The organism is Streptomyces sp. NPDC041191, assembly GCF_055591945.1.
Window position 1 is genome coordinate 364958 of the sequence record NZ_JBVIZC010000006.1, and the last position, 54078, is coordinate 419035.

General features: G+C 74.4%; 40 protein-coding genes (1 of these 40 running past the window's edge). 20 read left to right on the forward strand and 20 right to left on the reverse strand.

Annotated elements, in window-relative coordinates:
- Positions 1–405: the final stretch of a zinc-binding dehydrogenase gene (locus ACZ6AQ_RS15040; protein WP_388698171.1), read on the forward strand. Its footprint begins 561 nt before the window's first position; only the last 405 of its 966 coding nucleotides appear in the window; its start codon lies beyond the left edge, outside the window; the stop codon is at positions 403–405.
- 150 nt (positions 406–555) lie between these two features.
- Positions 556–1959 (forward strand): cellulase family glycosylhydrolase, encoded by a 1404-nt coding sequence (locus ACZ6AQ_RS15045; protein ID WP_468760237.1) that lies wholly within the window; start codon positions 556–558, stop codon positions 1957–1959.
- Positions 1960–1980: 21 nt separating this feature from the next.
- Here the strand turns inward: ACZ6AQ_RS15045 and ACZ6AQ_RS15050 are convergent, their stop codons facing one another.
- Positions 1981–2919, reverse strand: coding sequence for a helix-turn-helix transcriptional regulator (locus ACZ6AQ_RS15050; RefSeq protein WP_468760194.1), 939 nt, complete (start codon positions 2917–2919; stop codon positions 1981–1983).
- A gap of 1 nt (position 2920) precedes the next feature.
- Positions 2921–3814, reverse strand: coding sequence for a DUF4097 family beta strand repeat-containing protein (locus tag ACZ6AQ_RS15055; RefSeq protein ID WP_468760195.1), 894 nt, complete (start codon positions 3812–3814; stop codon positions 2921–2923).
- A 149-nt stretch (positions 3815–3963) separates the two neighbouring features.
- Here ACZ6AQ_RS15055 and ACZ6AQ_RS15060 point away from each other — a divergent pair, with 149 nt between their 5' ends.
- Positions 3964–4818 carry a hypothetical protein gene (locus tag ACZ6AQ_RS15060; RefSeq protein ID WP_468760196.1) on the forward strand — a complete coding sequence of 285 codons (855 nt, stop codon included), beginning with the start codon at positions 3964–3966 and terminating at the stop codon, positions 4816–4818.
- A gap of 214 nt (positions 4819–5032) precedes the next feature.
- Here ACZ6AQ_RS15060 and ACZ6AQ_RS15065 read toward each other — a convergent pair whose 3' ends face one another.
- Complete coding sequence (locus ACZ6AQ_RS15065) at positions 5033–5215, reverse strand: DUF6104 family protein (protein ID WP_003961784.1); 183 nt, start codon at positions 5213–5215, stop codon at positions 5033–5035.
- A gap of 109 nt (positions 5216–5324) precedes the next feature.
- Between ACZ6AQ_RS15065 and ACZ6AQ_RS15070 the strand changes: the two genes are divergently transcribed.
- The 7 genes from ACZ6AQ_RS15070 to fxsT all read left to right on the forward strand — a co-directional run bounded on the left by ACZ6AQ_RS15070 (position 5325) and on the right by fxsT (position 17234).
- Positions 5325–5900 carry a CU044_2847 family protein gene (locus ACZ6AQ_RS15070; RefSeq protein WP_468760197.1) on the forward strand — a complete coding sequence of 192 codons (576 nt, stop codon included), beginning with the start codon at positions 5325–5327 and terminating at the stop codon, positions 5898–5900.
- Positions 5897–7942 carry a VMAP-C domain-containing protein gene (locus ACZ6AQ_RS15075; RefSeq protein WP_468760198.1) on the forward strand — a complete coding sequence of 682 codons (2046 nt, stop codon included), beginning with the start codon at positions 5897–5899 and terminating at the stop codon, positions 7940–7942. The genes ACZ6AQ_RS15070 and ACZ6AQ_RS15075 overlap by 4 nt, the downstream gene beginning before the upstream one ends.
- 121 nt (positions 7943–8063) lie before the next feature.
- A complete protein-coding gene (locus tag ACZ6AQ_RS15080; RefSeq protein WP_468760199.1) occupies positions 8064–9080 on the forward strand; it encodes an AAA family ATPase in 1017 nt (338 codons plus the stop codon).
- A 7-nt stretch (positions 9081–9087) separates the two neighbouring features.
- Positions 9088–12237 carry an SAV_2336 N-terminal domain-related protein gene (locus ACZ6AQ_RS15085; protein ID WP_468760200.1) on the forward strand — a complete coding sequence of 1050 codons (3150 nt, stop codon included), beginning with the start codon at positions 9088–9090 and terminating at the stop codon, positions 12235–12237.
- A gap of 166 nt (positions 12238–12403) precedes the next feature.
- Positions 12404–12601: a hypothetical protein gene (locus ACZ6AQ_RS15090; protein WP_388698150.1), complete on the forward strand. Its 198-nt coding sequence runs from the start codon at positions 12404–12406 to the stop codon at positions 12599–12601.
- A 276-nt stretch (positions 12602–12877) separates the two neighbouring features.
- The gene (locus tag ACZ6AQ_RS15095) at positions 12878–14155 is read left to right on the forward strand and encodes an HEXXH motif domain-containing protein (RefSeq protein ID WP_468760201.1); all 1278 of its coding nucleotides are present in this window, start codon (positions 12878–12880) and stop codon (positions 14153–14155) included.
- Between the two features lie 58 nt (positions 14156–14213).
- On the forward strand, positions 14214–17234 hold the full coding sequence (gene fxsT / locus ACZ6AQ_RS15100) for an FxSxx-COOH system tetratricopeptide repeat protein (RefSeq protein ID WP_468760202.1): 3021 nt from the start codon (positions 14214–14216) through the stop codon (positions 17232–17234).
- A gap of 76 nt (positions 17235–17310) precedes the next feature.
- On the opposite strand, the gene ACZ6AQ_RS15105 is transcribed toward fxsT, so the two are convergent.
- The 6 genes from ACZ6AQ_RS15105 to ACZ6AQ_RS15130 all read right to left on the reverse strand — a co-directional run bounded on the left by ACZ6AQ_RS15105 (position 17311) and on the right by ACZ6AQ_RS15130 (position 25656).
- Complete coding sequence (locus tag ACZ6AQ_RS15105) at positions 17311–21102, reverse strand: multifunctional oxoglutarate decarboxylase/oxoglutarate dehydrogenase thiamine pyrophosphate-binding subunit/dihydrolipoyllysine-residue succinyltransferase subunit (RefSeq protein WP_468760203.1); 3792 nt, start codon at positions 21100–21102, stop codon at positions 17311–17313.
- A gap of 269 nt (positions 21103–21371) precedes the next feature.
- Positions 21372–22511 (reverse strand): sensor histidine kinase, encoded by a 1140-nt coding sequence (locus tag ACZ6AQ_RS15110; RefSeq protein WP_468760204.1) that lies wholly within the window; start codon positions 22509–22511, stop codon positions 21372–21374.
- Positions 22508–23245 carry a response regulator transcription factor gene (locus ACZ6AQ_RS15115; RefSeq protein ID WP_468760205.1) on the reverse strand — a complete coding sequence of 246 codons (738 nt, stop codon included), beginning with the start codon at positions 23243–23245 and terminating at the stop codon, positions 22508–22510. Before ACZ6AQ_RS15115 ends, ACZ6AQ_RS15110 begins: the two co-directional genes overlap by 4 nt.
- A gap of 71 nt (positions 23246–23316) precedes the next feature.
- On the reverse strand, positions 23317–23988 hold the full coding sequence (locus ACZ6AQ_RS15120) for a spermidine synthase family protein (RefSeq protein ID WP_468760206.1): 672 nt from the start codon (positions 23986–23988) through the stop codon (positions 23317–23319).
- A gap of 326 nt (positions 23989–24314) precedes the next feature.
- Complete coding sequence (locus ACZ6AQ_RS15125; protein WP_468760207.1) at positions 24315–24866, reverse strand: hypothetical protein; 552 nt, start codon at positions 24864–24866, stop codon at positions 24315–24317.
- A gap of 151 nt (positions 24867–25017) precedes the next feature.
- The gene (locus ACZ6AQ_RS15130; RefSeq protein ID WP_468760208.1) at positions 25018–25656 is read right to left on the reverse strand and encodes a GNAT family N-acetyltransferase; all 639 of its coding nucleotides are present in this window, start codon (positions 25654–25656) and stop codon (positions 25018–25020) included.
- Between the two features lie 137 nt (positions 25657–25793).
- Here ACZ6AQ_RS15130 and lon point away from each other — a divergent pair, with 137 nt between their 5' ends.
- Together lon and ACZ6AQ_RS15140 are read left to right on the forward strand one after the other, a co-directional pair.
- A complete protein-coding gene (gene lon, locus ACZ6AQ_RS15135) occupies positions 25794–28205 on the forward strand; it encodes an endopeptidase La (RefSeq protein ID WP_468760209.1) in 2412 nt (803 codons plus the stop codon).
- A 140-nt stretch (positions 28206–28345) separates the two neighbouring features.
- On the forward strand, positions 28346–28942 hold the full coding sequence (locus ACZ6AQ_RS15140) for a DUF4240 domain-containing protein (RefSeq protein WP_468760210.1): 597 nt from the start codon (positions 28346–28348) through the stop codon (positions 28940–28942).
- Positions 28943–29033: 91 nt separating this feature from the next.
- Here the strand turns inward: ACZ6AQ_RS15140 and ACZ6AQ_RS15145 are convergent, their stop codons facing one another.
- A complete protein-coding gene (locus ACZ6AQ_RS15145) occupies positions 29034–29864 on the reverse strand; it encodes a lysozyme (RefSeq protein WP_468760211.1) in 831 nt (276 codons plus the stop codon).
- A gap of 257 nt (positions 29865–30121) precedes the next feature.
- On the opposite strand from ACZ6AQ_RS15145, the gene ACZ6AQ_RS15150 reads away from it, so the two are divergent.
- On the forward strand, positions 30122–30601 hold the full coding sequence (locus tag ACZ6AQ_RS15150; RefSeq protein ID WP_468760212.1) for a MarR family winged helix-turn-helix transcriptional regulator: 480 nt from the start codon (positions 30122–30124) through the stop codon (positions 30599–30601).
- A 204-nt stretch (positions 30602–30805) separates the two neighbouring features.
- Here the strand turns inward: ACZ6AQ_RS15150 and ACZ6AQ_RS15155 are convergent, their stop codons facing one another.
- Complete coding sequence (locus ACZ6AQ_RS15155; RefSeq protein ID WP_468760213.1) at positions 30806–31612, reverse strand: protein phosphatase 2C domain-containing protein; 807 nt, start codon at positions 31610–31612, stop codon at positions 30806–30808.
- A gap of 359 nt (positions 31613–31971) precedes the next feature.
- Between ACZ6AQ_RS15155 and ACZ6AQ_RS15160 the strand changes: the two genes are divergently transcribed.
- The 6 genes from ACZ6AQ_RS15160 (at position 31972) to ACZ6AQ_RS15185 (ending at position 38493) form a co-directional block, all read left to right on the forward strand.
- Positions 31972–35013 carry a sensor histidine kinase gene (locus tag ACZ6AQ_RS15160; RefSeq protein WP_468760214.1) on the forward strand — a complete coding sequence of 1014 codons (3042 nt, stop codon included), beginning with the start codon at positions 31972–31974 and terminating at the stop codon, positions 35011–35013.
- Positions 35010–35501: a roadblock/LC7 domain-containing protein gene (locus ACZ6AQ_RS15165; RefSeq protein ID WP_468760215.1), complete on the forward strand. Its 492-nt coding sequence runs from the start codon at positions 35010–35012 to the stop codon at positions 35499–35501. Before ACZ6AQ_RS15160 ends, ACZ6AQ_RS15165 begins: the two co-directional genes overlap by 4 nt.
- Entirely contained in the window at positions 35498–35929 is a 432-nt protein-coding gene (locus ACZ6AQ_RS15170; protein WP_388698113.1) for a DUF742 domain-containing protein, read from the forward strand. The genes ACZ6AQ_RS15165 and ACZ6AQ_RS15170 overlap by 4 nt, the downstream gene beginning before the upstream one ends.
- Positions 35910–36623, forward strand: a complete 714-nt coding sequence (locus ACZ6AQ_RS15175; protein ID WP_468760216.1) for a GTP-binding protein — start codon at positions 35910–35912, stop codon at positions 36621–36623. The genes ACZ6AQ_RS15170 and ACZ6AQ_RS15175 overlap by 20 nt, the downstream gene beginning before the upstream one ends.
- A 27-nt stretch (positions 36624–36650) precedes the next feature.
- Complete coding sequence (locus ACZ6AQ_RS15180) at positions 36651–37886, forward strand: styrene monooxygenase/indole monooxygenase family protein (RefSeq protein WP_468760217.1); 1236 nt, start codon at positions 36651–36653, stop codon at positions 37884–37886.
- Between the two features lie 79 nt (positions 37887–37965).
- The gene (locus tag ACZ6AQ_RS15185; RefSeq protein ID WP_468760218.1) at positions 37966–38493 is read left to right on the forward strand and encodes a DUF6584 family protein; all 528 of its coding nucleotides are present in this window, start codon (positions 37966–37968) and stop codon (positions 38491–38493) included.
- Between the two features lie 15 nt (positions 38494–38508).
- Here the strand turns inward: ACZ6AQ_RS15185 and ACZ6AQ_RS15190 are convergent, their stop codons facing one another.
- From ACZ6AQ_RS15190 to ACZ6AQ_RS15200, 3 genes are all read right to left on the reverse strand, one after another.
- On the reverse strand, positions 38509–39936 hold the full coding sequence (locus ACZ6AQ_RS15190) for a C40 family peptidase (protein ID WP_468760219.1): 1428 nt from the start codon (positions 39934–39936) through the stop codon (positions 38509–38511).
- Positions 39937–40010: 74 nt separating this feature from the next.
- The gene (locus ACZ6AQ_RS15195; RefSeq protein WP_468760220.1) at positions 40011–40307 is read right to left on the reverse strand and encodes a hypothetical protein; all 297 of its coding nucleotides are present in this window, start codon (positions 40305–40307) and stop codon (positions 40011–40013) included.
- 105 nt (positions 40308–40412) lie between these two features.
- Positions 40413–41135, reverse strand: coding sequence for a TetR/AcrR family transcriptional regulator (locus ACZ6AQ_RS15200; RefSeq protein ID WP_468760221.1), 723 nt, complete (start codon positions 41133–41135; stop codon positions 40413–40415).
- 225 nt (positions 41136–41360) lie between these two features.
- Here ACZ6AQ_RS15200 and ACZ6AQ_RS15205 point away from each other — a divergent pair, with 225 nt between their 5' ends.
- The gene (locus ACZ6AQ_RS15205; protein WP_468760222.1) at positions 41361–42467 is read left to right on the forward strand and encodes a ferritin-like domain-containing protein; all 1107 of its coding nucleotides are present in this window, start codon (positions 41361–41363) and stop codon (positions 42465–42467) included.
- An 88-nt stretch (positions 42468–42555) separates the two neighbouring features.
- Here the strand turns inward: ACZ6AQ_RS15205 and ACZ6AQ_RS15210 are convergent, their stop codons facing one another.
- From ACZ6AQ_RS15210 to ACZ6AQ_RS15235, 6 genes are all read right to left on the reverse strand, one after another.
- Complete coding sequence (locus ACZ6AQ_RS15210) at positions 42556–44037, reverse strand: penicillin-binding transpeptidase domain-containing protein (RefSeq protein ID WP_468760223.1); 1482 nt, start codon at positions 44035–44037, stop codon at positions 42556–42558.
- A 43-nt stretch (positions 44038–44080) separates the two neighbouring features.
- Complete coding sequence (locus tag ACZ6AQ_RS15215) at positions 44081–45460, reverse strand: FtsW/RodA/SpoVE family cell cycle protein (RefSeq protein WP_468760224.1); 1380 nt, start codon at positions 45458–45460, stop codon at positions 44081–44083.
- A gap of 278 nt (positions 45461–45738) precedes the next feature.
- A complete protein-coding gene (locus ACZ6AQ_RS15220) occupies positions 45739–47883 on the reverse strand; it encodes a HEAT repeat domain-containing protein (protein ID WP_468760225.1) in 2145 nt (714 codons plus the stop codon).
- A 525-nt stretch (positions 47884–48408) separates the two neighbouring features.
- Positions 48409–48708 carry a hypothetical protein gene (locus ACZ6AQ_RS15225; RefSeq protein ID WP_468760226.1) on the reverse strand — a complete coding sequence of 100 codons (300 nt, stop codon included), beginning with the start codon at positions 48706–48708 and terminating at the stop codon, positions 48409–48411.
- 392 nt (positions 48709–49100) lie between these two features.
- Positions 49101–49631, reverse strand: a complete 531-nt coding sequence (locus tag ACZ6AQ_RS15230; RefSeq protein WP_468760227.1) for a hypothetical protein — start codon at positions 49629–49631, stop codon at positions 49101–49103.
- 61 nt (positions 49632–49692) lie between these two features.
- A partial coding sequence (locus ACZ6AQ_RS15235) for a polymorphic toxin-type HINT domain-containing protein (RefSeq protein WP_468760228.1) occupies positions 49693–54078 on the reverse strand: 4386 nt, incomplete at its 5' end.

Below are 54078 nucleotides of genomic sequence, written 5' to 3' on the forward strand. Positions count from 1 at the left end.
GAGGCGAAGCGCGAGCGGGCCGTCGAGCTGGGCGCCGTCGAGGCGTACGAGCCGGGCGCGCGGCTTCCCCGGCGGGTGGACGCGGTCATCGAGACCGTCGGCGCCGCGACCTGGTCGCACTCGGTCAAGTCGCTGCGCCCGGGCGGCACGCTCGTCATCTCGGGCGCCACGAGCGGGGACCGCCCCTCGCACGCCGAGCTGACCCGGATCTTCTTCCTGGAGCTGAAGGTCGTCGGCTCCACGATGGGCTCCAAGGACGAGCTGGAGGACCTGCTGTCGTTCTGCGCGGCCACCGGCGTCCGGCCGGTGATCGACGAGGTCCTGCCGCTGGACCGGGCCAGGGAGGGCTTCGAGAAGATGGCCTCCGGCGAACTCTTCGGAAAGATCGTGCTCACGACCTCTTGATGCGCCGTCGGGCCGACTGATGGGATCTCCGGCACCGCGAACACACCGTCGTGCCGGAGGTTTCCCGTGCTCCCCGTGGTTCCCGCACCCCCGTCGTCTCCCCCGCCCTCCCCGCGCCCCTCACGCCGCGCGCTTCCCGTCCGCCGCTCGATCCCGGCCGCGGGCGTGGTCCTCGCCGCCCTGCTCGCCCCCACCACCGCCCATGCCGGCACCACTGCCACCGCTCCTGCCGGTACCGCTGCTCGTGCCGGGGAGTCCCCGGCGAACGGGATACCGGCCCTCACCGACGACCGCGGCCGCGTCCTCACCCTGCGCGGCTGGAACGTCGAGGACAAGGCGAACCGCGGCGACGCCGCCCTCTCCGCCATCACCGAGAAGCACTTCCGCGACATGCGGGCCAAGGGCTTCAACTTCGCCCGCCTCCTGGTCTTCTGGGACGACCTGGAACCCCGGCCCGGCCGGTACAGCCAGGATTACCTGCGGAAGATCGGGCGGATCCTGGACTGGGCCGACAAGCACGACGTCAAGGTCCTCCTCGACGCCCACCAGGACGTCTTCGGCCCCGCGTTCGGTCACCGCGGCATCCCCGCCTGGGCGACCAGGACCGACGGGCTGCCCTTCACCCCGCGCCCGGACGACTGGTTCTCCGAGTACTTCGAGCCCGCCGTCCAGCGGGCCTTCACCCACCTGTACGAGGACGAGGACCTCAGGCGCGCCCAGGCCCGCATGTGGCGGCTGCTCGCCGACCGCTTCGGCGACCATCCGGCCGTTCTCGGCTACGACCTGATCAACGAGCCGATGGGGGAGGTCCGGGAGGGCGAGGACCTGGCGACGGCGGCCCGGCGCATCGAACGGGACCAGCTCACCCCCCTGTACAACCGGCTCGCGGACGCCGTCCGCCGGGCCGACCGCGATGCCTGGATCTTCGTCGAACCGACTCCGATCGTGGGCGAGGGCGTGCCCACCGGGCTGGGCAGGGTCCACGACCCGAAGGTCGTCTACGCCCCGCACTTCTACAACACCGGCATGGAGGCGGGCGCCGACTACGACCCCGCCGCCGGCTGGATCGAGACCTACGAGCGGGCCGTCACCCTGTACCCCAAGGAGTACAAGGTGCCCGTGGTGGTGGGGGAGTGGGGCCCGCTCAACAACACCCTGCCGCACATGAACCGCTTCTACCGCGAGGCGATGGCCTCCCTCGGCCGGTACGGCTCCGGCTGGGCGGGCTACGTGTGGTGCTACGGCGGCGGCTACTGCGCGGTCGACGGCGCCGGGGCCTTCCGCACCAACAAGGAGCTGACCGCCGAGCCGTACGCCGAGGCGGTCGCGGGCCGCGTCCGCTCCACCGCGTACGACCGGGAGGCCGGGGTCTACCGCCTGTCGTACGACGCCGCCGGGCCGCGCGGCTCCCGGGTCACCGAGCTCTCCCTGCCGCCCGGCGACTGGCGGGTGACGGCCGGGGGCGCGGCCCTCGTCCTCCGTGAGGAGAAGGGCAGGGCCCGGGTCCTCGCGGCCCCGGGCGCCCGGGTGACGGTCACGGTCACCCGGCGCTGACCCGGGGCCCGGCCGGTCTCCTCACTTCCTCGCCCCGGGGCGCAGCAGGTCCGTGATCCGGAGGGCCGCCGCCGAGAGGTGGCGACGGGTCTCGGCCAACTGGTCCCCGGACACCCCGTGGTCGCGGGCCGCGTCCCGGATCTCGTCGCGGAAGCGGTCGAGGAGCCGGTCGAGGTCGCGCACCGGGTCACCGGTGCCCTCCGCGTCCCGCGCCCACTCCGGCACCTCGTCGACCCGGTCGTCGGCGGGAGCGTCGGCCGGGACCGTCGTGGACGGGGGCTCCGGCGCGGTGGTCCTCGGGGCGTCGGCCTTCGGGTGGGTCGTGCCCGTCACCAGGTCACCGAGCTGGGCCGTGATGGTGGAGACGCCCTCCCAGACCCCCGTGGGCCAGTCGCCCCGCGAGAAGCGGTCCTGGACCTCTTTCTGGACCTGCTGGGCGATCCGCTGGAACTCCTTCGCCTGGTGGCGCGCCGACCGGGCCTCCTCGTGGGCCTCGCGCGCCTGCCGTTTCCACTCCTGCTTGATCCGGTGCAGCTCCTCCTTGGTGTCGGCGAACGAGGAGGTCTCGGGCGTCCGGGCCCGGCCGGCCGCCGCGCGCATCTCGCTGCGGACCCGGCCGGCCGCTCCGCGCACGTCGTCGCGGATCTCCGCCGCCAGCTCCGACACCGACTCGCGGATCTCCCGCTCCAGGTCGTCCAGTTCGGCGCCGCGCCCGGCCAGTTCGGCGCGGCCCGCGTCGGTGATCGAGTAGACCTTCCGGCCCCCCTCGCTGGCGTGGGTGACGAGGCCCTCGGCCTCCAGCTTGGCCAGGCGCGGGTAGACCGTGCCGGCCGAGGGGGCGTACAGCCCCTGGAAGCGCTCCTCCAGGAGTCTGATCACCTCGTAGCCGTGGCGGGGCGCCTCGTCGAGCAGCTTGAGCAGGTAGAGGCGCAGGCGGCCGTGGGCGAAGACGGGCGGCATGTCAGAGCACCTTTCCGGTCGGGGAAGCGGGGGAATCCGGGGAAGGGGTGGAGGAAGCGGCGGTGCAGGCGTCCTCGTCCGCCTCGGGCCGGCGGAGCAGGGCGATGGAGCCGGAGAGGGTGGTGGCCTTGAGCGTGCCCCGGCCCGGACCGAGGGTGCCGGTGACGGTCTTGGCCCCCCACTGGCCCCCCACGCGCAGGTCCTCGAAGGCGTTCGACACGGAGCCGCTCGTGGTGCTCGCCTCGACCCGGGCGTCGGCCGGGTGCGGAAGCCGGACGGCGACCTCGCCGGAGACGCTGGTGAGCCGGATGTCGGCGGGCGGCCCGTCGAACCCGGCCGGGCCGAGGTCGACCACCATGTCGCCGCTGACCGTCTCCGCCTTCACGGAGCCGCCGGCGCCCTCGATCACCGTCACGTCCCCGGTCACGGAGTGGGCCCGCAGGGGGCCCGTGACCGACTGCGCCTCCAGGTTCCCCGAGACGCTCTCGGCGCGGACCGGGCCGGAGAGGCCGAGGAGGGTGGTGTCGCCGCTGACGCCCCGCACCTCCGTACGCCCGCCGACGCCGGAGACGACGGCCTCGGCGCCGACCACGCCCACCTCGACGTCGGCCCCCGCGGGGACGGCGACGGAGACGACGGCCCGGCGCCGGTGCTCCTTGCGGTCGAGCCACTTGAGGATGTTCTTCCAGTGGAGGTCCTCGTAGCTCACGGTCAGGGTGGAGCCGTCCTGCGTCACGATCAGCGGCGGGCCCTCGATCTCCGAGATCTCCACGCGGGCGGAGTCCTCGTCCGTCCCCACCACGTTCACCGTGCCGTTGACGATGCGGACCCGCAGGCGCGTCACGGGGTCGGTCGGCGTCAGTTTCGTCGGCTCGGTGACGGACCACTCTGTCATGGTGCTGACCTCCCGTATCGGCGGTGCGACATATCGCGTTTCTCGATGAACACGATATATCGCGGTTCGGTGAAGTCAACCCCGACTCTTCCCTGAGGCGGGAGGGTCAATCACCCCTTCAAGCGGGTGAACTGTCCTAGTTTGGGGACATGAACGCAACGTCCGGACCGAGCCCCGCCGGGGCGCTGCTGCTCTGCCGTGCCGATCCCCCGGCGGTCAGGCCCCCGGCCCGGCTGCTCCGGGAAGAAGTGCTCCTCACCCCCGCCGGCGCGGGCTGGAGCGTGCTCGTACCGGAGGGGAAGCCCTGGCTGCACGGCGGGGAACCCGTCGAACGGGTCGTCACCGGCTGGGCGACCGCCCTCGCCGTCTCGGCCGTCGCCTGGCCCGTCGTCGCGCTGTGGTGGGACCGCGACCGAGCCGGACTCACCCTCGCCGCCGGTTTCCGCCGCACGGTCGGCTACACCTGGCTCGCGGACGGCACCCCCGTCGGCGAGGACGAGGCCATGCGCACCTTCGCCGCCCGGCTCGCCCTCGATCCCGTCCTCGACGTGCAGGCGCTCGAACCGCTCACCGAGCCCGACCCGGAGGCCGACGCCCACCGCAGGCTCGTCGGGGTCGTCGCGGTCCTCGCCCGCACCGGACTCGACCTGCCCGCCGGCCTCACCCCCGGCGACAGCGCCGACCGGCTCCGCTCCGTCGCCCTCGCGCACGGGGCCGAGCCGCTCGGAGGGCCCGCCGACGGGTCCTCCTCCGCCCGGACGAGACCGGGGGTCCGGAGGAGCGACGCCGTGCGCGCCGAACTCGACGCGATGGAGGAGGGGCCCCTCGGCTCGTACCTGCGCGGCCCCGGGGCGCGCCTCCTGGGCGGGGCGCAGCTCGTCGCGGGGGTGCCGCTGCTGCTCTGGGGAGCCGCCCGGCGCAGCGGCGGATGGGCGACGGCCGGTGCCCTGCTCGTCGTCCACGGCGCGCTCGGACTCGCCTGCGACCGGCTGCGGGAGCGGTGACCGCCGGATTCGCCTGCGACCGGCTGCGGGAGCGGTGACCACCGGGCCGGCCTGCGACCGGCCGCGGGAGCGGTGACCACCGGATTCGCCTGCGACCGGCTCCGGGAGCGGCGACCGCGAGCCCCCGGACCATGCCCGCCGGCACGCGGCGGCGGCCGTACGGCGGGGAAGCCGTCATCGCCGCCCGGCGCGTCCGGCGGGTGCCCGTTCGCCCCTACTCGTCCTCGTCCTCGTCGTCCAGACGGGCCAGCCAGGTCGCGAGGCGCTCGACGGGCACCTCGAAGTCGGGGTTGAGGTCGACGAACGTCCGCAGCTGCTCGGCGAGCCACTCGAAGGTGACCTCCTCCTCGCCTCGCCGCTTCTCCAGTTCCTCGATGCCACGGTCGGTGAAGTACATGCGATCAGGATAGGTCGTGGTCCCGCCGTCCCCGCCGTCCCCCTGTCGCCCGTCGGACCCACCGATTAGCCTTCTGGGTCCAACATCGCTTCGGGGAGCGGGGGCCGCTGTGGCACATGGGATCGCTCGGATTCGGCTGGAGGACGGCACGCCCGTGTGGGCCCGGGTCCGCGACGCGGAGGAACTCGGCAGGGGCGGCGGGTTCCAGGACACCGGCGTCAGGGACCGGGTGGTCTCGATGGCCGGAGGGCTCACGGACATCGTGCGCGGGGTGGTCGGCTCGCTGCGCGCCGGGCTCGAACCCCGGGGCCCCGTGGAGGTCGCCGTCAGCTTCGGCATCGAACTGTCCGCGCAGTCGGGCAAGGTGATCGGGGTCCTCGCGGACGGGTCGGGCACCGCCTCCGTCAACGTCTCCCTCACCTGGACCGAACCGGGGCCGGGAGCCGCACCGGAAAACGCACCGGGAGCCGCACCGGAGACCGCGCCGGAAACCGGAACGCGCCCCGCCGCCACGGGCACCGGCGCCGCACCCGCGCGCCGGACGCCGGACGCGCCCCCGGCGCCGCCCGTGCCCCCCGCCCCGCGCACGCCCCCGGCCGTCCCGCCGCCCCGCACCCCGGACGCGGAGGACACCTCCCCCGACAGTGCTCCGCGCGCGCGTCCGGCGGCCGACGGGCCGGCATGAGCGCCTTCGACGCTCTCGTGCGCCCCGCACTGGTACGCATCGCCGCGCCCGGTGACGGGTATGACCCGCACGGCGACCGGTACTGGGGCACCGGCTTCTTCATCGCCCCCGGCTGGGTGCTGACCTGCGCCCATGTCGTGGCCGAGGGGGGAAGCGCGGTGTGGAGGAGCGAGCCGGCCGTCGGCATCACGTGGGAGGACGGGAAGAAGACCCACGAGGCCACCGGCACCGTCGTGCTCGCCCTGCCGCGCCCCGACCGCCCCGAGGACCCGCCCGACCGGTGGGCCTTCCCCGACGTCGCGCTGCTCCGGGTGCCCGGCACGCAGAAGGCGTCCTGCGTGCGCCTCGGCGAACGCCCGCCCGTCCCGCCGGCCGCCGTCGGCCTGCACGGCTGGTCCCGGGAGACCGGCGAGCTCGGCGTCCGCCACGTCCGGGGCACCCTGATCGGCAGCGACGGACAGGCTCTCGTCACCGACTGGGTCATGCCCGTCGAGGGCTGTTCCGGCGGCCCCGTCGTGGACCTCGCCCAGGGCGCCGTCGTCGGCCTCAACAAGGGACGCGGGCGCGACGGCGGCGCCGTCGTCCCCGTCACCGCCCTGCGCCGCCTCCACGACCTCCCCGGCGGCGAGGCCATGGGCGAGGCGCTGCGCGCCCACGACCGCCACCACCTCGCCCGCTACCGCTCGCTCGACGACCGCCCCGACTGGACCCGCGCGCAGCGGCTGCTGCCCGCCCCCCACGGCGTCAGCCCCGGCCTGCGCACCCAGCTGTACGGACACTTCGCGGAGCTGCCCGCCCCCACCGCGCCCGGCGAGATCATGGACCTGATCGACCGGGTCAAGGCGTGGATCAGGGACGACGACCTGCCCGACGCCCTGGAGGACGACCCGCGCACCTGGAGCGAGGGCGCCGGACTCCTCCGGGGCCTGCGCACGCCCCGCGGGGACGGCGTCCGCGACCTCGACCTCGACGCCGTCCTCCTGTACGCGGCCCACGTCGTCCGGCACGTCTCCGAGCGGTACGGCGAGCGGGCCGACACCGCCGCCCTCACCCGCTGGATCGTCGACGAGTCGGGCGACGCCGACCGCCACCTCCGGCGCGAGATCCAGGGGCTCGTCGGCCCCGGCCGCCGGACGCCCCTCTCCGTACGCGAACCCCGCGCGCGTGCCGACGTCCTCCTGGAGATCGACACCCCCCGCTACGACCGGCGCTACCCGTGGCGGGTCAAGCTCCTCCTGGACGGACACACCGTCAGCCCGCTCCACTGCGACGACCGGGGCGTCGAGCGGGCCGCGCTCCGGGAGACCCTGCGCGAACCGCTCGCGGACGCCCTGCGGCGCGGCGACAGCGGGCCGCACCTGGCGGCCGTGGAGGCGGTGCTGCCGCGTGAACTCTTCGACGAACCCCTCGACACCTGGCGGCTCGAACCGCCCCAGGGGCCCGAGGACGCCTGGGGGACCACCCTCGGACAGCGCCGGATCGTGGTCATCCGCGACGCCCGCCGCCACGGCCGCGAACCGGCCCCCGAATGGCGCGAGCGCTGGGCGGCGGGCGAGCGCGGGCCGCTGCGCGCGGTCCCGCTGCGCGCCGAGGTGCCCGGTGCGGGCCCGGACGCCCACACCGCCCGCGTACGCCGGGAGACCTGGGCGGAGACGTACGACCGGCTGCGCGACGCCGAGGGCGGCGCCGTCCCCGTCCACTGCGGCCCGGTCGGCAGCGGCGACGGGCTCATGGCCATGAACGCGGCCCTGGCCGCCGGCCATCCGCTGGCCCTCTGGCGGACCGGCGCCCACGACCACACCGACTGCGCGGAGTTCCACGAGCGGGCCGACCGGCTGCTCGCGGACGCCGCCACCGCCCGGGGCGTGCGCGGCCCGGTCCGCTCCCTGCGCACCCGCGCGCCGGACCGGGCGGCGGGACCCGAGGCACGGGCCGCCTACGCGTGGGCCGAGAGCATCGCCGTCCTCCTCGACCCGCCCGACCGGCCCCCGCACGGCGGACGCCTGGAGGCCCCGCCCCTGCTCGGCGAGGGGGAACAGTGACCGCGGCGAACAGCGGGACGACGGCACCGCGATCCGTCCGGAACGGGCACCGGCAGGGACCGCCCCCGGACGGTACCTTCGACGGGCCCGGCATCGACACCACAGCCAGGAGGAGTCCATCGTGAACGATTGGCGGATCTACCGTGGTGCCGGTCTCCCGCACGACGGGATACGGCGCCTGCCCGCCCCGCCGCCCTGGCGCGACTTCTCGACCGGCGGCGCGGACGACACCCTGGCCGGTTCCGACCGGAGGCTCGGCGTCCGCCGCAGGCTCGTCCAGAACCACCACCCCCGGCCCGCCGAGACCGACGCGGTCAACGCCGCCCTGTACCTGCGGCGGCCGCTCCTCGTCACCGGCAACCCCGGCACCGGCAAGTCCACCCTCGCCCACGCCGTCGCCCACGAGCTGGGCCTCGGACGCGTGCTCCGCTGGCCGATCGTCAGCCGCACCACCCTCCAGGACGGCCTCTACCGGTACGACGCCATCGGCCGCCTCCAGGACGTCCAGCTGGAGCGCGCCCGGCCCGAACCGACCGGCTCCGCCGCCGCGACCCCGGCCGGCATCGGGTCGTACATCCGGCTCGGACCGCTCGGCACCGCGCTGCTCCCCTCCGAACAGCCCCGCGTCCTGCTCATCGACGAACTCGACAAGAGCGACCTCGACCTGCCGAACGACCTCCTGAACGCCCTGGAGGAGGGCGAGTTCGCCATCCCCGAGCTGGAGCGGCTCGCCGACCGGGAGCCCGTCGTCGAGGTCCTGAGCGACGACGGGCGCAAGGTGCGCGTCCTCGGCGGCCGGGTCCGCTGCACCACCTTCCCCTTCATCGTCCTCACCTCCAACGGCGAACGGGACTTCCCCGCCGCCCTGTTGCGCCGCTGCATCCGCCTGGAGCTCGAACCGCCCGGCGAGGAGCAGCTCGGCGCCATGATCGAGGCCCACCTCGGCGCCGAGGCCGCCGCCGGCGAGGGGGAGCGGAACCTCGTCCGGCGCTTCCTCGACCGCGAGCCCGGCGAGGTGATCGCCACCGACCAGCTCCTCAACGCCCTCTACCTGACCCAGCACGCCTCCCGCGCCGAACGGGTCACCAGGGAACGCATCGCGGACATGCTCATGCAACCGCTCGATCAGCCGAGGTGATGACCGGATGCGCCGGCCGCACCTGGAGGAACTCGCCCGCAGACTGCGGGCCGGCGGCCGGGAACCGACCGCCGAGGACATCGCGGACGCCCTCTGGCTGGCCCGCTGGCTTCCCGGACCCCCACCGGGCACCCCGGACGGGGCCGCGCCGCCGCCCGGGACGCGCGAGGACGGCGTCGGCGACCGGAACGAGCCGCCGGCGGCACGGGACGCGGACGGTTCCGCGACGAGGGGCGGCCCCCCGGGGGAGGCGGGCGGAGGGACCCGGGAGGACGGGACGGCCCCGGGCGAGGACACCCGGCCCGGCCCCGCCCGCGACTCCGTGGCGCTGCACATGGAGGCCGGGGCCCCCGGCGCGCGCGGCGGCGCGGGGCGCGCGGAACGCGGCGCCGTCCTGCCCGTCCGCGCCCCCGGCGCCAACGCCCTGCCCGGACTCCTCGGCCTCCAGAAGGCCCTGCGCCCCCTGCGCGGCTACGCCCCCGCGCCGCACCGCCCCGGCGAGGGCACCCTGGACGAGGAGGCCACCGCCGAACGCAGCGCCGCCGCCGGCATCCTCACCCCCGTCCTGCGCCCCGCCGCCGGCCGCCGCCCCGACATCCAGCTCCTCATGGACACCGGGCCCGCCATGGTCGTCTGGAGCCGGATGGTCGAGGAGCTCCGCCAGGCGTGCCAGCAGTCCGGCGCCTTCCGGGACGTCCAGGTGCACCGCCTGTACGACACCGGCGACGGGCCCCCGCTCGTCACCACCACCTCCGGAGCCGACGGCCGGCCCCGGCTGCGCCCCGTCGACCAGCTCCACGACCCCACGGGCCGCCGGCTCACCCTCGTCGTCAGCGACTGCGTCGGGCCCCTCTGGCAGCGCGGCGCCGCCCAGCGCCTCCTGCGCCAGTGGCCCCGCCACACCCCGCTCGCCCTCGTCCAGCCCCTGCCGCCGCGCCTCTGGCCCCGTACCGCGCTCCCCGCCGAACCCGGCACCTTCCGGCGCTCCGCGACCCCCGGCGGCCACCCCGCCTTCCGCTCCGACGACGACCCCTGGGCCGCTCCCGACCCCGGCCGCCGTGCCGTTCCCGTCCTCACCCCGACCCCCGAGGCGTTCGACTCCTGGACCCGGCTCCACACCGGCCACGGCGGCGACGCCGTACGCGGCTGGGCCGCCTGGCTCGATCCCGAGACCCCCGGGGCGCGCGGAACGGCCGGTGCGCGCGCCCCCCGCCCGCCGCGCGGCGAGGAAGAACTCCTCCGCTCCTTCCGGGCGGGCGCCTCGCCCGGCGCGCTCCGGCTCGCCGTCCACCTCGCCGCCGCGCCCCTGTCCCTGCCCGTCATGCAGCTCGTGCAGCGCGCCATGCTCCCGGACACCGGCCCCATGGAACTGGCCGAGGTCCTGCTCAGCGGGCTCCTGCGCCGCCTGCCGGGCCCCACCCCGTACCCCTGCTTCAGCTATCCGCCCGGCATCCAGCGGCACCTCCTCGGGTCGCTCGACCCCAGCGCCGCCGCCCTCGTCCTCAAACACTGCTCCGCCTACGTGGAGCGCAATTTCGGCCAGGGCACGCGCAACTTCCCGGCGCTCGCCGCCGCCCGCCTGGCCGGGGCGGAGGCCGGAGAGACCCCGGGGGCCGGGACCGGGCAGGGCCCCGGACGGCCCGCCCCGCCCGACGCGACCGACGAACCCCCCGGCCCCGAAGGCGTCGAGACGGAACTCTTCGCCCGCATCCCCGCACGCGTGCTCCGCTTCTACCACCCCGACCTGATCACCCCCGACCCGCTCACCGAGGCCCGCCGCCTCCTCGGACAGGGCCGCGGCCAGTCCGACCCGGCCCTCCTCACCGACGCGCGCGAGCGCGCCGAGGCCGCCCTGCCCGCCGAACCCGTCGAGGCCCGGATCGTCCTCGCCCGCGTCCTCCTCGCGGAGGCCGACACCGCGGCCGCCCGGCGCTCCGGCCGGCGCGCGGAACTCCTCGGACGGGCCGCCGACACCCTCGTACGGGCCGGGGAACTGGCCGGACCCGGCGACGAGGCGTGGGCCGAGGCCCGGCTGGAACTCGCCGTCGTCCACCACGCACTGTGGCGCGACACCGACGACCCCAGCCACCTCGACGCCGCCCTCGCCGCTCTCGCGGAGCCTCCGGAGCGCTGGCCCGGGACCACCCGGCACACCCTCCACCTGCGCCGGGGCCGGCTGCTCCTGGCCCGGGGCGACGGCGACGCCGCCGCGGCGGAGCTCACCGCCGCCCTCGGCCTCCGGGAGAGCGCCGCCGTCCTCCTGGACCTCGCCGACGCCCTGCGCCTCGCCGGGGCCGGGCCGGACCGCGTGGCCCCCGTCCTCGACCGCGCCGAACACCTCCTCGGCGACGGACGCGCCCTGCGGCTCCGCTTCACCACCGCCCGCGCCCGGCTGTACGACGCGGCCGGTGACGGGGCCGCCGCCGACGCGGCGTACGAGGAGGCCACCCTGCTCGCCCCCGCCGACAGCGGACAACGCGGCCTGACCCTGCTGACCTGGGGCGGATCCCTGCTGCGCCGTGCCACCGCCGACACCGGCACGGGCCCCGTCGACCGGGCCGAGGGGGTCCTGCGCGAAGCCCTCACCCGGCTGCCCGCCGACGCGCCCGAGCGGGCCGGGGCCCGGGCCCTCATCGGCAGCGTGCTCGCCCTCCGCTTCCACCGGGCCGGTTTCCTGCCCGACCTCTTCGAGAGCCGCCACCTCCTGGAACAGGCCCTGCGGGGCACCGCCGACCCGGGGGAGCGCGCCGAGATCTGGCTGCAGCTCGGACGGGTGAGGCTCGAACTGGCCGAAACGGGACGGGACGGCGTGATCGGCGACGCTCTCGCCGCCTACCGCAACGCGGGGGAGGAGTCCCGCGCCGCCCACGGCGACGACCCGGGCACGGTCACGGGCGCCCGCGCGTTCCACGGGCAGGGAGCCGTCCTCCTCCTGATGGACCGTCCGGGCCGGGCCAGGACCGCGCTGCGCACCGCCGCCGCACGGTGGAGCCGGCTCGCGGGGTTCCTCGTGGAGGTGGACCGGGCCGACGTGGAGCGGACCAGGAGCCTGCTGGAGGAGGCCGGAAGGACGACGGACGGGGGGTACGGGAGGAGGTCCGACGAGGAGCGACGCGCCGTCATGCCGCCCTGGTGGGCCTGGGGCGGTGCCACGTGAGGGGGGTCGCGGGGACGCCGTCCGGCGGGCCCCTCCCGGACGGCCGGACGACGGGGGCGCACATGGCCGCAGTTGAATCGAAAGGGTTTCCGGTCCGGTGGCGTCGGGAAGAACCGCTGCGCCGCTACGACCGTGGGGGACAGGCGCCGGTGAGGAGGAGCCGAGAGTGTTCGAGCGTACGGAGTGGGCGACCGGTGTCGGCCGCGGGGCCGGCCGGCCGCCGCGACTCCCCGACCTCGCCGCCGTTGACCTGCGGACCTTGCGCGTCACCGACGACGCCGCTCTCGGAGCCGCCGTCGAGCACGTGCTGCGGCACCCCTCGGACCTCGTGGTCTCCTGGCCCGAGGACGCCGTCCTCGACTGACCCCGGAGGGCCCTCCGCCGCCCGTCCGCGACCGTCCGGCGCCCGTGCCGACCGATCGTTTCCGGCCGAATGCGCCGCTGGTGACCGGCCGACGGCCCCCGCCCCCCGCGGAAGCGACGGACCGGCTGCCGCGATCACCCGTACGTCCTGCCGGTCCGGAGTTCCCGTCCCCCGTGCGCGCCGCCGGTCCGGAGCCCCAGCCCCCTGTGCGCCCCGCCGACCCAGGGCTTCCGCCCCCCGTACGCTCCGTCGGCCGGTCGCCACCCGGGGGCCGGTGTGATCGCCGCGTCGCCGCGGGCCGCGGCCTTCGAGGCGCTGGCGTCCACCCGGCCCGCCGCCGCCGGGGCGGCGTTCCTGCGGTCGGGTGCGCACGCGCGCCGGCTGCTGCTGCTCAAGGCCCTCCTCGTACGGGTGCGGCGCCACCGGGAGGAGATCGCCCCCGAGGCCCTGCGCGGCTTCGAGGAGGCGTGGCGGCTCCTCGAACGGACCGAGCGCTCCCACCCCGCCGCCGTCCGCGCCGTCCTCGACTACCCGACCACCGGAGCCTGGCTCGCCGCCGCCCTGACCGCGCCCCCGGGCCCCGCCCTCGACGGCCACCTCGCCCGCCTGGAGCCGGTCGCCACCACCGCCGCCCTGCGCGCGGGCCGGCCGCTCGACCTCGTCGTCCGCGCCCCCGGCGGCGTCCTGTCGCTGCCGGGCGTCGGGAGCGTCCTGACGGGACCCGGGCCGGTCCGCGTCGCCTCCCGCTCCCACGTCGTGCGCGTCCACGCCGAGGACGCCCCCGGCGCCCCGGCCGCGATCCTCCGGCTCGCCGACGCCCGTTCCGGGACCCTGACCGGCAGCGGCCCCGGCTGGCGCGGCCTGCGCCGGTTGTCCGGCGGAGCCGCCCGCCTGGACGACCTGGACCCGTACCGGGTGCCGCCCGGCGGGGTGGGGACCCCCGCCCGGCACGCGGCCGAGCGCGCCGACGTCGACCACGCCGTCTGGTCCGGGCACTGGCGCGCCGCCCGGGACCTGCTCCGGCGCACCGACCGGGAGCGGGCGGCGGAGGTCGGGCGCACGGTCGGCGCGCTCGTACCCCTGCGCCCGTACGGGCCGCGCTCCGTCGGCGCCACCCTGAGCGTCGCCCCCGGAGCCGTCCTGATGACCCCCTCGGCCGGCGCCTGTGACATGGCCGAGACGCTCGTCCACGAGCTGCACCACAGCAAGCTCTCCACCCTCCACGAACTGGTCCCCCTCTACCGGCCCGGGGACGCCGCGCTCCACCGGGTCGGCTGGCGCGGCGACGCGCGCCCGGTCTCCGGGGTGTTCCAGGGGGCCTACGCCCACCTGGCCCTCGCCGATCTGTGGCGCCGGGCGCGGGACGCCCCCGGCGCGCTCCGGGCGTGGCGCACCCGGGCCGCGCAGCAGTTCGACCACATCCACGATCAGGTGGGCGACGCGCTGACGATCCTGCTTGAATCCGATGAACTGACGGACGAAGGGCGGGAGTTCGCCCGACACATGCGGCGGCTCCACGCGAGCCTCGGCGCGAGTCCGAAGGCCCGTGGGTAACACTGTGCCCACGGCACATGACACTGCGTTGCGCGCGAGCGGGACGGGAGACGTACAGATGGCGGAACAGCGGTCGGGCGGAGGCGGGGAGAACCACGGCGGCAGGTCCGCCCCCGAGCACGTCCTGGTGGTCTTCCCCGGTTACCACCGCCCCTGGGCGGCCTGGATCACCCAGCGCCTCGAAGCCCACGGGGTGCGCGCCACCCTCCAGCGCTGGGACCCGCCCCGCGAGGTCCCCCTGGAGGACTCCCTCGGCGACCTGCTGCTCGCCCGCGGACAGGTCCTCCTGGTCCTCAACGACTGGTTCTTCGAACTCGGCCCCCGCCCGGCCGGCGAGTGGAACGACGTCCTGCGCGGCTTCGTCGCCGCCCACGCCGACCGGTTCGCCGCCGTCAACCTCACCAACCGCACCCTGCTCCCGGCCACCGCCGTCCTCGAACCCGTCGGCCTCTGGGGCGTCGGCGAGGAGGAGGCCGAGGCCCGGCTGCTCAGCAGGCTCGCCGTCGAACCCCGCCGCGCGGGCCGCCGCACCCCGCCCGGCACACCCGCCCGCTACCCGGAGACCCCGCCGGAGATCTGGGGCGACGTCCCGCGCCGCAACCACCGCTTCACCGGCCGCGACGACCTCCTCACCGAACTCCAGGAACGCCTCATGGACGCCGAGCGCGGCAACGCCGCGTGCACCCTCCTGGGCATGTCCGGGATCGGCAAGACCCAGATCGCCGCCGAGTACGCCCACCGCTTCAGCCCCGACTACGACGTCATCTGGTGGGTCAGCTCCGACGACCGCAACGTCCAGCGCGACCGCTTCGGCGAACTCGCCGTCGAACTCTCCCTGCCCACCGGCAGCGAACCGGGCGAACGCATCCGCGCCGTACGGGAGGCGCTCCGCCGCGGCGACCCGCACTCCCGCTGGCTCGTCGTCTTCGACGGCTGGGACGCCACCGAGGGCGTCGAGGTCATGCTCCCGCAGGGCCCCGGCCACGTCCTCATCACCTCCCGCAACCGCGCCTGGCGGGAGCACACCGACGTCCTGGAGATCCCCGGCTTCGACCGCGCCGAGTCCACCGGCTACCTGATGCGCCGCGCCCCGCACATCACCGCCGCCGAGGCCGACGAGGTCGCCGCCGAGTTCGGGGACGTGCCCCTGCCGCTCGTCCAGGCCGCCGCCTGGCTCGGCGAGTCCGGCATGGAGGCCCCCGAGTACCTGCGCATGGTCCGCGAGGGGCGCCTCTCCAGCGTCGACGAGCCCCCGGCCGGCGACGGCGTGCCCAACGCCTCCCTCACCTCCTGGTCGATACTGATCAACCGGCTCCGCCGCGCCCAGCCGCAGGCCGTCGACATCCTCAGCCTGTGCGCCTCCTTCGCGCCCGGCCGCATCCCGCTCGGCATCGTCCGCGCCTACCCCCAGGCGCAGCTGCCCGAGGACCTGCGCTGGATGGCCACGGACCTGCCCGCCTGGACCCGCGCCCTCGACACCCTCGTCAACTACTCCGTCCTCACCCGCGAGTCCCGCGGCCCCGTCAGCAGCGACGAGATCGGCCCCCACCAGGAGTCGATCCACATGCACCGCCTGGTGCACGACATCGTCTCCCGGCTCACCGACGGCGAGCACCGCGACGCCCACCGCAAGGCCGTCCGCACCCTCCTCGCCGAGGCCGACCCCGGCAACCCCACCGACAGCCGCCACTGGCCCCGCTACTCCGAACTCCTGCCCCACCTCGAACCCTCCGGGGCGCTGCGCAGCACCGACGCCCGCATCCAGGTCGCCGTCCTCAACTGCCTGCGCTTCTGCGAGCGCAGCGGCGAGTACAAGGCGGGCGTCCGGCTGGCCCGGCGCATCCGCAACGAGTGGACCTCCTTCATGGACCCGCTGGCCCCGCACATGCAGGAACTGACCACCCTGGAGGGGGACATCCTGCGCCGGTACGGACGCTTCCGCGAGGCGTACGAACTCGACCTCGTCCAGCGCGACCGGCTCGCCGCCGCCCCCGTCAGGGACGAACTCGGCGCACTCCAGACCAAGATCTCCCTCGCCCGCGACCTGCGCTTCCTCGGCCACTACCAGGAGTCCGAGGGCCTCCAGCGCGAAGCCCTGGAGGAGGCCCGGAGCCTGCTCGGCGAGGCCCAGAGCCTCACCCTCGTCGCCCGGCACAACCTCGGCGTGGTCCTGCGCATGCTGGGCCGCTACCAGGAGGCGTACGAGCAGGACGTGGACACCCTCGCCCGCTGCGAGAACATCCTCCGCCCCCGCCACGCCTCCACCCTCAACTCCAACAACGCCGTCGCCCAGGACCTGCGCCTGCTCGGCCGCTACCGCGAGGCACTGGCCCGCCAGGAGGCCAACGTCCGGCTGCACGTCAAGATCCTCGGCCCCCAGCACCTCCACACCCTCTACGCCCGCAGCCAGCTGGCGCTCTGCCGCCGCCGGGAGGGCGGTTTCAAGGAGGACATCGGCGCCATGATGGCCGGTGTCCTCGAACACCTGGAGCAGGCGTACGGCCGCGACCACTACGTGACGCTCTCCGCCGTCACCAACTACGCCAACTTCCTGCGCGAGCACGGCGACCTCGACCTGGCCAGGGAGCTCATCACCGAGGCGGAGGCGGGCTACCGCGCCCTCCTCGGCCCCGCCCACCCGGTCTCCACCGGCGTCCTCGCCAACACGGCCCTGGTGATGCAGGCGTCCGGGGAGCGGACGGCGGCGATGACGATGCTGGAATCCGCCCTCGCCGGCCTCACCGCCACCCTCGGCCCCGACCACCCCTGGGTGCTCGGCTGCGCCCTCAACGCGAGCGCCGCCCGCAACTTCAACGGGCGCGTGGCCGAGGCGGCGGAGCTCAGCCGGGAGACCCTCCGCCGGGCCCGGCACGCCATGGGCCACGAGCACCCGCTGACCCTCTCCTGCCAGATCGCGCTCGCCACCGACCTGCGCGGCCTGCGCGAGACGGAGGAGGCCGGGAAGCTGGAGGCGGACGCCCTGCTGGCCCTCTCCCGCTCCCTGGGGGCCCAGCACCCGCACACCCTGTCGGCCCGCCAGCGCAACCGGCCCTACTGGGACTTCGAGGCCAACCTCTGAGCACCCCGGAACGCCGGAGGCCCGGCACCCCACCAGGGGTGCCGGGCCTCCTTCCGTACGCGTACGGAACGGTCGGTCAGGCGTCGAAGACCTCGTTGACCAGCTGCTGCTGCTCCGCCTGGTGGCGCTTGGCCGAGCCGACCGCCGGGGAGGAGGAGTGCGGACGCGAGATCCGGCGCAGGCGCTCGCCCGCCGGGATGTCCGCGCCGACCGCCAGGTCGAGGTGGTCGATCAGGTTGAGCGCGATGAACGGCCAGGCACCCTGGTTCGCCGGCTCCTCCTGGGCCCACAGGTACTTCTCGGCGTTCGGGTACTTGGCGATCTCGGCCTGCAGCTCGGCACCCGGCAGCGGGTACAGGCGCTCCAGACGGATGATCGCCGTGTCCGTGACGCCGCGCTTCTGACGCTCGGCCTCCAGGTCGTAGTAGACCTTGCCCGCGCAGAAGACGACCTTGCGGACGGCGGCCGGGTCGACCGACCCGTCGCCGATCACCGGGCGGAAGCCGCCGGTGGTGAACTCCTCCACCGTGGACGCCGCGGCCTTCAGGCGCAGCATCGACTTCGGGGTGAAGACGATGAGCGGCTTGTGGTGCGGGTTGTGCACCTGCCAGCGCAGGAGGTGGAAGTAGTTCGACGGCAGCGTCGGCATGGCGACCGTCATGTTGTCCTGGGCGCACATCTGGAGGAAGCGCTCCGGGCGCGCGGACGAGTGGTCCGGGCCCTGCCCCTCGTAGCCGTGCGGCAGGAGCAGCGTGACGCCGGAGGTCTGGCCCCACTTCTGCTCGGCGGAGGAGATGAACTCGTCGACGACGGTCTGCGCGCCGTTGACGAAGTCGCCGAACTGGGCCTCCCAGATGACCAGGGCGTCCGGGCGGGCCAGCGAGTAGCCGTACTCGAAGCCCATCGCCGCGTACTCGCTGAGCAGCGAGTCGTAGACGTTGTAGTGGGCCTGGTCCTCGGTCAGGTAGAGCAGCGGGGTGTAGTCCTCGCCGGTCTCCTGGTCCACCAGGACCGCGTGGCGCTGGCCGAAGGTGCCGCGGCGGGAGTCCTGGCCGGAGAGCCGGACCGGGGTGCCCTCCATCAGCAGGGAGCCGATGGCGAGGGTCTCGCCGAAGCCCCAGTCGATGGTGCCGTCGTCGATGGAGGCGGCGCGGCGCTGCATCTGCGGCAGCAGACGCGGGTGGACCTTGATCCGGTCCGGGACGTTGACCTGGGACTCGGCGATCCGCTTCACGACCTCCTGGGAGACCGCGGTGGTGACGGCGACCGGGAACTCGGCCTGGGCGTCCGGGACGTGCACCGAGGACGGCGTGGCGGTGGTGGCCTCGCGGACCTCCGCGAACACCTTCTCCAGCTGGCCCTGGAAGTCCTGGAGCGACTGCTCCGCCTCTTCCAGGGTGATGTCGCCGCGACCGATGAGCGACTCGGTGTACAGCTTGCGCACCGAACGCTTCTTGTCGATCAGGTTGTACATCTGCGGGTTGGTGAACGAGGGGTTGTCGCCCTCGTTGTGACCGCGGCGGCGGTAGCAGATGAGGTCGATCACGACGTCCTTGTTGAACGTCTGGCGGAACTCGAAGGCGAGCCGCGCGACGCGGACCACGGCCTCCGGGTCGTCGCCGTTCACGTGGAAGATCGGCGCCTCGATCATGCGGGCCACGTCGGTCGCGTACATCGAGGAACGCGAGGACTCCGGGGCGGCGGTGAAGCCGACCTGGTTGTTGATGACGACGTGGACCGTGCCGCCGGTGCGGTAGCCCCGCAGCTGCGACATGTTCAGCGTCTCGGCGACGACGCCCTGGCCGGCGAAGGCCGCGTCGCCGTGGAGGGCGATCGGCAGGACGGTGAAGTCCGTGCCGCCCTTGTTGATGACGTCCTGCTTGGCGCGGACGACGCCCTCCAGGACCGGGTCGACCGCCTCCAGGTGCGAGGGGTTGGCGGTGAGCGAGACCTTGATCTGCTCACCGTCCAGGCCGGTGAAGGTGCCCTCGGCGCCCAGGTGGTACTTCACGTCGCCGGAGCCGTGCATCGACTTCGGGTCGAGGTTGCCCTCGAACTCGCGGAAGATCTGCGCGTACGACTTGCCGACGATGTTCGCCAGGACGTTCAGCCGGCCGCGGTGGGCCATGCCGATGACGACCTCGTCGAGGCGCGACTCGGCGGCCGAGTCGATGACCGCGTCGAGCAGCGGGATGACGGACTCGCCGCCCTCCAGGGAGAAGCGCTTCTGGCCGACGTACTTCGTCTGCAGGAAGGTCTCGAACGCCTCGGCCGCGTTCAGGCGGCGCAGGATGCGCAGCTGCTCCTCGCGCTCCACGCGGGAGTGCGGACGCTCGACGCGGTCCTGGATCCACTTGCGCTGCTTCGGGTCCTGGATGTGCATGAACTCGACGCCGGTGGTGCGGCAGTACGAGTCGCGCAGCACGCCGAGGATGTCGCGGAGCTTCATCATCGACTTGCCGGCGAAGCCGCCGACCGCGAACTCGCGCTCCAGGTCCCACAGGGTGAGGCCGTGCTCGGTGATGTCCAGGTCGGGGTGCTTGCGCTGCTTGTACTCCAGCGGGTCGGTGTCGGCCATGACGTGGCCGCGGACCCGGTAGGAGTGGATCAGCTCGAAGACGCGCGCGGCCTTGGTGACGTCGTCGTCGTGCGAGGCGTCGATGTCCTTGAGCCAGCGGACCGGCTCGTAGGGGATGCGCAGGGCCTTGAAGATCTCGTCGTAGAAGCCCTCCTCGCCGAGGAGCAGGTTCGCGACGATCCGCAGGAACTCGCCGGAGGCGGCGCCCTGGATGACCCGGTGGTCGTAGGTCGAGGTCAGGGTCATGACCTTCGAGATGCCCAGCTTGTTCAGGGTGTCCTGGGAGGTGCCCTGGAACTCGGCCGGGTAGTCCATCGAGCCGACGCCCATGATGACCGACTGACCGGGCATCAGGCGCGGCACGGAGTGGACGGTGCCGAGGCCGCCGGGGTTGGTCAGGGAGACCGTGACGCCGGAGAAGTCCTCCATCGTCAGCTTGCCCACGCGGGCGCGCTTGACGATGTCCTCGTACGCCTGCCAGAACTCGAAGAAGTTGAGCGTCTCGGCCTTCTTGATGCCCGCGACGACGAGCTGGCGGTCGCCGTTGGGCTTGACCAGGTCGATCGCGAGGCCGAAGTTGACGTGCTCCGGCTTGACCAGGGTCGGCTTGCCGTCCTTCTCCGCGAAGGAGTGGTTCATCGACGGCATGGCCTTGATGGCCTGCACCATCGCGTAGCCGATGAGGTGGGTGAAGGAGATCTTCCCGCCCCGGGCGCGCTTCAGGTGGTTGTTGATCACGATCCGGTTGTCGAAGAGCAGCTTCACCGGGACGGCGCGGACGGACGTGGCCGTCGGCACCTCCAGGGAGGCGTTCATGTTCTTCGCGACCGCGGCGGCGGGGCCGCGCAGCGTGATCAGCTCGGGACCGGCCGGCGCCTCGGCGGCCGGGGCGGCCGCGGGCTTGGCGGCCGCGGGCTTGGCCGGGGCCTGCTTCACCGCGGCGGGGGCCGGAGCGGGGGCCGCGGCGGGCTTGGCGGCCGGAGCCGGAGCCTGGGCGGGAGCGGGCACGGAGGCCGGAGCGGCAGGCGCGGCCTGTGCGGGGCCCCCCTGCGGCGCGGCGGGCGTGCTCTGCGTGGTGGGCGCCGGGGCGGTCGGGGTCTCCGACGCTCCGGGCTTGTAGTCGGCGAAGAAGTCCCACCAGGCACGATCGACCGAATTCGGGTCCTGGAGGTACTGCTGGTAGATCTCGTCGACGAGCCACTCATTGGCACCGAAGGCGGTCGCAGGGTTCTGGCCCTGCCCGCCTTGGTCGGTCGGGGAGCTCGGGGTACTGGGGGACTGAGACGACACGGCGGCAACCGCCCTCTTCCGCTTCACAAGGTGATGGACAGCGGAAATAAAGGCTACGCCTGTCCGGCCGGGAGGTGCAGGCCGGGCACTCCAACGTCGCGCAAGTCACACTTGACGAGGTGTTTCGGGGCCCTGAATGGCGGGAAACAACCGTGGTTTCGCACGTGTCAGGGTACGGAAAAGCGCGAGCGCGGCCCCCTTCGGCCGCACCCCTGTTCACGTCCTGCCCACGTACACGCAGAACGTGCCCTTCCGGTTCGAACCCTACGTCAATCTCTCGGTGGTCGACTGCCCGGAAGAGTGACTCTGATGCGGCAGCCGCGTGATGATTCGGCCACACCGATCCCGCCGCCGTGCAGATCCACCGCCCAGCGCGCGATCGCGAGCCCGAGCCCCGTCCCGCCGTCGCTGCCGGGCCCCTGCCGGCGCGACGCCGAGCCCCGGTTGAACCGCTGGAAGACCTTGTGCCGCTCCGCCTCGGGGATGCCGGGGCCCTCGTCCTCGACCTCCAGCTCCAGCGAGTCCGGACACGGGCCGCGCCGGGCCCGCACCGTGACCCGGCCGTGCGGCGGCGAGTGCTTCACCGCGTTGTCGATCAGGTTCGCCATGACCTGGTGCAGCCGCTCCACGTCCGCGTGGGCGACCAGATCGGTCGGCGAGACGTCCAGGTGCAGGTGGACGTCGGTGCGGTTGTGCAGCCCGGAGGTGGACGACAGGCCGCGCTGGGAGGCGGCCAGGTTCGCCTCCCGCAGCACCCCCGACAGGTACGGCCAGACCTCGAAGCGGGTCGTCCGCAGGGCGACGACACCGTTGTCGAGGCGGGACAGGTCGAGCAGCGTCTCCACCAGGCGGCCCAGCCGTTCGGTCTGCTTCAGGGCCGACCGCATCGTCTCCGGATCGGCCTCGGACACGCCGTCCACGACGTTCTCCAGGACGGCCCGGAGCGCGGCGATCGGGGTCCGCAGCTCGTGCGAGACGTTGGCCACCAGCTCCTTGCGGTGCCGGTCCACGGCCTCCAGGTCGTCCGCCATGCGGTTGATGGTGGAGGCGAGGTCGCCCAGCTCGTCCCGGCGGTCGGCGCCCCGCACCCGGCGCGAGAGGTCGCCGCGCGAGATCGCGCCCGCCACCGTGTTCATCTCGTCCAGCGGCGCCGTCAGGGACTGGGCCACGAACTGGGTGATCAGCAGGGTCGCGATCATCGCGAAGACCGTGATGTAGCGGAACTCGGTGGAGGTGCGGATCGCCACCAGGGCGAGGCCGGAGGTCAGCAGGACCGCCCCGACGACCAGCGCGCCCAGCTTGGTCTTGATCGAGACCGTGATCCTGCGGACCCGCCGCCCGCCGCCCGGCTCCTCCGCCCGGTGCGACGCCCCCGCCCCTCTCGGCCCCTCCGGCCCGCGCCGGCTCACGGCGCCGGGGTCTCCAGCGCGTAACCGACGCCGTGGACCGTACGGATGCGCTCGGCCCCGATCTTCCGGCGCAGCGCCTTGATGTGGCTGTCCACGGTCCGGGTGCCCGACGCGTCCGCCCAGTCCCACACCTCGGCGAGCAGCTGCTCGCGGGAGAGGACCGCGCGGGGGGTGCTCGCCAGACAGACGAGGAGGTCGAACTCGGTCGGGGTCAGGTGCACGTCCTCCGTCCGGACCCTGACCCGCCGCTGGGCGTGGTCGATCTCCAGCTCGCCCAGGCGCAGGATGCCGCCGCGCGGGGCGACCGCCGCGAGCGCGGCCCGCTCGACCCGGCGCAGCAGCACGTGCACCCGGGCGGCCAGCTCGCGCATCGAGAACGGCTTGGTCATGTAGTCGTCCGCGCCGACCCCGAGCCCGACCAGCATGTCGGTCTCGTCGTCGCGGGCGGTCAGCATGAGGACGGGCACGGGCCGCCGCGCCTGGACCCTGCGGCACACCTCCAGGCCGTCGAAGCCGGGCAGCATCACGTCCAGGACCATCAGGTCGGGCTGCCAGCTCTCGGCCGCCTCCACGGCGGCCGGACCGTCGGTCGCGGTCTGGACGAGGAAGCCCTCGGCGCGCAGCCGGGCGGAGATCGCCTCCACGATCGTCGTGTCGTCCTCGACCACCAGGACGCGCCGCTGGGGCCCCGGAGTGGCCGCCGCACCGTGGTGAGTGGTGTGTGTCTGCTCCATTGCCCCGCCTCGCGTCGCCGATGTCGGTGAAGCAGCCTAGAGGTACCGGGGGCGTCCCGGCCATCCGGGCGTCAGGCGGGACGGACCGCGAGGTGGACCGCGTCCGGGACGCCCCGGGCAACGGGTACCTCTTCCGTCCGTACCCCGCTGAAACCGGCATTCCGCAAGGTTCCTTCGAAATCACCGGAGGGTCGCGCGGACCACACGGCGAGGATTCCGCCGGGGGCGAGGCGGGCCGCGCACACCGCCAACCCCTCGGCGGAGTACAGGGATCGGTTGTCCTCGGTCACCGTCCAGTCGGGGCCGTTGTCGATGTCCAGGCAGAGGGCGTCGTAGGTGTCGGTGGAGTGGTGGAGGTGGTCCACGAGGTCCGTGTGCAGGATCACGGTCCGGGGATCGGCGAGCGCGGCCCCGGAGATCGCGGCGAGCGGGCCCCGCCGGTGCCAGTCGATGACGGCCCCCTCGCGTTCGACGACCGTGATCCGGCCCCAGCGCGGGTCGGCGGTGGCGTGGGCGAGGGAGAAGCCGACGCCGAGGCCGCCGATGAGGACGGAGGCGCCGGCCCTGCGCTCCTCGGGCAGGGCGTCGAGGGCCGCGTCGATCAGGAGCCGCTCGGAGCGCCCGTCGGAGGTGTCCATCAGGAAGGTGCCGTTGGCGATGATCTCGTAGTGCTCGTCGCGGCGCCGCAGGACGACCTCTCCGTGGGGTCCTTCGCGGCGGTCGAGGGTCACGGGGCTGGGCATCGTCGGTCACTCCGCTCTCGTCGTCGGGCCGTCCCGCCGCCGTGGCGGACGGTCCGGGCCATCCTGGCCGGACACCCGCGACCGGACCAAACCCTTTGACGGGAACGGGTGGTGGAGGTCCGCGCCCCTTCCCCGCCGAGGCCCTCCCGGAGCCCCCCACCCGGGCCCGGGGCGGCGCCCCGCACCCCCGGGCCGGGCCCGTGCCGGACGCCTCGGAGGGGACGTCCCGGAGCGGAACGCGGGGAGCGGCCCCCGAGCCGTCGCACACGGACCCGGGGGCCGCTCACGTCCTCGCGGTCCCGCCCCTCACGAGGGGGTACCGCCGCTCACGGGCTCGTCGGCGGGCCGCCTCCCGGAAGGGCGGCGAAGACGCGCCGGAGGGCGGGCGGGCGTTCGCCGTCGTCCGCGACGACGAGGCGGTGGCGGTACGTCACCCGGTACTGGAAGCCGTCGGCGACCGGCCTGCCGGTCGGCCGCGCCGGGACGAGGGCGTACGCGGGGTCCTCCAGGGCCGCGCGCAGCTCGGCGGTCTCGGCGGGGGTCTGCCGGCCGGTCCGGGGCGGCTTGGTGCCGGACAGGACGGTCCAGCCGCCGTCCTGGCGCACGACGAGCCGGTTGCGCACGCCGGCGAAGCCGCCGGTGACGACCACCTCGACCAGGACCCGGCCCGGCCGGGGGTCGGACGGCGGGGCGCCCGGCTCCGTCGTGGCGCCGGGCGTGCCCGGGGTGTCCGGTGTTCCCGACGTGCCCGACGTGCCCGCCGGACCGGGCGAGCCCGGCCCGGGCGGGGACCCGGAGCCGCAGCCGGTCGCGCCGCCCACCAGGACCGCCGCCAGCAGCAGGGCCCCGCACCACGTTCCCCGTACGCCTCGTCTCATGGGAGGAGCATGCCCCCGGGCACGCCCGTCCGCAGCCGGAGCGCCCGGTTCCGCCCACCTGGCCGATCGGCCCGCCGGCCCGTTCGCACCCCGTCCGTCCGCCCGGACCGGCCCACCGGCCCGTTCGCGCTCCGCCCGTCCGGCCCTTCCCTCAGGCGCCCTCCTCCGTCCGGACGATTCCGGTGAGCGGCCCCCGGTACTCCCAGCCCAGCGAGCCGTAGAGTGCGCGGCCGTCGGTGGTCGCGGCCAGGACCCCGGTCCGGGCGCCCGCGCGGGCCGCGGCGGCCTCCAGGGTGCGCACGACGTACGCGCCGAGACCGCGGCGCCGGTGCGCCGGGTCCGTCTCGATCTGGTCGGCGACGGCGGTGGCACCCGTCGTGGCGATCTGGCCGCGGGCGGCGGTGGTGCCGTCCGGGGCGTGGACCCGGACCCGCAGGACGCCGGACGCGGCCTCGGCCGTCCGGGTGTACCCCCGGGGCGGCGGGGGAGGGGTGCCGGGGGCCAGCGGCTTGGTCATCATGAAGCCGGGGTCGTCGGGGACCGTCCATTCCCCGGTGATCCACGGCGCGACCTCCTCCGGTTCCGCCATCACCTTGAGCCAGCTGTACGGCTCGGTGAGCCGTGCGCAGAGCGCGCCGACGGTGGCCGCGTCGGGGCGGGGCAGGACGTGCCGCACGACGTGGCGGGGGAGGCCCACGTCGATCCGGTGGCCCCAGGGCTCGTCCACGGCGGGCGGAGTGTCCCGGGAGAGGGTCCACCCGGCCACCCACGCCGAAGTAATGGCTGGCATGTTCATTGGAGTATTACGCCGAGCGGGAGGGGTGATGCGCACCTCTGTTCGCTCGGAGCGAACGAAGCGCCGGGAACATCTCTGGACTCACGAGCATTGAGTCAGTACAGCTCAACTTCACTGCCGAAAGGGAGATCATGGCTTCTGAGTCCATGGCGTCCGTGCCGCTCACCCTGCCCGTGCTGCCGCTCGACGACGAGGTCGTGCTGCCCGGAATGGTGGTGCCGCTGGATCTGTCCGACAGCGAGGTCCGGGCCGCCGTCGAGGCCGCCCAGGCCGCCGCGCGTCCCGGGGAGGGGAAGCCGCGGGTGCTCCTCGTGCCCCGCGTCGACGGCACCTACGCCGGGACCGGCGTGCTCGGCACCGTCGAGCAGGTCGGACGCCTGTCGGACGGCGACCCCGGCGCGCTCGTGCGCGGCCGCGGCCGCGTCCGCATCGGTGCCGGTACGACCGGGCCCGGCGCCGCCCTGTGGGTCGAGGGGACCGTCGTCGAGGAGACCCTGCCCGACCCGCTGCCCGGCGCCGTGACCGAGCTGGTCAAGGAGTACAAGGCGCTGGCCACCAGCTGGCTCAAGAAGCGCGGTGCCTGGCAGGTCGTGGACCGGGTCCAGCAGATCGAGGGCGTCGGCGCCCTCGCCGACAACTCCGGGTACTCGCCCTTCCTCACCGTCGCGCAGCGGGTCGAGCTCCTGGAGACCGCCGACCCGGTCGCCCGTCTCCGCCTCGCCACCGCCCAGCTCCGCGAGCACCTCGCCGAGCAGGACGTCGCCGAGACCATCGCCAAGGACGTCCAGGAGGGCGTCGACAAGCAGCAGCGCGAGTTCCTGCTCCGCCGCCAGCTCGAAGCCGTCCGCAAGGAGCTGCGCGAACTCAACGGCGAGTCGGAGGGCGACGAGTCCGACGACTACCGCGCCCGCGTGGAGGCCGCCGACCTGCCCGGGAAGGTGCGGGAGGCCGCCCTCAAGGAGGTCGAGAAGCTGGAGCGGGCCAGCGACCAGTCCCCCGAGGGCTCGTGGATCCGCACCTGGCTCGACACCGTCCTCGAACTGCCCTGGAACGAGCGCACCGAGGACCGGTACGACATCAGGGGCGCCCGCGAGGTCCTGGACGCCGAGCACGCGGGCCTGGACGACGTGAAGGAGCGGATCACCGAGTACCTGGCGGTGCGCAAGCGGCGCGCCGAGCGCGGGCTCGGTGTGGTCGGCGGGCGCCGCGGCGGGGCCGTCCTGGCCCTCGTCGGTCCGCCCGGCGTCGGCAAGACCTCCCTCGGCGAGTCGGTCGCGCACGCGATGGGCCGCGAGTTCGTCCGCGTCGCCCTCGGCGGCGTGCGGGACGAGGCGGAGATCCGCGGCCACCGCCGCACCTACGTCGGCGCCCTGCCCGGCCGGATCGTCCGCGCCGTCAAGGAGGCCGGGTCCATGAACCCGGTGGTCCTCCTGGACGAGATCGACAAGGTGGGCTCCGACTTCCGCGGCGATCCCGCGGCGGCCCTCCTCGAAGTCCTCGACCCGGCGCAGAACCACACCTTCCGCGACCACTACCTGGAGGTCGAGCTCGACCTCTCCGACGTGGTCTTCCTGGCCACCGCGAACGTCCTGGAGTCCATTCCGGAGGCCCTGCTCGACCGGATGGAGCTGGTGAGGCTCGACGGCTACACCGAGGACGAGAAGATCGTCATCGCCCGCGACCACCTGCTGCCCCGGCAGCTGGAGCGGGCCGGTCTGGAGCCCGGCGAGGTCGTCCTCGAAGAGGCGTCCCTGCGGAAGCTGGCCGGCGAGTACACCCGTGAGGCGGGCGTCCGCACCCTGGAGCGGTCCATCTCCCGGCTGCTGCGGAAGGTCGCGGCCCAGCACGAACTGGGCAACCGCGCACTGCCGTTCACGATCCGTCCGGAGGACCTGCGGGAGCTGATCGGGCGTCCGCACCACGTCCCGGAGTCGGCACAGGACCCGGCGGAGCGCCGGACGTCCGTGCCGGGCGTCGCCACCGGGCTCGCGGTGACCGGCGCGGGCGGCGACGTCCTCTTCGTGGAGGCGTCCCTGGCCGACCCGGAGACCGGCGCCGCCGGCCTCACCCTCACCGGACAGCTGGGCGACGTGATGAAGGAGTCGGCGCAGATCGCGCTCTCCTTCCTCCGCTCGCACGGCGCGGAGCTGGAGCTGCCCGTCACCGGTCTCAAGGACCGGGGCGTGCACATCCACTTCCCGGCGGGCGCGGTCCCCAAGGACGGCCCGAGCGCGGGCATCACCATGACGACCGCCCTCGCCTCCCTGCTGAGCGGCCGGCTCGTCCGCACGGACGTGGCCATGACCGGCGAGGTCTCCCTCACCGGCCGGGTCCTCCCGATCGGCGGCGTGAAGCAGAAGCTGCTCGCCGCGCACCGGGCGGGCATCACGACGGTCGTGATCCCCAAGCGGAACGAGGCCGACCTGGACGACGTCCCGGCCGAGGTCCTGGAGAAGCTGGAGGTCCACCCGGTGACGGACGTCCGGCAGGTCCTGGAGATCGCCCTCGCCCCGGCGGAGGTGCCGGTGGGCGTGGCCGCCTGATCCCGGCCGCGGCCTTCCCGCCGCGCGTCCTTCCTCGCGGTGAGCGGGGTGTTCCCTCCGGGGGCACCCCGCTCCGGCGTGCCCGGGGCCGTTCCGGACACCGGTTCCCGGTGTCCGTCCGTGCTGTCATGCTCGTACCCATGAACGAAGACGCCTTCTGGGCCCTCATCGACGAGCTGAGCCGCCGCCCCGGTCACCGGGACGAGCGGCTGGACTGGCTGGAGGGGGAGCTGACGCGGCGCCCGGCCGCCGGGGCCGTGGCGTTCCAGGTGCGCCTGGAGAGGGCGTGCGACGCCGCCGGCACGCGTGCGGTGCGGGCCGCGGCGGACAGGATCGAGGGCGGCCTCTGCACCGACGACGGCTTCCACTACTTCACGCTCTGGCTGGTGGGCCAGGGCCGGAAGGTGTACGAGTCGGTGCTCGCCGACCCGGACGCGCTGGCCGACGTGCCCGGCGTGCGGGCCCTCGTGGGACGGCACCACCAGGAGTGGGGCGACGACGAGTGGCCCGAGTGGGAGGAGCTCGACTACGTCGCCCAGGACGCATACGACGAGCTGACCGGCCGGGCGGACGACGACGGGGAGGCGTTCCTCGACGCCGTCGAGGAGGCGGCCGGGATCGTCGACGAGGAGGAGGGGGAGGCGGAGGAGGACGAGGAGCGCGGGGCGTTCCGGCCGGAGGGACGGGCCCTGCCCCGGCTCACCGCCCTCTTCCCGCCCGGCCCGTCCGCCTCCTGAGGCGTGCCCGGCCGCGTTCCCGGGCCGGAAGGACGCGGTTCCGGGCCCGGGGAACGCCGCGCGGGCGCACGGCCCGCCGTACGGGAGGGGCTCAGCCGTTCGCGAGCGCCTGCACGCGCGAGAGGTCCCCGTTGAAGTGGTTGTGGTCGCCGACCGTCGGGCCGGACGAGGTGTACTGCCACATCGTGTAGTACAGCCACCCCGCCGGGAGTTCGCCCACCGTCGACGCGTACCGCGCGATCCACAGCGGGTTGGCCGCGGCGAAGCCGGAGTAGTTGCCGGTGCACTGGGTCCACCAGCTCGTCGCCGTGTAGATGACGGCGTCCCGTCCGGTGCGGGCCTTGTACCGGCCCAGGAAGTCGCGGATCCAGGCCACCATCCCGGCCTGGGTCTTGCCGTAGCAGGCCGCGCCGTACGGGTTCCACTCGATGTCGAGCACGCCCGGCAGGGTCTTGCCGTCCTTCGACCAGCCGCCGCCGTTGTTGACGAAGTAGTCGGCCTGGGCCGCGCCGGTCGTCGTGTCCGGGGTGGCGAAGTGGTACGAGCCCCGGATCATGCCGATGTTGTACGAGCCGTTGTACTGCTGTGTGAAGTAGGTGTTCTTGTAGTAGGTGCCCTCCGTCGCCTTGACGTAGGCCCACCGGACGCCGCTGTTCCACAGCGTGGACCAGGCGACGTTCCCCTGGTGGCCGGAGACGTCCACGCCCTCCGTCTGGACGGCCTGGACGGACGTGCCGGCGGGCGCGCCGTCGCGCCCGTCGTGTGCGAGGACGCCCATGCCCATGCTCGCGGTGCCGCGGGCGGGGACCCGCCGGGCGTCCGGGTCGGGGGCGGCTCCGGCGGAGCCCGCGAGGGGGGCGAGGAGGGCGAGTGCCGCGAGGGCGGCGCCGATGAGGGTCGTTCCGGATCTGTGCACACGCATCGCGTGCCTCCGAAAGGCTCGTGAGGAGACGGCAGGGGAGGACAAGTCCTGGTGTGGACATGTCATGGGGGGTGCCGGGAACGACGCTACGCACGTAGAACCGCTCGTGGAAGGGGAGCCGGTCACCGCCGTTGGTCTACGCCTGCGAAATACTGAAAGAGCTGCGGAAACGGCCGCGCCCGGAAGAAACTTTCAGCGGCCGGAAAGCGGCCGGTGCGGCGACGGCGCGCCCCAGATGACACGCGGAAGGTGCTGACGTGCGCGAAAGCGGAACGGGAAGTGAAGGCGGGCCCGGCCCGGCGGCCGTGGACCGGGAGTTCCTGGCCCTCGAACGCGAACTCGCGGTCTTCCTGCGCCGCGCCCGTGCCCAGTCGGGCGAGATGGCCCGTGAGGTCCACCCCGAACTGGAACCCGCCGCCTACGGCCTCTTCGTCCGCCTCGACGACGCCGGACCCCAGCGGGCCACCGAACTCGCCGGGTACTTCGGCGTCGGCAAGGCGACCATGAGCCGCCAGCTGCGCGCCCTCGAAGACCTCGGACTCGTCGCCCGCGACCCCGACCCCGCCGACGGCCGCGCCTCGCTCGTCCGCCTCACCGAGGAGGGCCGCAACCGCTTCCGCCGCGTCCGCGACGCCCGGCGCGAACGCTACGTCCGCAAGCTCGCGGACTGGGACCGCGCCGAGGTCGCCGAACTGGCCCGGCTCCTGAACCACTTCAACGTGCGCGCGGAGGGCTGAGGGCGGGACCGCGCGGACCGGTTCCTCCCCGGTTCCTCCCCGGCGCCGGCCCGCCGCCGGCCCCGGGCCGGAGGGCCCGGACCGCCGCCGCCCGCCCGCGCGCCGGGGGCTCCCCGTACGCCGCGGGTCCCCCTTCACGCCAAGGTCTCCCGTAGGCCGCGGGTCCCCCTCACGCCAAGGCCCCCCGTACGCCGCAGGTCCCCCTCACGCCAAGGTCCCCCCGTACGCCGCGAGTTCCACGTACGCCGCCGTCGCGTCGTCGTGCGTCTTCCGGCGCCGCACGCCGCCCGCCCGTGCCTCCTCGGCCTCCCGCTCCCGCACCCGGCGGAGCAGGCCGAGCGGGCCCTCCGTCCGCAGGACCCCGAAGCAGTCCGTCCAGTCGCCCTCGCCGAACAGGTCCACCCAGCGGCTCGCCCCGTCCGTGAGGGCCGCCAGGGCCCGCACTTTCGCGCGCGGGGTCGTCCCGGTCACCGCGCGGTCCGCGACCGCCGGATCGGCCGCCGCCGTGAAGAAACCGCCCTCCCGGTTCCGCAGCCGGTCCGTCGCCGTCACGGAGCGCAGCACCTCGGCCGGCACCCGGTCGAGCCGGTCGTCGAGCACCGCCCGCACCGTCCCGTCCGGCCGCTCCAGGAGGAGCACCGAATCGGAGAGGACGAGGTGCTCGACCACCGCCCCGTCCCAGCGGACCAGCACGACGGTTGCCTGAGGCGTCCTTGCGTGAGAAAGGTCACAGGCGCCCCCGTGGGCCTCCGCGGTGCGCCGGATTGCCCGCGAGAGGATCTCGGACAGGGGCACGTCGGGACGGGAAGCGGACAGTTCGGTCAAAGCCCCGCCGAGGCGGGCGGTGAACCACGGCACGGTGTGCACACAACCGTCATCGCCGGCGGGCGGCGTGACGCCGTCGAGCAGGACGAGCGTCCCCCCGGCCCCCGACGCGGGCAGGGCGGTGGCCACCCAGTCCTCGTTGGGGCGTTCGGGACCGCCGGGAAAGGAGGCGACGTCGCTGCGCATGGCGCCCAGTCTGCCCGCCCCGGCGCGCTCCTTCACAGAACCTGCGAATGACGGAAAATGGCCTGTACCAAAGGCGGGGGAGCGGTGTGCGGAGCGGAACGGAAGGTTCTGCGGACCTGCGGGCGGGCATCCTGCCAAAGGCCGCCCGGAAGATCCAACCGGGGGCCGCCGGAGGCCCCCGGGGACCGTCCGGAGGAGTTGTTCGCCAACTCGGGAGTGTTGTTCACTCGTTCGGGTGGCGGAGCGGCCGATGCCCGCCCCCTTCCCGAAAGCGCTGGAATGGTCGGAAGCCGTAACAGGGGTGGGGGCGCTCCATGTGACCGGCCGTCACCTCTGCTTTGTGGGTGGACGAGTCAAGAATGCGAGCACCGGTGCAGATGAAGCGGCCTCGGAGCAAGAACGGCGCGCAGGGCCGGATCCCCGGCACACCGCCGTCCCCGAACGGCGCCGCCGAGGCACCTGCGGGAGGCTCCGCCGAGCCCGCCGCCGGCCCTCCCGCGCCGCCCGCCGCGGCAGGACCCGCGGGCCGCTCCCAGCGCGTCCGCAACCGCCTCGTCGCCGGGGTCGCCCTCGTGGGCGTCGCCGTCCTCGCCGCCGGCGCCCCCGCGATCCTCACCGCCTCCGCCGAGCTGACCGACTCCCAGCGCCTGGTCACCCTCGCCGAACTCGACCGGCAGGCCGTCACCCTCGCCCACTCGCTCGCCGACGAGCGTGACGAGGTCGTCGCGTACATCGCCGCGGGCCGTGACGCCCAGACCGGCGAGACCAGGAAGAAGCGCCAGGTCACCAGCGTGCGCTCCACCCGGGTCGACCGGCAGATCGACGAGATCCGCCCCACCGCCTCCCCCGAGCTGCGCCGCGACCTCGCCGGGGTCCCCTCCCTGCGCCGTGCCGCCCTCACCGGCAAGGGCACCGCCCTGGAGGCCCACAAGGCGTACTCCGACGTCGTCGACAAGCTCCTGGCCCTCGCCGACGAGCTGGCCGACCGCACCCCGGCCCGCGCCGCCGGCACCACGCTCACCGGGGCCACCCGCGCCCCCGCCGCCCTCGGCCGCGCCGTCGAGCAGGCGTCCGCCACCCGCGGCCTGCTCGTCGCCGCCCTCTCCGTGCCGCAGCCCGCGCCCACCGGCGAGACCCGCTACGACCCCACCACCGGCACCGACGTCCCCGAGGAACCGGCGGGCGCGGCGGAGGCCGACCGGGCCCGCGACCGCCTCACCGCCGCGGCCCAGCAGGCGCGCGTCCGCGAACTCGCCGCCCTCGGCGACTTCGACCAGGCCGCCGGTTCCGCCGCCCGCGACTCCCTCGCCGGCACCGTCACCGGCCCCGACGTCAAGAACGCCGAACGGTCGCTCGCCTCCCTCACCGACCAGCCCCGGCTGACCAGCGCCGAGCGCAGGACCGACCCGGCCGCCCTGGAGGCCACCCTCTCCGCCCGCGTCGAGCAGATGCGCGGCGTCGAGTCCGCCCTCGCCGCCCAGCGGGTCGAACGCCTCGCCGCGCTCCGCGACGACGACGTCACCGCCCTGGAGCTGCGCCTCGCCCTCCTCGGCGGCTGCCTCCTCTTCGCCGTCGGCGTCTCCACCTACGTCGCCCGCTCCCTCACCCGGCCGCTCGCCGCGCTGCGCATCGGCGCCGCCCGGCTCGCCGCCGCCCCCGCGCCGCACACCGAGGAACCGGTCCGCTTCACCGGACGCAACGACGAGTTCGCCCAGACCGTCCGCTCCCTCAACACCCTGCACGCCCGGCTCTCGGACCTCGCCGCGCACACCGACCGCCTCGACGGCGAGCGGGCGGGCCTGGCCGCCGCCAAGGAGACCCTGGCCGCCGACCTCGCCGCCCAGCGCGCCGAACTCCAGGGCCGGGTCGCCCTCCTCACCGCCGACCTCGAACGGCTCCGCGACTCCGTCGGCCACACCTTCGTCAACCTCTCCCTGCGCAACCTCGGCCTGGTCGAGCGGCAGCTCGGCGTCATCGAGAAGCTGGAGGAGCGCGAGCAGGACCCGGACCGCCTCGGCACCCTCTTCAAGCTCGACCACATGGCGACCGTCATGCGCCGCCACAGCGAGAACCTCCTCGTCCTCGCCGGCCACGAGCACGTCCACGGCCACGCCGGGCCCGTCCCGCTGGTCGACGTGCTGCGCGCCGCCGTCAGCGAGATCGAGCGGTACGAGCGGGTCACCATCCAGTCCCTGCCGCCGCACACCCAGGTCGCCGGCTTCGCCGCGGACGACCTGAGCCACCTGATCGCGGAACTCCTGGAGAACGCGACCTCCTTCTCGCCGCCCGACGCCGAGGTCCAGCTCTCCGGCTGGCTCCTGGAGAGCGGCGAGGTGATGCTCTCCGTGCAGGACACGGGCATCGGCATGACCCCCGCCCGCGCCGCCGAGCTGAACGCGCGCCTGGCCGGGGCCGACCCGGAGGCGTTCGAGGGCGAAGGACTCGGCATGCGGGTCGTCTCCCTGCTCGCCGCCCGCCACGGCATCCGCGTCGAACTGCGCGAGCAGCAGCCGGGCGGCACGACGGCCGTCGTGGTCCTGCCGCCGTCCCTGCTGCCCACCGCACCGCCCGCGGCCGTCCCGGAGCCCGTACGGGCCGGGGGCACGGCTCCCGCGCTCCAGCTGCCCGGCTCGGTCGCGGAGGCCAACTCCAACACCCTGCCGTCCCGCACCCGTGACCCCCTCGTGGAAGCGGCGGAGCGGTCGCTCTCGGAGGCGGAGCGGGAGCGGACCCCGCAGCCCGCTCCGGAGGAGGCGCACGTCCCGGAGGAGGCACGCGCCCCGGAGGCCGCGCCCCGGAACCACTCCATCCCTCTCGGCGAGTCCCTCTCCGAGACCACCCTCCAGGTCCGGCTGCCCTCTCCGCCGCCGGAGCCGGACGCCCACGAGCGCGCGGCCGAGCGGGCCACCGCCCCCGAAGCCCCGGCGGCGGCCCGGCCCACCGGACCGCCGGCCGACGGCGCGCCGGTCCCGGCCCCGGCCGCCGACGGACCGGTCCCGGCCCCGGACCCGACCGCCGGCCGACCGGCCACCGACGCCCCGGAACCGGCCCCCGGCGGCCCGGCCCGGGACCAGCACGTCTCCGACCGGCCCGTTCCCGACCAGACCGCCCCCGACCAGGCCGTCCCCGGCCCGCGCCCCGCGCAGTGGGAGCGGGTCACCGACAAGGGCCTGCCCAAGCGCACCCCCCAGGTGGTGCGCCAGGCCGGTCCCGCCACCACCCCCCGCAAGGGCGGCGTGGACGCCGAGGCCCTGCGCCGCAGGCTCGGCGGCTTCCACCGGGGCGCGGAGGCCGGGCGCCGCGACGTCGAGGCGGAGGTGGGCACGGGACGGACGGAGAACGCACCACCCGCACGTACAGAGGAGAAGACGGGGGACACAGTCGAGGAGGCACGCAGTTGACCGCGACGGGAACGTTCGGACTGAGTACGGAAGCCCGCAACCTGCAATGGCTGCTGGGGAATCTGGTCGAGGAGGTGCCGGGGGTCCGGTCGGTGGCCGTCGTCTCCTCGGACGGCCTCATGCTGCTCTCGTCGGACCCGGCCACCGGGCAGGACGCCACGGCCGCGGAAGGCGCCGGCCGCTCCGGGGGGCCGCGCGGCTCCAGCGCCGACCTGGCCACCATCGTCTCCGGCATCGGCAGCCTCACCATCGGCGCCGCCCGCCTGATGGACGGCGGCGGCGTCAAGCAGACCATGGTGGCGATGGACGAGGGCAGCGTCTTCGTCATGTCGATCAGCGACGGCTCCCTGCTCGGCGTGCACGCCGAGCCCGACTGCGACATGAGCGTCGTGGCGTACCACATGGCGCTCTTCGTGGGCCGCGCCGGTCACGTCCTCACCCCCGAAGTCCGCAGCGAATTGCGCAAGTCGATGGAGAGCGCCCAGTGACGTCCGTTTCCTCGGTTTCCGCGGCCCGCTCCTCCTTCAAGCTGCCGGTACGGGGAGACGGTCGCCGCCCCGCGCGCGTGCGCCCCTACTCGCTGACCGGCGGCCGCACCCGCTTCGGCCACGTCCTGCTGGTCGAGACCTTCGTGGCGGCGCTCGAAGCGCCCGCCGCGCGCAAGGTCCTGACGGACGGCGGGCCCGGCGCCCGCGGTCTGATGCCGGAGATGCGGGCCATCGTCGAGATCTGCCGCCGGATGCGGACGGTCGCGGAGATCTCGGCGCTCCTGAAGATGCCTCTGGGGGTCGTCCGGGTCCTCCTCAGCGACCTGGCCGACCAGGGAAAGATCCGCGTGTACGGGACCGGTCACGACACCGGCCGGCCCGACCGCGCGCTCCTCGAAAGGGTGCTGAGTGGACTCCGTCGTCTCTGACGCCTCCGCCGTCTCCGAATCGCCGGCGGTCACCGGCGTCCCCGCGCAGCCCCGGGCCGCCCCGACCGGACGGACCGCCCCGGAGGCGCCCGTCCCCGACGCGGCCCCCGAGGACGGCGCGCAGGACTGGCAGCTCGACCACACCCGGGCCCCGATCGCGACCAAGATCGTGGTCGCGGGCGGCTTCGGCGTGGGCAAGACCACCTTCGTCCGCGCGGTCTCGGAGATCACCCCGCTCCAGACCGAGGCCCTGATGACCCGGGCGAGCGAGGACACCGACGACCTCACCGCCACACCGGACAAGCTCACCACCACGGTGGCGATGGACTTCGGCCGGATCACGCTCGACAGCGACCTGGTGCTCTACGTCTTCGGCACGCCGGGACAGCAGCGCTTCTGGTTCATGTGGGACGACCTGGTGCGCGGCGCGATCGGCGCGGTCGTGCTCGCCGACACCCGGCGGCTCACCGACTGCTTCCCGGCCCTCGACTACTTCGAGAGCTGCGGCCTCCCGTACGTCGTGGCGGTCAACCACTTCGAGGGCAGCGAACCGTTCGAGGCGGAGGACGTCAGGGAGGCGCTGACCGTGCCCCCGCACGTCCCCGTGGTGATCATGGACGCGCGCAAGCGCTACAGCGTCGTCGAGACCCTGCTCACCATGGTCGCGCACGCGCTCGAAGCCACCCCCGAGTAACCCCCCGTCACGCCAGGAGCACCACCCATGCGGAAGATACTCATAGTCGGGGCCGGACAGTCCGGCCTCCAGCTCGCCCTCGGCCTCCAGTCGCGGGGATACGAGGTCACCCTCATGTCGAACCGGACGGCGGACGAGGTCCGCTCCGGCCGGGTCATGTCCACCCAGTGCATGTTCGACACCGCCCTCCAGCACGAGCGGGACCTCGGGCTCAACTTCTGGGAGACCCAGGCCCCCCGGATCGAGGGCCTCGGCGTCTCCGTCGCCGCCCCCGACTCCACCCGCGCGATCGACTGGGTCGGCCGCCTCCGCGGGTTCGCCCAGTCCGTCGACCAGCGGGTGAAGATGGCCGGCTGGATGGAGACCTTCGCCCAGCGCGGCGGCCAGCTCGTCATCCACGGCGCGGCCGTCGGGGACCTCGACTACTTCTCCCGCAACTACGACCTGGTGCTCGTCGCGGCCGGCAAGGGCGAGCTGGTCTCCATGTTCGGGCGGGACGCCTCCCGTTCCCCGTACGCCGAGCCGCAGCGGGCGCTCGCCGTCGCGTACGTCCACGGCCTCGGGCCCCGCCCCGAGCACCCCGACTTCGACGCGGTCCGCTGCAACGTCGTCCCGGGCGTCGGCGAGCTGTTCGTCATGCCGACCCTGACGACCGGCGGCCGGGCCGACATCCTCTTCTGGGAGGGCGTCCCGGGCGGCCCGCTCGACGTCTTCAAGGGCGTCAAGGACCCCTCCGAGCACCTGGCGCTGACCCTGGAGCTGATGGAGCGGTTCACGCCGTGGGAGTACGCGCGCGCCACGAAGGTCGAACTGACCGACGCGGGCGGCACCCTCGCCGGCCGGTACGCGCCGACCGTCCGCAACCCGGTCGGCCGGCTCCCCGGCGGCGGCCTGGTCCTCGGCGTCGCGGACGTCGTGGTCGCCAACGACCCGGTCACCGGCCAGGGCTCCAACTCGGCCTCCAAGTGCGCGGCCGCGTACCTCGCCGCGATCGTCGAGCGCGGCGATGAGCCCTTCGACGAGGAGTGGATGCGCTCCGCCTTCGACCGTTACTGGCAGACGGCGCGGCACGTCACCAAGTGGACGAACGCGATGCTGGCCCCGCCGCCGGAGCACGTCCTGAACCTGCTCGGCGCGGCCGGACAGCTCCAGCCGGTCGCGGACCGCTTCGCCAACGGCTTCGACGACCCGTCCGACTTCGAGAACTTCTTCTTCGACCCGGAGAAGGCGGACGCGTACCTGGCGTCGGTCGCCGGGAGCTGACGGAGGAACGGACCGGGCCGCCGCCACGACCGCCGAAAACCGGTCGTGGCGGCGGCCCGTTCCGTTCGATCATGGGGGCATGTCCTTGTCGAACACCCTGGCCCGCGTGGACGCGGACCTGGCCGCCGGCCGTGTGCCGATGGCGCGTCAGCGCCTGCGCGGACTCGTCTCGTCCTTCCCGCACGATCTCGCCCTCCGCCGCCGCCTCGCCGAGGTGTACCGGCTGTACGGGGACGCGGCGGAGGCGGGACGCTGGGCGTACCTCGAAGAGGACCGGCGCGAGGACGAGACGGCGGCGTTCGAGGAGCGGTACGGATCTCCCGCGTGGCGGATGAAGGCCCTGGCGTGGCGCGGGCCCGAGGCGCTCGCCGCCACCGCGTTCGCCGAGGGGCAGCTCACGGCGGTGCGGACCGCCCGCTCCGAGGAGCTGGGGCACCCGGTCGACTGGGACGTGCCGGCCTCGTACGAGGAGCGGGAGGGCGAGTACTCCGAGCCGGAGACCGGCGGACGGACGCTGGCGGGCGTGCTCGTGGGCGGCGGCTGCGCCGTGGGGGTCCTCCTGAACCTGGCGATCTGGGTGATCGGTCTCGTCACCCTCGCCGGCTGACCGCCGGGGGCGCGTTCACCCCCGGTCGAAGCCCGCGTCCCCGCCGTCCTTCGCGCCCTCCGGCAGCTCGGGCGGGACGTACGAGGTCAGGGCAGTGCCGTCCGGGTCCGGACGTACGGCCCCGAGCAGCGGGTTCGCCGCGACGGGGGAGACCTTCACCTTCGCGCCGGGGCGCGGCGCCTGCACCACCAGGCCCCCGCCGAGGTAGAGCGCCACGTGCGTGGCGCCCGGGAAGTAGAGCACCAGGTCCCCGGGCCGCAGCTCCGGCAGCGGCACCCGGGGGAGCGTCGCCCACTGCTCCTGGCTGGTCCGGGGGATCTCCCGGCCCGCCGCCGCCCACGCCCGCTGCGTCAGCCCCGAGCAGTCGTACGCGTCCGGTCCCTCGGCCCCCCACTCGTACGGCTTGCCGAGCTGTTCCACCGCGAACCGCAGGGCCTCCGCGCCCGCCCGGGACGGGGTGCGGGGGCCGTCCAGGACCCCGGAGCCGAGCAGTTCGCGCTGCGCGCCTGCGGTCTGCGCGCGCTCCAGTTCGGTGAGCCGGGTGAGCTGTCCCCGCGAGAGTCCGGCCAGCAGCTTCTCGACCTCCGCCAGCCTCGTCCGCACCTCGTCGCGCCGGGTCCGCCGCTCGGCCGCGAGGCGCTGTTGCCGGCCGAGGGCCTCGCGGGAGGTTCCGGCGAGGGCGTCGGCCTGCTTGGCGGCCCCTTCGAGCCGGGAGACGACGGCGGCCCGGCTCCGTCCGGCGCGGGCCACCAGCCTTCCCCGGTCCAGGGCCGACCCGGGGTCCGGCGCGAAGAGCACCTCCAGGTACGAGGAGAGCTCCGTCCTCCCCCGGTACTGCTCCCGGGCGATCCGCCCGGCCTCGGCCCGGCCCCGGGCGAGGTCGGCCCGCGCGGCGGCGAGCCGGGCCGTGACCTTGCGGGTGTCCGAGGTCTGGCGCTTCAGCGCCTCCTCGGCGGCGTTGTACCGCTCGGTGGCCTCCTCCGCCTGCCGGTAGAGCGTGCGCAGCCGGGTGAGAAGGGTGGCGACCGAGGTGCCGCCGGAGGGCGGGAGCGCGGCGGCGTCGTCGGGGGGGAGCGCTTCGGTGGAACCTGCGGAACCTGCGGAACCTGCGGAACCTGCGGAACCTGCGGAACCTGCGGAACCGGCGGGGCGGGCCGGAGGGACCGGGTCGGTGGCGTCCGGGGCGTCCACCGCGGTGTCCGGGGCGTCCGCGGTGTCCGCCGGCTCCGTCGTGACCGGTGCTCCGGTGTCCTGGGGGGGTCCCGGGGCCGGGTCCACCGGTCCCACCGGTTCGAGCGCCGGGTCCGCCCAGGCGATCGGGGCCTCCATCGGAGGCTCCACGGGCGGGTCCACCGGCCGCCCGGCCGCCGGGGCCGTCCCCGCGAGCGCCGTCACCGCGGCGAGCGCTCCCGTACAGACCGTGCGCAGCAGCCTTCGTGACACGTCACCACCTCCAGGGGGATGATGACGGTTCATTCCATCCGATTAGCGTACGAACCGGGGCGCGTCCGGCGTCCTCACCCGGTCGGCCCCGTCCCTTCCGCCCCGCCGCCCGGCTTCGACCACGGCCACTTCAGCTCGCGCCGCTCGCGTCCTCCGGGGGCGTACACGTAGACCCAGCCGCGCCGGAGTCCGAGCCGCTTCGTGTGACCGGCGGGCTCGCGCAGGTAGGCGTACACCCTCGGCGGGTGTCCGTCGTGCGCCGGGACCGGGACCTCGTACCACTTCGGCGGGTGACCGGTCGGGCCGAGCAGGATCGGCAGGACCCGGCCGTCCAGGGGCCCGCCGCGGAAGGGGGTGTTCTCGCTTCTCACCCCTCCAGTCTCCCCCGCCGGACCGGTGCGCGGCGGCCGGACCCGGGGCGGCCCGTCCCGGGTCCGGCCTGTTCCGGGGCGGGGCCGGGCGTGCGGCGCCCCCGGTCACAGCAGGTGGGCCGCCTCGCCCACCACCGGAATCAGCCGGTGCGCCAGGGCCGCCACCGGTCCTCCGGGCCTCTCCTGGGCGAGGAGCCGTCCGACGACCCTCCTCGTCTCCTCGTCGCCCGCCCCCGTCACGGTGAGCAGGGCGACCAGGTGGTCCACCATCCAGTCGCGCAGCTCCGCCGCCGGCGGTCGCCTCCCCTCGCCGAGCCAGATGAGCGAGGCGGCCTCCACGGCGGCGATCCACGTCCGGACCAGCATGTCGAGCCGGAGGCCCGGCCGCTCCACCCCCAGATGGAGGAGGATCTGCTCGGCGGCGGCCCGCCGCACCTCGTCCACGATCGCGGAGGTCTGCGGGGTCTCCACCACGCTGCCGCCGCGCAGCAGGGCGCTGAACCCGGCGTCGTGCCCCTCCACGAAGAACAGGTACCGGTCGAGCACCCGGCCGAGCCGCTCCATCGGCGGCCCGGCGAGCGGTTCGGCGAAGCAGCGGTTCAGGGCTTCGGCGGAGGAGCGCAGGGCGGCCTCGTACAACTGCTGCTTCCCGCCGGGGAAGTAGCGGTAGACGAGCGGCCGCGAGACGCCGGCCGCCCCGGCGACGTCGTCCAGGGAGACGTCCTCCGGCGTCCGGTGGGCGAAGAGCCCCAGGGCCGCTTCGATGAGCTGACCGCGCCGCTGCTCGACGCTGAGCCTGCGGTACGCGGGGGTGGCGGGGCTCGTCATGCCCGCAGCGTAACGGCGGATCGTCCGGCGGTGTGCCCCGTGCGCGGGTTCCGGTCGTATCGGGCCGAGAACCGCCGCACCCTCCGCCCTTACCCTGGGTAACCGCACGTCGGAACAGGTGTGACACCAGTCGGCAAACACCCGTGCGCGACCTGTTGACGGACCGTCACCTCCGTGTGAGCCTGCTGGGAACGGACGGAAGAAGGCCGGAAGAAGGAGCCGTCGGTGTCGACGCACGACCTCTATGTGAACGCCCCCGCCGAAGCCGTCCGGGACGTGCCCGCCGCCGGCGCCGCCCGCTTCACCTGGGACTACGACGACGGCCGCGACCGCCTCCTCGCCCTCTACCAGAAGGGCAAGGACAAGCAGTGGGACGGCGCCACCCGCATCGACTGGGACCTGGAGGTCGACCCGTACGACCCGCTCGGCACCCCGGACGAGGTCCTGGACCTCCACGGCACCCGTCACTGGGCGCGGATGACCGAGAAGGACAAGGGCGAGCTGCGCCGGCACTACTGCTCCTGGCAGTTCAGCCAGTTCCTCCACGGCGAACAGGGCGCGATGATCTGCGCCGCCCGGATCGTGGAGTCCGCCCCCGACCTCGACGCCAAGTTCTACTCGGCCACCCAGACCATGGACGAGGCCCGGCACGCCGAGATCTACGGCCGCTTCCTGCACGAGAAGATCGGCATGCTCTACCCGATCGACGACAACCTCCAGGGCCTCCTCGACGACACCCTGCGCGACTCCCGCTGGGACATGCCCTACCTCGGCATGCAGGTCCTCATCGAAGGGCTCGCCCTCGCCGCCTTCGGCATGATCCGCGACACCACCGACAAGCCGCTGCCGAAGCAGATCCTCGCGTACGTGATGCAGGACGAGGCCCGGCACGTGGCCTTCGGGCGGATGGCCCTGCGCGATCACTACCGGCAGCTCTCGGACGCCGAACTGCGCGAGCGCGAGGAGTTCGTCATCGAGGGCTGCCACCTCATGCGCGACCGGCTGAAGCCCCTCGACGTCCTGGAGAACTTCGGCGTCCCGCGCCAGGAGGCCCGGGAGCTGACCGAGCGCAGCGAGTTCCTCCGGCTCTTCCGCAAGCTCCTCTTCAGCCGGATCGTCCCCTGCGTCAAGGACATCGGCCTCTGGGGCCCCCGCCTCCAGAAGGCGTACGTGGACATGGGCGTCCTCGACCTCGGCGACTCCAGCCTGGACCTGCTGATGACCCAGGACGAGGAGGCCGCGGAACGCCTCGACGCGGAGCGGTTCGCGGCGGAGGAGCGGGCCCGGGCGGCGGAGGTGACGGCCGCGATCGCGGAGGGGGCGGCGGAGTAGGCCCCCCGGACCCGGACTCCCGGTCCCGGACTCCCGGTCCCGGCCCTGGACCCCCCCGTCTCGAACCCCCCATCTCGAACCCCCGTCCCTACCCGCCCCGCCGCTCCGCCGCCTCCAGCCGCAGCGCCTCCTCCATCACCGTCCTCGCGATCGGCGCCGCGTTCCCGCCCCCGCTGATGTCCGTACGGGCGGCCTCCGCGTCCTCGACGACCACCGCCACCGCCACCGCCGGCCGCGCGGAGCCGGGGCCCTGCGCCCAGGCGATGAACCAGGCGTACGGGGTGCCGGTGTTGCCGAAGCCGTGCTGCGCGGTGCCCGTCTTGCCGCCGACCCGGGCCCCCGGGATCGCCGCGTTCGTCCCCGTGCCCTCCTCCACCGCCCGCACCATCAACTCCTGGAGCCGCAGCGCCGTCGAGGGGGTCATCGCCTGCCGGTAGCTGCGGCGGGCGGTCCGTTCCACGGTCGTGCCGCCGGAGGTGGTCGTACGGTCGACCAGGTACGGGCGGGCGATCTCCCCGTCGTTGGCGACCGCCGCCGCCACCATCGCCATCTGGAGCGGCGTCGCCGCCGTGTCGAACTGCCCGATCGACGACAGGGCCAGCTGGTCCGGGCTCATCTCCCGGTCGAAGCGGGACTCCGCCACCCACGACGGGACCCGGAGCCCCGTGTCGTTGAAGCCGAACCGCTCCACCGCGTCGACCATCTCCGTCAGGCCCACCTTCACCCCGAGCCCGGCCATCACCGTGTTGCACGACCACCGCACGGCATACGCGAGGGAGGCGCCGCCGCACCCCTCCGCCTCGTTCGGCAGCACCTGCCGGGTACCCGGCAGCACGAACGGGTCCGGGATGCCCGTCGGCGCGTCCACGTCCCGCACCACCCCCGCGTCCAGGGCCGCCGCCGCCGTCACGATCTTGAACGCGGAGCCCGGCGGGTACGTCTGCCGCAGCGCCCGGTTCAGCATCGGCCGGCCCCGCGAGGAGTTGAGCCGCTTCCACGCCTCCCCGACCTTCCCGCCCGTCCCGGAGAGCACCCCGGGGTCGTACGAGGGCGAGCTGACGAGCGTCAGGATCCGGCCGCTGGACGGTTCGACCGCCACCACCGCCCCCCGCCTGCCCGCGAGTCCCCGGTACGCCTTCTCCTGCATCGACCCCCGGATCGTGGTGATCACGTCGCCGCCGGGCTGCCGCCCCCGGGTGAGGTCGTTCCAGAGCGGCAGCGGCGCCAGCACCGGGTCCGTCCCCGCGAGGACCGCGTCCTCGGCGTGCTCCAGGAGCGTCGTGCCGTACGTCTGGGAGGCGTAGCCGGTCACCGGCGCGTACAACGGCCCCTGCCGGTAGGTCCGTTCCCAGCGCAGTTGCTGGCCGCTGTCCCGGGAGCCGGTCACCGGCCTCCCGTCCACGACGATCTCGCCGCGCGGCTGCGCGTACCGGGCGATCGCGATCCGCCGGTTGGCCGGGTTGTCGTCCAGCGAACCGGCCTCGACCACCATCACGCGGCCCGCGTTCACGAGCAGCGCCGCCAGGAGGACGAGACAGAGCCCGGCGGCACGCCGGATGTACCGGATCACCGGACCTCCCCGGCCGCCGCCGGGCCCCTCCCCGTCCGCCGGATCACGCGGCCCCCTCCTTCACCGGCGTGAGCGTCGCGGCGCCGGCGGGACCCGGCCGCGGGGCGCGCGCCGAGTCGCTGACCCGGATGAGGAGCGCCACGATCACCCAGTTGGTCACCACCGACGAACCCCCCTGCGCCAGGAACGGCATCGCCATGCCGGTCAGCGGGATCAGGCCCGTCACCCCGCCCGCGATCACGAAGACCTGGAGCGCCACGATCGAGGCGAGTCCGGTCGCGAGCAGCCGCCCGAAGGGGTCGCGCAGCCGGAGACCGGCACGGTAGCCGCGGCCGACGAGCAGCGCGTACAGGATGAAGAGCGCGGTCAGGCCGGCGAACCCCAGCTCCTCGCCGGCCGTGGCCAGGATGAAGTCGGACTTGGCCGCGAAGCCGATGAGCACGGAGTGGCCGAGGCCGAGCCCCGTGCCGGACGTCCCCCCGGCGGCGAAGGCGAACAGCGACTGCGCGAGCTGCCCCGGACCCTCGCCCGCCCGGATCGAGGCGAACGGGTCGAGCCAGTCCTGCACCCGGCTGTGGACGTGCGGTTCGAGGGAGCCGACGAGGAAGGCCCCGGCGGAGGCGAGCACCAGGCCGACCGCGACCCAGCCGGTCCGGCCGGTCGCCACGTACAGCATGATCACGAAGAGGCCGAAGAAGAGCAGCGAGGTGCCCAGGTCCCGTTCCAGGACGAGGACGCCCACGCTCAGCAGCCAGATCGCCACGACCGGCCCGAGCACCCGCCACGACGGGAACCGCAGCCTGCGGAAGCGGCGCCCCGGGTGGGCGAGGGCGTCGAGGTTGGCGGCGAGGTACGCGGCGAAGAAGACGGCGAGCAGGATCTTGGCGAACTCTCCCGGCTGGAAGGAGAGCCCGCCGGCCCTGATCCAGATCCTGGCGCCGTTCACGGCGGGGAAGAAGATCGGCAGGGTCATCAGGGCGAGCGCGGCGGCCACGCAGGCGGACGCGTACCCCTGGAGCGTGCGGTGGTCGCGCAGGAGCAGCACGACCACGATGAAGAGGGCCACCCCGAGCGTCGACCAGACGAGCTGCGTCGCCGCCGCCCGGTCGTCCGGCGTCTCCAGGTCGAGGCGGTAGATCAGGACCAGGCCGAGGCCGTTGAGCAGGACGGCGATCGGCAGCAGCAGCGGGTCGGCGTACGGGGCGCGGAAACGGACCGCGAGGTGGGCGACGAGCGCGAGCAGGCCGAGCCCGGCCCCGTAGCGGGCGGCGTCCGGGGGCACGGCGCCGCTGCGGGCGAGGCCGACCGCCGCGTAGCCGTAGACGGAGATGAGGACGGCGCAGACGAGGAGGGAGAGTTCCACGCCGCGACGCTTCGGGACGTCCGCCCCGGGCGGGAGTGCGTCCGTTCGCGGTGCGGTCATGGCCGCAACGTAGCAAGCGGTAAGCGGTATGTCCCTTTTGTGTGACGGTGTGCCGCGCGGGGGTGCGCGCGGACGGCCGTCACCGGGGCGGCGGGGTGGACGGCCGTCACCGGGCTGATGGGCGGCCGTCGTCACCGGGGCGGTCGCCGTCACCGGGGCGGCCGTCGTCACCGGCGGTCCGGTTTCCGGGACGCGCCGGGTGCCGGGCCCGCCGTGGTCGGGCGACGGGTCCGCGCCGAGCGGTGGCGCGCGGCGGGTCCGCGCCGGGCGGTGGCCGCTCAGTACGTCCCGTGCTCCATCCGCGCCAGGGCGGCCCGGCACAGGGTCAGGAGCTTCTCGTCCGCGTGGATGTCGTGGCTGCCCGAAGCGCCCTCGCGGGCGTTGTGACGGCGCCGCCGCGTCAGCTCGGTGAGGACGGCCAGCTGCGCCTCCGAGGCCGCCGGGCCCATCTCCGCCAGGCACTCCGCGACCTCCACGCGCGCGTGCCGGTTCTCCTCCCAGGCCGCGAGCAGCACCGGCAGGGTCGTCCGCGTCTCGCCGGACACCCGCCACAGGGCCGCCGCGCCCCGGACCCGGACCCACAGGTCGCGCGAGGCCAGGCCCGGCCGCAGGGCCGGGGCCGCCGGAGCCGCCGCCGGTCCGATCTCACCGAGGACCCGGGCGGCGGCGCACCAGTCCGCGCCCGGCAGACCCGGCCGCAGCCACCGCTCCAGGACCGGCAGTACTTCCGCCGGGTCCCCCCCGGCCGCCCACAGGGCGCGCGCCGCCGCCGCGGCCACGGCGGCCGACCCGTCGTCCAGGAACTCCCGCAGCTCCGGTACGGCCTCCCGGGCGGCGGGCCCGAAGGCCGCGAGGGTGCGCAGGGCCGCCTCCCGCACCCGGTCGCGCCGGTCCGCGGGCGCCCCGCGCAGCACCCGCAGCACCTCCGGGAGCGCCTGCGCGCCCCGTACGGCCGCCAGGGCGTGCAGCAGCGGAACCGCCCGGTCGTACAGCCGCTCGTCGAGCTCGATCCCGGCGAGCCGGCGGCGCAGCGGCGGCGTGAGCATCGTGCCGGAGGGGCCGAGCCCGTCCACGGCGTACAGCAACTCCCGCCGCACCTCGCCCTCCTCCAGGGCGCGGGCGAGCGGCGGCACCGCGCGGGGGTCCCCGGCACGGGCGAGCGCCAGCAGCGCCCCGTCCCACCCGGACCGCCCGTCCTGCCAGGACCGCCCGTCCCACCCGGGGTGCCCGGACCGCCCGTCCCGTCCGTCCCGCCCCGCGCGTCCGGGCGGCGGTCCCTGGGCCAGACGGGCCGCGAGCGCGTCGGCGGCGGGCGCGCCCAGTTCGAAGAGCCGCTCCAGGAAGGAGACGGCGGCCTCGCGGAGGCGGGGCTCGGGGTCGTCGAGCTGGGCGCCCACGAGCCGGACGACCTCCTCGTACCGCCCGCGCCAGACCCGTATCAGCCCGCCGCACAGCCGGATCGCGTCGGAGCGCTGCCCCCAGTCGGGGCTGCGCAGCTGGGCCAGGACCAGCGCGATCCGGTCGTCCACGCGGTCGTCGAGCGCGGCGTGCAGCGTCCGCAGCAGCTCCTCGGTCCAGGGGGCGGGCCGGCCGGCCGCGTGCTCCTCGAGCAGTTCCCGCACCTGGCCGATGAGCGTCGGGGCGGCGGCCCGGAAGGCGTCCGGACCCGATCCGGGGACCGCCGTGCTCCTGATCTCCTCCAGGAGCCCCGCCACTCGCGGCACGACGTCGTCGGGGATCTCGGCCGGCGCGCAGCGCGCCCGCTGGGCGAGGGCCGCGAGCCGGAGCCCCGGGTCCTGGGCGGCGCGGGCGAGCCAGCCGAGCCAGTCGACGGTCTCGGCGCGCAGCGACGCGTGCCGCAGGGCGATCCGTCCCACGGCGGCCACCAGGGCGAGCCGCACCTCGGTGTCCCGCTCGACCGTCAGCCGTTCCCGCAGCAGGGTCAGCACCCGGGCGGGTTCGGGGTGCAGCGAGGCCAGCGCGCACGGCGCGGCGAGCCGCACCTCGGGGTCGGCGTCCGAGACGAGCCCGAGGAAGACGTCGGCCCCGGCGGCGACGGCGGCGGCGGCCATCGCGTAGTTGGCGGCGGGGGTGAGCCCGTCGCCCGCCTCGTCGGGCAGGTCCAGCTCCTCGTCGTCGTCACCGAGTTCGATGCCGCCGATGCTGGTGAGCAGTTCGACGATGCCGCCCCGGTCCTGGACGCCGGGGTCGGCGACGAGTTCGAGGAGGAAGGGGATGCAGGCGAGCGTCGAGTCGTAGACGTCGCCCTGGTGGTGCACGGCGCCGTACATGCCGTCGAGGGCCGACTCCCGTTCGGCGGGATCGGCGGAGGCGAGTCCGCGGAGCAGCTCCGGCACGTCGTCCGCGGGGCCGTACGCGTGCCCCAGCGAGGCCCAGTCGACCTCCTCGATCCCCGTCAGCATTGCCAGGCCGCCTTCCCCGTGAGCGCTGTACCAGGCAGCAAGTGTGCACCACGGGACCGACGGTGAGGCCGTACCTCCGAGACCCGCCGCGCCCACGGCCCCCCTTGCGGTCTGTTTGCGCCATGTACGGTGCGGGGCGGGCCCGTTGCTCTGGGTGCCCGGTCGTACGGGGCTGCCTCCTCCCGCCTCCGGGCACGCCCTCCCCGCCGTCCCGCGCCGCGTCCCGGACCCCGGCGGGCGGCGCCGGGAGCACCCCGGGCCGCCCCAGACGTGGCGCGATGTCGTCCATGAGGGGAACCGGCTCCGGGGGCTCGCACTCCTGTTCTCGTCCGCGCCCGCGCCCGGGTCCGCCGAGGGCCGGAACGACGGTCTCCCCGCCCGCCGCCCCGTCTCCCGCCCGGCCGCGCCGGCGACGGGTGCCGGTCCCGACCGCGGTCGGCCGGGCCGCGCGTCGTCCGCGCGGCGCCGTTCGGTTTCACGGGGCGGGGGGCCGACTGCTCCAGGACGACGGGGAGTTCCCCGGGGTCAGGTCTTTCCGCCGTGGGAGTTCGGGACCCACGGCGCGTCGCTTCCGAAGCGCTTGCGCAAGACGACGCCGGGCATCGCGAACGCCGCTTCCGCCGCGCCGTGGTCGACGGTGTCGCGGGCGGGACGCCGGGGAACCTTCCGGTACCCGCACGCGCGCATGAGGTCGGTGGCCGATTTCCAGCTGTCGGCGGCCACCACCACGTCGTCGACGGCGTCGCAGTCGTTGCTCGCGTCGACCAGGACCGCGTACGCGATCACCGTGTCCCCGATCGTGGTCCTGGCGCTCATTCCGCCCATGCGCACTCCCCTCGACGGCGGCGCGGAGCCGCGGGACGGCCCCGTCTCCTGCCCTCTCCGCCGGGGGAGGACTCCTGTCGGCCGATCCGGCGGGCGACGGCCCGGCCGCGACCCCGGCCGTTCCCACGGTAGTGGACCGTCCTCGCCGGCCGTTCCCACGGTAGTGGACTGTCCTCGCCGGCCGTTCCCGCTCCACGACGGGCGGGCACGCGGAGCGCCCGGCCCCGGCGCGGCCCCGGTCGGGCGCCGGATCCGGAGGGCCGGAGCCTCCGGCGCGGAAAGGGCCCCGGCACGGATCGGGGCGGCCAAGGAACCTTGGCCGCCCCGACGTTCACCGTCCGCTGCTCACGTCGACACCGTCGTCCTCCGGCGCCGTCGACGTCCGGCGCGCATCAGTCGCGATGCTCCTCGTCCGGTGTTTCCGACAGCGTCCGGGTGACCTGCTCGATCACCCAGTCCTGGCCGCCGTCGGCCAAGCCGTGACGCGTGTAGTCACGGAAGGGGGCGTCGTGGGTGAGGAGCTCGTGCATCGCCTGCGCGGCGCTGTTCAGCTCCACGGCACAGTCGCCGGCACCGAGGGCGTCCAGCTCCTGGGTGACGTGCGCGAACCATGCCTCCCGGTCCGTCACGGCGAAGTCCCAGCGGCCCGTGACGCTGACGCGCTCGGCACGCGCGAGGACCGGGCCGTCACCAGACCCGTTCTCGTCCTCCTCGTCCTCGTCCTCTTCGTCCTCGAACAGGTCGGAGAACGGACTCCCCCAACCCGAGGACTCGAAGGTCTCGTCGGAGTAGCGCGCCGCGGCGGCCCGTACCCGCTCGATGACATCGGCGGCCCTTTCGGGCGCGACGTCCTGTCCGGACATCACCTCGGCGTGTTCGGTCAAGGCGGCCACGAGTTCGTTCAGCGCGGCAGAGATGCTCATGTGCTCGATACCGTTTCCTTCGTTTCCGGTCCTCCGGCCGGTCTCCGGCCCTGTCATGCCGTCACCAGTTGTAGTGGCGGGTGTGCGAGATCTGCCCGCGCCTGTTGAAGTAGTCCACGTGGACGTGGTTGCCGGAGGAGCAGACTCCACGGTATCGGCAGCGGCCGCCCATACGGGCGTCGCGCCGGGCGGCCGCTATCGCCTGCGCCTTCGACTTGAACTTCGTCGGCGTACGCAGGTCCTTCCAGCCCCGCTTCTTGGGAATCCGGCGGGCGCAGTTGTGGACGAGGACCGGCTGTCCGTCGGCCACCACGAAGTAGGTGTGGGAGCCGGCGACGGTCAGGTTGAAGACGGTGCGGGCCGCCTGCGAGCGGTGGGCGGCCGTGACCTCGGGCGCGTTCCCGCCGGGGTCCGACAGGCGCGAGCCCGGGGTCAGCCCGACCGCGTCGACCCATCCGCGTCCCTGGACGAAGAAGGGGTGGTGGGCGGTCGCGGTGATCTCCTTCGACCGGCCGTCGCCGTCCGCGTCCACGGACAGCGTGACGAGGTCCTTGGTGCCGGTGCCGACGATCACGTCGGTGACCGGGGAGACCTTCGTCTCGCCGGTGACCTCGTCCACCGCCCGGACCAGGTCCCCGACCTTCACCAGGCTGATCGGCTTGGTGCTGCCGTCGGCCATGACGACCGGCGTCTCGGGCAGGAAGGAGTTGCGGCGGCAGCTCCGGGCGATGGTCCGCGCGGCCCGCAGGGCCCGGTAACCGCGGTAGGCGCGGTAGCCCCAGGCGGCGGCGCCGAGACCGGGGATGAATCCGGCCGCGGTGATCGCGATGTCCCACTTGTTGCGCCAGGCCCAGCGCTTGGCCTTCTTGAAGAACTTCTTCCAGCCCCACTTGCCGTCCAGGTCGAAGCAGTTGACCGGGTCGGCCGAGCAGTACTCGTAGGCGTTGGCGTTGCCGCCCTGCTCGGGGTCGGTGGACAGGAAGCGGCCGGTGGCGGGGTTGTACTGGCGCACGCCCATGAGGACGTAGCCGGCCACCGTCTCGCTGGAGCGCTGCTTCCCGCCCAGCCAGCCGTAGCGCACGGCCTGCTGCTCGTCGCGCGGGTTGCCGTACTCGTCGGTGTCCAGGACGATCGGCGCCTCGTCCACGGCGAGCGGGAGCTGGAGCGCCACGTCACCGTGGATGTCGGTGAACTGGAGCACCGTGTCGCCGGTGGCGCTGGTGACCGCGCCGAGGTTCCCGGAGAGGGCGTCCACGTTGCGGGTCAGGGCGCCGGTGGCGGTGTTCTCGACGATCCAGCGCGGGTTGTCGTTGTCACCGTCGTAGTGGTTGAGCTTGTTCTCGGTCGGCGACCAGGTGCCGCCGCTGTTGGTCTCCACCGTCCAGCCGCGGAAGCGCAGCGCGGCGTCGAGGGTCCACGTCTGCCGCTTGGTGCCGGCGGTCTGCTGGTGGGCGAGGTCGTTGGCGTAGTAGCCGACGCCCACGCCGCCCGGCAGGGCGGTGGTGCGGCCGAACGCGTCGTAGGCGTAGCCCGCGTCGGTGATGCGGTCGGCGCTGTCGAACGTCGAGGTCTTCGCGGTCCCTCCGGTGGTGGGGCAGTCCAGACCGGGCGCCGCGGCGGCCGTGGTCAGGGACGTGCGGTTGGCGTGCTTGTCGAACCCGTAGGTGCGCCGGGTGCAGACCGACTCCACCGTGTCGTCGACCTGGACGAGACGGCCGACGGCGTCGTAACGGTAGGTCTGGTCCGACCAGCCGGCGTGGCTGGTCGTCTGTCCCTGCGCGGACTCGGTGACCGTGTCGGACATGACCACGGTGCCGTCGCTGTCACGGGTGTAGGTGCGCCCGACCGGGACGCCGGTGGTGTCCTCGGTCTGGGTGAGGGTGTATCCGCCGGGCAGTTTCTCCGTGGCGACCGAGCCGTCCGCGTCGTACGTCGCCTGGAAGACTCCGGCGATCGAGTCCGTCGCCTTCGTGGCCAGGCCGCGCGGTTCGGCGGTGTGGTCGTAGGCGAAGGTGACCGTGGACGGGACGGTGTCGCCGACCTTGACCGGACGGTCCAGCAGGTCGTACTCGGTCGTGGTCCTGCCGCCGTCGGCGTCCGTGTACGAGGCGAGCCGGCCGAGCTTGTCGTAGACCCGCGTGAGGGTGCCGCCGGTGGGCGACGTCGTGCGGATCTCCTGTCCGGTGGCCGGGTCGTACTCGGTGGTGGTCTCCGGGACGGCCTGACCGCTGCCGCCGCCGATCTTCACCGTGACGGTGCGGCCCGCCGCGTCGTACGTGGTGGTCGTGGTCCGCGTGACGCCGTTCGCGGTGTCGGTGCCGACCGTGGCGTTGCCCCACCAGTCGTACTGGGTGGTGGTGGTCGGCAGCTGCGCCGGGTTGGAGCCGCCGCCGGTGACCGCGCCCCCGGGACCGGTGGAGCACACCAGGTCGGCCCACTCCGGGCGGCCGTTGCAGGCACCGGTGCCGGTGGCCGACCAGTAGGTGGTCACCACGGTGCCCGCGTCGGCCCCCGTGCTGCCCGTGTTGTACGTCTTGGTGACGCGGCCCTGGGCGTCGTACTCGGTCGTGGTCGTGACGGCCAGTCCGGCCGGGTCCTGGACGGACTTCGTCGGAAGGCCCCTGACCCAGTCGTACTGGGTCTCGGCCACGCGCTTCTCAGCGTGGACGGTGGGGTGCTCGCGCACCTGGGCGCCGGTGGTGACCCGGGTGACCTGGTCCTTGACCGTGGCGGTTCCGTCGGTGGGACGGCCCGTGTCGTACTCGTTGACGGTCCAGGAGCGGGCCATGACCGAGGTGTCGGCCGCGACCAGGGTGGTCGTGCCCGACTTCAGGTCCGCGGTGAGGTCGACGCGCCGCAGCGGGCCCAGCTCCTCCAGCTCGCGGGTGCCGTCGGCGTTGTGGACGGACTTGGTGGCGAGCAGGTCGGCGCGCTCGGACGGGGCCAGGGAGGCGATGCCCAGCTCCGCCTGCATGGCACGGTCCGTGGCGGTCGTGCCGAGCGCCACGGCCCGGTTGGCCGCCGTCAGTTCACGGACGGTGTTGCCGAAGCGGTCGTACTCGGTGGTGGTGATGTGCCCGCCGGGCGTGGCGGCGTTCACCGCGCGGCCCGAGGCGCCCATGTAGGTGACGTCCGCGCGCTCGTAGGAGGCGGCCGTCAGGGCATCGCCGGCGTTCGACGCCGGGACGGCGTCGGCGGGGAACACGGCGGTCGCGTCGGTCGGCGCGTCCGTCTGGCCCCACGCCTTCACGTCGGCGGCGCCCATCTTGTACGGGGCGGCGGTGCCGGTCAGCGGCACGTCGTAGACGACGTTGGTGGCGGCCGTCCCCTCGACCACGTCGAGGGTGCCCTGTCGCAGCGCGGGCCGCGACGCCTTGAGCAGCATGCCGTCACCGGCCGCGTTGCCGGAACCCGCCCTGCCGTAGGTGAACGTCCACGGCAGCTGGCCGGCCGGGGTGACCTGGGTGACGCGGCCCGCGGAGTCGTAGGCGTACTGCGTCTTCAGCGCGGGGCTGATCAGCGGGTTCCACGTCTCGATGAGCCGTCCCGCGTCGTCGTACCGGTAGGTCTGCACGGCCTTGGAGGTCGCCGCGGCGGCACCCGGCTCGGTCGACCACAGGCGGATCTCCTTCACCTGTCCGGTGAAGTCGCCGAGCGCCGAGGCGGTCGCGGTGGTGGCCGTCGCGTACACGAACTCCAGCGCGCGACAGCCCTTGGTGGCGGGCGTGGCCGTGCAGGTCGCGGCGGACGCGGCCGACGTCGGCGCGATGACCCGCTTGGGGCGGGCCAGCGTCTTGCCTGCGACGTTCACGGTCTCGGAGACGACGGTCGTCGTGGTCTGCGCCATGCCGTTCAGCAGCGCGCTGGAGACCTGCCAGGTCGTCGCGGCCGGGTCCGGCCTGGTGAACTCGGTGACCGTGCCCTCGGTGTCGGAGAGGGTGAAGGAACCGCTCACGCTGCCCGTGAGCGTCAGCTCCTCCGAGCCGGGCTCCGGTATCCAGCCGTTCCTCGCCGCGTTCGCGGTGAAGGAGGTCTCCTCGCCCTCCAGGTCCACCACGGCCACGGCCGTGTCAGAGATCCTCCGCAGGTGCGAGTAGTCGGAGTCGGTGGCCTCGGCGGCGGTGCCGGACACCCACTCCTTGCCGAAGATGGCCGCCTGACCGGTCTGCTGCGCCCCGGCGTCCGGCTTGCGGGAGGACGCGGTGCGGGACACGGACAGGTCGAAGTGCGTGGTGTCGGTGGCGGACAGGCTGTAGTCACCGGTGAGCAGGTTCAGCGAACCCGGGCCGATCTCGTCCGTGGCGGCGCCGGAGGCGCTGCGGTCGACGACGACGGAGAGGGGCTGGGTGCTGCCGGTGGCGCTGTTCGCACCGGTGAAGTCGGCCTTGATCTGGACGGTGCCGTCGGGGTTGACGGTGTCGGTCGCGTTCCAGACCAGCGGCGCGTT

Bases quoted from the DNA above. Each gene is read 5' to 3' on its own strand.
- ACZ6AQ_RS15050 (WP_468760194.1), bottom strand. From the start codon at position 2,919: ATGCCGCCCGTCTTCGCCCACGGCCGCCTGCGCCTCTACCTGCTCAAG.
- ACZ6AQ_RS15055 (WP_468760195.1), bottom strand. From the start codon at position 3,814: ATGACAGAGTGGTCCGTCACCGAGCCGACGAAACTGACGCCGACCGAC.
- ACZ6AQ_RS15060 (WP_468760196.1), top strand. From the start codon at position 3,964: ATGAACGCAACGTCCGGACCGAGCCCCGCCGGGGCGCTGCTGCTCTGC.
- ACZ6AQ_RS15065 (WP_003961784.1), bottom strand. From the start codon at position 5,215: ATGTACTTCACCGACCGTGGCATCGAGGAACTGGAGAAGCGGCGAGGC.
- ACZ6AQ_RS15075 (WP_468760198.1), top strand. From the start codon at position 5,897: ATGAGCGCCTTCGACGCTCTCGTGCGCCCCGCACTGGTACGCATCGCC.
- ACZ6AQ_RS15085 (WP_468760200.1), top strand. From the start codon at position 9,088: ATGCGCCGGCCGCACCTGGAGGAACTCGCCCGCAGACTGCGGGCCGGC.
- fxsT (WP_468760202.1), top strand. From the start codon at position 14,214: ATGGCGGAACAGCGGTCGGGCGGAGGCGGGGAGAACCACGGCGGCAGG.
- ACZ6AQ_RS15115 (WP_468760205.1), bottom strand. From the start codon at position 23,245: ATGGAGCAGACACACACCACTCACCACGGTGCGGCGGCCACTCCGGGG.
- ACZ6AQ_RS15120 (WP_468760206.1), bottom strand. From the start codon at position 23,988: ATGCCCAGCCCCGTGACCCTCGACCGCCGCGAAGGACCCCACGGAGAG.
- ACZ6AQ_RS15125 (WP_468760207.1), bottom strand. From the start codon at position 24,866: ATGAGACGAGGCGTACGGGGAACGTGGTGCGGGGCCCTGCTGCTGGCG.
- ACZ6AQ_RS15130 (WP_468760208.1), bottom strand. From the start codon at position 25,656: ATGCCAGCCATTACTTCGGCGTGGGTGGCCGGGTGGACCCTCTCCCGG.
- lon (WP_468760209.1), top strand. From the start codon at position 25,794: ATGGCTTCTGAGTCCATGGCGTCCGTGCCGCTCACCCTGCCCGTGCTG.
- ACZ6AQ_RS15140 (WP_468760210.1), top strand. From the start codon at position 28,346: ATGAACGAAGACGCCTTCTGGGCCCTCATCGACGAGCTGAGCCGCCGC.
- ACZ6AQ_RS15145 (WP_468760211.1), bottom strand. From the start codon at position 29,864: ATGCGTGTGCACAGATCCGGAACGACCCTCATCGGCGCCGCCCTCGCG.
- ACZ6AQ_RS15155 (WP_468760213.1), bottom strand. From the start codon at position 31,612: ATGCGCAGCGACGTCGCCTCCTTTCCCGGCGGTCCCGAACGCCCCAAC.
- ACZ6AQ_RS15160 (WP_468760214.1), top strand. From the start codon at position 31,972: ATGCGAGCACCGGTGCAGATGAAGCGGCCTCGGAGCAAGAACGGCGCG.
- ACZ6AQ_RS15180 (WP_468760217.1), top strand. From the start codon at position 36,651: ATGCGGAAGATACTCATAGTCGGGGCCGGACAGTCCGGCCTCCAGCTC.
- ACZ6AQ_RS15185 (WP_468760218.1), top strand. From the start codon at position 37,966: ATGTCCTTGTCGAACACCCTGGCCCGCGTGGACGCGGACCTGGCCGCC.
- ACZ6AQ_RS15200 (WP_468760221.1), bottom strand. From the start codon at position 41,135: ATGACGAGCCCCGCCACCCCCGCGTACCGCAGGCTCAGCGTCGAGCAG.
- ACZ6AQ_RS15215 (WP_468760224.1), bottom strand. From the start codon at position 45,460: ATGACCGCACCGCGAACGGACGCACTCCCGCCCGGGGCGGACGTCCCG.
- ACZ6AQ_RS15220 (WP_468760225.1), bottom strand. From the start codon at position 47,883: ATGCTGACGGGGATCGAGGAGGTCGACTGGGCCTCGCTGGGGCACGCG.
- ACZ6AQ_RS15225 (WP_468760226.1), bottom strand. From the start codon at position 48,708: ATGGGCGGAATGAGCGCCAGGACCACGATCGGGGACACGGTGATCGCG.
- ACZ6AQ_RS15230 (WP_468760227.1), bottom strand. From the start codon at position 49,631: ATGAGCATCTCTGCCGCGCTGAACGAACTCGTGGCCGCCTTGACCGAA.